This is a genomic window from Enterococcus sp. ARL09-542, from assembly GCF_005234805.1.
GTDB lineage: Bacteria > Bacillota > Bacilli > Lactobacillales > Enterococcaceae > Enterococcus_D > Enterococcus_D gallinarum.
On record NZ_QPQX01000015.1, the window covers coordinates 1 to 55,789 of the forward strand.

Below are 55,789 nucleotides of genomic sequence, written 5' to 3' on the forward strand. Positions count from 1 at the left end.
TTTGAGTTGAAACGAAGAAAAAGTGTTAGTAGAAAATCGCCTTCGATTTTCCACCAACACAAAATATTATAGAACCGAAAAAAGATGGTTACAAAGGGTGTGCCCAAGTAGCCGTCTTTTTCGTTTATGCTGGACCTGTGAGAGATTTCTCACAGTCGTTTGACTGGAATCTAGGAAGCATTAAAAGTTTGTGAAAATTGCTTGCTATTCAATGACGAGCATGCTAAACTCGATATGTGAACTATTTAACAAGGAGGACGGAAACCATGGAAGCATTAAGAGAAAAAAAACTTCCTAAAGCAACAGCGAAACGTCTGCCTGCTTATTTAAGGCATTTAAAATTTTTGGATGCATCAGGTGTCCATCGAATCAAATCAAAAGAGTTTGCTGAGATCACACAAGTTCCTTCCGCAACGATTCGTCGGGACTTTTCCCACTTAGGGGAATTAGGACGAAGCGGGTATGGTTATGAAGTTCCTTACTTGATTGAAGTTTTTAGCCATATATTAGAAACGAACGAAGCAAAGAACATTGCATTAGTGGGCTTTGGCAATCTAGGTAAAGCTCTTGCAAATAACAACTTTCGCCGCAATGAGAATCTTTCGATCGTTGCTGTATTTGATAATGATCCGCAATTGATCGGTAAGACCATCGACGGTCACTATGTTTATGGAATGGATCAGCTAGCTGAGATCGTTCAGGAGAAAGGAATCACTGTAGCTATCTCGACAGTACCTAGTCAATATTCTCAGGCGGCAATCGATACGATCGTAGAATCTGGCATTACAGCGATTTTAAATTTTGCCCCTGATCGCGTCAATGTACCTAAAAATGTTCATATCCAATACATCGATCTGACGACAGAATTACAGACGTTGATCTTTTTTGACAATACCTATTCTCAGAAATCGTAGGTTTTGAGCAAAATCTTTTGGCTTTCGCGGGTTCTCTCCTATACTGGAGAAAACTGTAATAGGAGAGATGACATGCAAGTAACACGTAAAGGAACCATTTTTGAAGTACCAGGCATTCAGCCAAAAGTAGGGGATCAAGCCAAAGAATTTGAACTGAAAAGTTTAGATGACAAAGTTTATCGCTTAGCTGATTTCTTAGGTAAACCGACGATCTTAAGCATTGTTCCCGACATTGACACGCGGGTCTGTGCATTGCAGACGAAGCGCTTCAATGAAGAAGCAAGTAAGATTGATGAGGTTAATTTTGTGACAATCTCGAACAATACGAAAGAAGAACAAGCAAATTGGTGTGGACAAGAAGGGATCGATATGCTGATGCTGCATGATCCAGAAAATACGTTTGGAGAAACCTATCAAATTATGATCCCAGAGTTTGGACATTTTGCCCGCGCGATTTTTGTCTTAGATGAAAAAGGGGTGATCCGCTACGAAGAGATCGTGCCTGAAATCTCTCAAGAACCGGACTATCAATCGGCTTTGGCCGCTGCCAGATCAATCGCTGTTTGACTTTCAAAAAAGTTCATTGTAGAATGAACAAGATCAATTGAAAGAAGACGAGGATCAAGAGGAGTATCAGACGGACTGTTTTTACAGAGAGAAGACCAATTGGTGCAAGGTTTTCAGCAGGAATCTGAGAAGGTAGCTTGTGAGTCTTTGATTGGAACAGCAAGGAACACCTTGTTCAGTAGAATCAAACGCTTCGTGACCGTTAACTCACGCCCAAGAGGTAGAGAAATCTACAATTTAGGTGGTACCGCGTATTTACGTCCTAAAATGCTTCGGCATTTTAGGACTTTTTTTATTCCCAAAAGCCGAGCGGTCTTGAAGGAACTGATCAAAAAAAGTAGGAGGTAAAACAATGTCCGATAACTTATCAACAAAGTACAACCCGCAAGAAGTCGAAGCGGGACGCTACCAGGAATGGTTAGCCAAAGATCTATTCAAACCAAGTGGTGATCAAAAAGCCAAGCCTTATTCAATCGTTATTCCTCCGCCAAATGTTACTGGTAAACTACACTTAGGCCATGCGTGGGATACAACCCTTCAAGATATCATCATTCGCCAAAAACGGATGCAAGGGTTTGATACATTGTGGTTACCAGGTATGGATCACGCTGGAATTGCGACACAAGCAAAAGTCGAAGAAAAACTAAGAGAACAAGGGATCTCCCGCTATGACCTTGGTCGGGAAAAATTTGTCGACCAAGTGTGGGAATGGAAAGAAGAATATGCAGGCCATATTCGTGAGCAGTGGGCAAAGCTAGGATTGTCTCTTGACTATAGTCGAGAACGATTCACATTAGACGAGGGTCTGTCAGATGCTGTCCGTAAAGTCTTCGTAACTCTTTACGAAAAAGACTTGATCTATCGCGGCGAATATATCATCAACTGGGATCCGCAAGCACGTACGGCCTTATCTGATATTGAAGTCATCCATAAAGAGATCGAAGGAGCTTTTTACCACATGACTTATGAACTGGCAGATGGTTCTGGTACCGTAGAGATTGCCACCACTCGTCCAGAAACGATGCTAGGAGACACTGCGATCGCTGTCCATCCAGAGGATGAACGCTACCAAGAATTGATCGGCAAAAAGGTTATTTTGCCATTAGTTAATAAAGAGATCCCAATCATTGCGGATACTTATGTGGATCAAGAATTTGGAACCGGCGTAGTAAAAATCACCCCTGCCCATGATCCGAATGACTTTGAAGTCGGTAACCGCCATAACTTGCCACGGGTCAATGTTATGAACGATGACGGAACCATGAATGATTTAGCCGGTAAATATGCTGGCATGGATCGTTTTGCAGCTCGTAAAGCGATCGTCAAAGATTTGGAAGATATCGGACGTTTGTTAAAGATTGAAAAAATGATTCACAGTGTTGGCCATTCAGAACGAACCGGTGTCGTTGTTGAACCTCGTTTATCTACGCAATGGTTTGTCAAAATGGGGCCATTGGCTAAAGAAGCGATCGACAACCAATCGACGGATCAGGCAGTCGAGTTTTTCCCACCGCGCTTCAATCAAACTTTCTTGCGCTGGATGGAAAATATTCACGACTGGGTTATTTCCCGACAATTGTGGTGGGGACATCAAATTCCTGCTTGGTACCACAATGAAACTGGTGAAATGTATGTGGGCTTAGAAGCACCGGCAGATGCCGAAAACTGGACACAGGATCCTGATGTACTGGATACTTGGTTCAGCTCCGCATTATGGCCATTTTCAACCATGGGCTGGCCAGATGAAAATAGTGCTGATTATCAGCGTTATTTCCCAACCAACACGCTAGTCACAGGCTACGACATCATTGCTTTCTGGGTAAGCCGCATGATTTTCCAAAGCTTGGAATTCACAGGCAAACGTCCTTTTGAAAATGTGCTGATCCATGGACTGATTCGTGATGAACAGGGACGTAAAATGAGTAAGTCATTAGGGAACGGGATCGATCCGATGGAAGTCATCGAAAAATATGGCGCCGATGCATTGCGCTGGTTCTTATCAAATGGCTCTGCACCAGGACAAGATGTTCGCTTCAGCTATGAAAAAATGGATGCTGCTTGGAACTTCATCAACAAGATTTGGAATGCGTCCCGTTTTGTCTTGATGAATGTTGAAGGAATGACGGTGACAGATATTGATTTTTCTGGCGAGAAATCCGTAGCGGACCGTTGGATCTTAACTCGTTTAAATGAAACGATCGAGAAAGTGACTGAGTTGTTTGATCGTTTTGAATTCGGTGAAGCAGGTCGCCAGTTATACAACTTTATTTGGGATGACTTTTGTGACTGGTATATCGAAATGAGCAAAGAAACCTTATATGGTGAAAATGAAGCAGCTAAACAAGTCAATAAGAGCATTTTGGTTCATGTGTTGGATCAAATATTACGCTTGCTGCACCCAATCATGCCGTTTGTCACAGAAGAAATTTGGAGTAAACTGCCTCATACAGGCGATTCGCTTGTAGTAGCTGCTTATCCAGAAGTTCAGCCAGAGTGGTCGGATGAGAAAGCAGCACAAGGAATGGAAGTGTTAAAAGAGTTGATTCGTTCTGTCCGCAACATTCGGGCGGAAGTCAACACGCCGCTTTCTAAGCCAATTACATTGCTGATCCAAACCAACGATGTTGAGATCGAGAGCTTCCTGATCACCAACAAAAACTCTATCGAACGATTCTGCAATCCAGAAGAGCTAGTGATTTCCAATACACTGGAAGCACCGGAATTGGCGATGTCAGCTATCTTATCCGGAGCAACGATCTATTTGCCATTAGCCGGCTTGATCAATATCGAAGAAGAAATCAGCCGTTTAGAAAAAGAATTGGCGAAATTCAATCAAGAGGTCAAACGCGTGCAAGGGAAATTAGCAAACGAACGTTTCGTTGCCAATGCCCCTGAAGAAGTTGTGGCGCAAGAGCGAGCGAAAGAAGCCGATTATTTGGATAAACAAAAAGCAGTTCAAGAACGGATCGAGCAATTGCGTACGATTCAATAATCTATTTATTGAATCGAGGCAGCAAGCTAATCATCGATATTCCTATGGAACACTAGCTGTTGCAAATTACCGATCTAACTATTTACTCTCTAACTACCCGATCTCTAGCTACCCGATCTATAGAGGAAAGAATTCCTAACCGCTATAGATCGGGTAGTTTTCCTATCGATTTTTGTTGGGAACGCTCTGAGAGAAAGAGCAGTAGAATTAGGAAAAAAAGGGAAGATTTGCTAAAATGATTTTGAGGTGAAGAACATGACAAGTGAAGAAGCAATTGCATGGATCCACGGAAGAAAGACCTTCGGGATGCGTCCAGGATTGATGCGAGTAGAAGCATTGCTACAACGATTAGGCAATCCAGAAAAAAATCTGACATTGATCCATGTTGCCGGAACGAACGGCAAGGGTTCGACTGTCAGCTATTTACGAAGTCTTCTAGAAGAAAGTGGGCTGCAAGTTGGAACGTTCACATCGCCCCATATCGAGTCTTTCAATGAACGGATCGAGATTGATGGGCGTTTTATACCAGATGACTCGCTGATTGAATGGGTCGAAACACTTCAACCACTCGTCATGCAACTGGATCAGGAAGAAGAATTGACCGGAATCACCCAATTTGAGATTTTGACTGCACTGGCATTCGGCTACTTTGCCCAGCAACAAGTCGATGTGGCTATCATAGAAGTTGGCTTAGGCGGCCGTTTGGATAGTACAAATGTGATCACACCAATCTTGACGGCCATCACGACTATTGGAATGGACCATATGGATATGCTTGGTGACACGATTGAGGCCATTGCTGCCCATAAAGCCGGGATCATCAAACCCAAGGTGCCACTAGTGACTGGGAAGATCCCTGAAAGTGCGCTATCCGTAATCGACCTTGAAGCTGCAGAATCTGAGGCTCCTGTATCCCACTTGGGAGAAGACTATCGAGTCACGTATCATCGTCCGGATGAAATCTGGGGAGAGTGGTTCGATTTTGAGAATGACCGCGGAAAAATCAAAGGACTGAAAACGCCGATGATTGGTCGACACCAACCAGAAAACGCCGGTGTCGCTATTCAATTATATTATTTATTCTGTGAGTTAAAAAAACTGCCATTTTCGGAAAAAGTAGTCCGCAATGGCTTAAAGAAAGCTTATTGGCCCGCGCGAATGGAGAAAATCAGCAATGAACCGCTGATCATTATAGATGGTGCGCATAACACGCACGCCATGGAACGCTTGGTTGAGACAGTTAGAGAAGAATTCACCAACTATCGCATCCATATCTTGTTTTCAGCATTGGAGACAAAAAATGTCGATGAGATGCTGCAACAGCTGTTAACGATCCCGAAAGCTGAAATCTATTTGACCACATTTGATTTTCCAAAAGCGATCCATTTAAGTGATGATTACCAGCAATTGAATGAAGCGCGCATCTCGATCGTTTCACTATGGCAGTTTGGCTTAGCAGAATTATTAGAAAAAATGACCAATGAAGACTTGCTTCTGATCACTGGTTCGCTTTATTTTGTATCAGAAGTTCGGGAACTTTTGTTGGGAATGGGAGGAAGAAATGGCTGAATTATATGGTGTGATTTTTGATATGGACGGACTGATTTTTGATACGGAGCTTCTTTACTATCAGGCAACACAGATCGTGGCCGATCAGATGGAGATCCCCTATACAAAAGATGTCTATCTAGCATACGTTGGTGTTTCAGATGAAGAAGTCTGGGCGGCTTATCATGAACGATATGATGCGGCCTTCGGTCCAGAGACTGTTGATCGTTTCATCCAAGCCGCTTTTGATCAAACTCTGCTGCTCTTTGAGCAAGGTCAAGCAGCATTAAAACCGGGGGTCCATGACTTGCTGCGCTATTTGGATGAAAAAGGGATTCCGCGGATCCTTGCTTCTAGCAACCAACGACGAGTCATCGATACATTGCTGGATTCCGCAGGTCTGACGCAAGAATTTCCAGAAATCGTTTGTTTCGATGATGTTGTGCGGGCGAAACCGGATCCTGAAATTTTCGAAAAAGCCCATAATCGCTTAGGGGTTCCGAAAAATCAATTAGTCATTCTTGAAGATTCCGCTAACGGTATTCATGCTGCGCATGCAGCTGGCATTCCGGTGATCATGGTACCTGATCTGGTTGCTCCGACGTCAGTGATCGAAGAAAAAGTGCTGCATATCTTGCCTTCACTGGTAGAAGTGCCGGATTATTTTGAGCAGGCCTATACTTGGTAGTGTCGCATCAACCATGAACTCTTTTGCGTAGTTTTATTTTAGACTAACGCAAAGGAGTTTTTTTTATGAAAGACAATGGAATTCCTCAAAGTTCCTATCCTCGAGAACGACTATTGCATTATGGCGCTGAAGCTTTATCCAATCAAGAATTGTTAGCGATTCTTTTACGAACGGGTTCTCATCCTTTCAATGTCATCGAACTAGCTGGTCAGATCCTCAACGAGTTTGAAGACTTGTATGAGCTAAAGCACGTGACATTGGACGAACTGCAGGCCATTCGTGGGGTAGGCCAGATCAAAGCGATCGAACTCAAAGCTACCGTAGAACTTGGCGCCCGCATCCAACGAGCAGCACAGCCAAAATATGGCAGAGTTCATTCCAGTGTGGATATTGCCAATCAGATGATGGAGGAATTAAAAGATTACCAGCAAGAACATTTGCTGTGTCTCTACCTAAATACCAAAAATGAGATCATCCAAAAAAAGACGTTATTCATCGGCAGTCTCAATCAGTCGATTGCTCATCCTAGAGAAATTTATCACGGAGCAGTTCGTTGCTGTGCCGCCCGAGTGATCTGCGTGCACAATCATCCCAGCGGCAGTCCCCAACCTTCGCAGGCGGATATTACCTTTACTAAACGATTGATGAAGTGTGGGGAATTGATGGGTATCGACTTGCTGGACCACTTGATTATCGGCAATAATTCATATATCAGCTTGCGAGAAGAAGGACTCTGGGAAGGCTGATCGTCTACCTTGCAAAAAAATAGTAGCAAGTGTAAAATATTAGTGTAATTTTGTTTGCTGAATAGATGTTGAAACGCTTGTTACACCTCTATCGGACACGAGCAATGTTACACATAATTAAGTGCTTATGCACGAGGAGGTTTTTTATAATGGAACAAGGTACAGTTAAATGGTTCAATGCTGAAAAAGGATTTGGCTTCATTTCACGTGAAGACGGTACAGACGTATTTGTACATTTCTCAGCAATCCAAGGTGAAGGCTTCAAGACTTTAGAAGAAGGCCAAGCAGTGACTTTTGATGTTGAAGAATCAGATCGTGGACCTCAAGCAGTAAACGTAAACAAAGCGTAAGCTTATTTACAAGACTGCATTCATGGGATTAGTGAAGGCACAGTCAAAAAAGACCATCATTCAGATGGTCTTTTTTTTTGCTCGCGTTCTTTGACAAAATCAATGAACGTGAGGATTTCTTTGATTCCTTCTTCTGAGATTGATTCATCGACATGGGAACTGATCAAGTCACTTTCTACTTTAGGATAGAGGTGTCTCTTATCAGATCGGCCTAAGAGATAGTCGGTCGACACACCAAATAGATCGGCTAACACTTGCAGCATGCTAAAGTCGGGCTCTCTTTTTCCTGATTCATAGGCAGTATAAGCTGGACGTGTGATCCCGATTTTGTCTGCCACTTCTTGCTGAGTTAACTTCTTTTCCAGACGTAATTTTTTTATGATTTGCGGAAACATAATGACACCTACCTCTCTCGTGATAGTAACACACCGTTACTTAGAAAAAAAGAGTCGGTTGGTGTCTATTTGTTACTAAATGTCGTTGACAAGTGTCATAAGGAAACATATAATGAGTGTGTGTCGAAACGTTACATTCCGAAGAAGGAGGGAACTGTATGCGGGAGTGGCTCATTAGGCAACGTGAAAAAAATGGACTCACTCAGGATCAAGTAGCTAAGGAATCCGAAATTGAGCGAACATATTACAATATGATTGAACGAGGAAAACGCCGACCAAGTGTAGAAGTAGCGAAGCGGATCGGTAAAGTGCTCCAATTTGATTGGACGTATTTTTTTAGCATCGAAGGTAACATAACGACACAAAAAGACAAACCTAGTTAAATGGAGGAGGGGACTCAAGATGCCTGTAAAAGGTACAGTTGCAAAAAGCGGCTATCTGGGTAAAAACAAAAGAAATTTCCAGGATCTAAAAAAAGATTTAAAGAAACACAAGTGGCTCTACGTCATGCTGATCATTCCAGTTATTTTTGTCGTGATCTGGAATTATTGGCCAATGTATGGCGTGATTATCGCATTCAAAGATTATTCTCCCGCATTTGGGATCTTAGGTAGCCCTTGGGTGGGATTGAAGCACTTTGAGCGTTTTTTTGCTTCCTATTTTTTTCTCGAGATCATTGTTAATACCTTGCGCTTGAGTCTTTACAGTTTGTTGGTCAGTGTACCATTACCGATCATTTTGGCGTTATTATTCAATGAATTGAATCGGAAATGGTTCAAATCAACCGCTCAAACGATTTCATACATCCCAAATTTTATTTCGGTGGTTGTCGTGATCGGGATGGTTCAATTCTTTTTTTCAAGTCAAGATGGCATGATTAATATGTTGCTGAATACATTTGGGTTTCCATCGATCGATTTTCTCGGAAGTCCTAAATGGTTTCCGCATATCTATGTGTGGTCGGGTGTCTGGCAAGGTGTGGGGTGGGGAACGTTGATTTATACGGCAGCGATGTCCGGGATCTCTCCCGATCAATATGAAGCCGCTTACTTGGATGGTGCCTCTCGCTTGCAATGTATTCGTCATATCACGATTCCTTCCATCATGCCGACCATCGTGATCTCCACGATATTGGCGACAGGAAGCATTTTATCCGTGGGCTTTGAGAAGACTTTTCTCTTACAGAACGCTGCGAATCTCGCTTCCTCTGAGGTGCTTTCGACATATACCTATAAAATGGGGATCATAAATGGGGAGTATAGTTTCTCTGCTGCAGTCGGTCTTTTTAATAACGTGATTAATTTTATTGTTTTATTTATTGTTAATAAACTAGCACAAAAGACAAATGAATCGAGTCTTTGGTAGGAGGAAAACGAATGAAAGTATCAGCAACGAAAGGGGATAAACTGTTTAATACTATCAATATCTTACTGGTCAGTCTGATTGCCCTGATTATCTTATATCCGCTTATCTTTGTGGTCAATGCTTCCTTCAGTGATCCCACTAGGATCTATGAGGTCCCGTTGCTTTTGTATCCCCGTGGATTAAATGTTGAAGGGTACAAGGAAGTGCTCAAGAGCAGTGATATCTGGACGGGTTTTCGCAACGCAGTGATCTACACGGGTTTAGGGACAGTGATCAACTTAATCGTCACGACGATTGCTGCCTACCCATTGTCTCGTTCCGGCTTACGAGGCAAGCGTTTCTTTACTTTATTTTTTACGATTACGATGTTTTTTAGCGGAGGGTTGATCCCCACTTATTTAGTCAATCAGCAGTTAGGGATCGTTAACACACTTTGGGTCATGATCTTGCCTGGAGCGTTGGGTGTTTATAATATGATTTTGATGCGTACGTATTTCAGTCAAAATATTCCTAATGATTTGATTGAAAGCGCTTATATCGATGGTGCCAACGATTTATGGTTATTATGGAAAGTCGTCTTGCCTCTGGCTACCCCGATCATCGCAGTGATGGCAATGTTCTATGGTGTCGGTCGCTGGAATGCCTACTTTGACGCGTTGATTTATTTACAGGATCGTGCCAAGTATCCTCTGCAGATTATTCTGCGAGAAATACTGGTTCAGGGACAGTTTGGCCAAGATATGAACCAAATCATTGCCGGTAGTGCGGAATCCGAACTGCTTATGCTGAAAATGACCCTCAAATACAGCGTAGTGATCGTTTCAAGTCTGCCTGTGCTCCTATTTTATCCTGTGGTAGCCAAATACTTTGAAAAAGGCATCCTAGTAGGATCCATCAAGGGATGAGGAGGTGTTTCGATGCTAAAAGCGATCGCTGCATTTTGTGAATTAGTGTACGATATGATGCTTTTGAATGTGTATTGGTGGCGCTACATGCTTCTGGGCGGTGTGCTGTTTAGTCTGATACCGGCAACGATTACTGTCTATGATTGCATTCGAAAAAGGATTCTGCAGAAAAATGAAGCTCCTCTCAAAGAAATTTTTTCAGATCAATATCGGCACAACAAACAAAAAAATCGCTGGTTTCATGTTGCGGCTATTGTTCTGACTGGTTTTGTTATTGGGGTTCATCACACATTAGCGAGTGATTATCCCACCAATTTCTTGTTTGAGTTTACGATGCGGACGAATCTCCTGATTATTTTATTGCTGGCGATCACATTTTTCCCTGTGCATGCTTATTTTTCATTAGACAAAGTCCATCGTTGGTTACAGCCGTTACTGTTTGTGTTCATTTGTCCCGTTCAGCTGTTAATAAGTATGGGACTTCTTGGATTGGTTAGTCTTCTTTATTGTTACTATCCATTTTTAGGGATCTGTTTAGGGATCGGATTGCCTGCTTATGGGATAGGTTTCTTGTTTTTCAATAAATTTAACAAAATGAAAGGAGTCTATTTTTGATGTCGCCCGTTGTTCGATTGTATAAAAAGGAGAGAACTGTATGAAAAAAGGAGTGCTATTGTTTTTGTTGTCCTTCGTCTGGCTGTTGTCGGCTTGCCAATCTAGTCCAAGTGAAAAAGTAGCAGATGACGTAAAGTCGATTCATTTAATGAGGAATGATTTTACAGACGTGAGGCCGAAAAGCGAAGACCTGTGGATGTGGCAAGAGTACGAGAAGAAGTCTGGAGTCAAAGTACAGTGGGAAGAAGTAAAAGAGTTTGGGGAAAAGAAGAATTTGATTCTATCAGGAAAGCTGCCTGATGCCTTTTATCAGACCGGCTGGAGCAATGATGAGATCGTGAAATACGGACAGCAAGGATTGTTCATTCCATTAGAAGATCTGATTGCCGAACATGCACCGAATCTGCAAAAAATCTTAGATGAAAATCCGATTGTCAAAAAGACGTTAACAGCACCGGATGGTCATATGTACTCGCTGCCGTATATGTCTTTGGATCCAATGAGCGGCGGGCGAACGGTTCGACTGTATATCAATCAAAATTGGCTGGATGAATTGTCCTTGGATGTGCCTCGTACAACAGATGAACTGAAAGAGGTTCTAGCTGCTTTTGTAGCGAGCGGGGAAGGACGAGAAGGGTATTATATGCCAAGTGGCTGGTTAGCCGGCGGACTGGAAAAGGTCTTCATGGCTTCCTATGGATTGGGGACAGGCGGCAGACAGGCGATGGGGAATATGCTGTTTGTGGATGAAGCGGGGCAATTACAGTTGACCATCAACCATGAACGGATGCGGGAAGTCTGGATGTACCTAAGAGAGTTGTATGCAGAAGGATTAGTTGCAAAACAATCCTTTGCCGGCGTGGATGATGACAAATGGCGAGCGGATGCTGCCCAAGACAAAGTTGGTCTCTTCCAGTGGGTCGATCCTGATTTCATTGGCCCATTTGGACCAGAAACGTATACGCCGATCAATGTCATTGAAGGACCTTATGGCGACAAGACACTTTATACGGAACCGCCTGTTTCTGGTACTTCAGCATTTATCATTACGAAGGATGCAGCAGATCCAGGATTACTTCTTGAGTGGGTGGATTACTTCTATAGTCCTGAAGGGCAGATTTTTGCTTATTTAGGAGAAGAAGGAGTGACCTATGAAGTTGACGAAGATGGGCACATGGTCTATATTGACGAAATCTTAAACTATCAAAACGGGCCGCAACTCGGTGCTTTCCAGTGGGTCGATAATGTGTATGGAGGCTATTTCCCTTATGCGGAATTGGATCAAGAAATCAGAGATCGAGCGTTTGGCAAAGAACCGGCTGTCTATGATGATGTCAAAGAAGAATATATGCCGGAATACATGCTGCCGACATTTATGGCAACCGAAGCAGAAGCAGCAGAATTGTCAACGATCGTTACAGATATCTCAACCCATGTGGAACAATCGCGGGTAAAGTTCATTACAGGTGAATGGAATTTTGAAAAGGATTGGACCAACTATGTGCAGCAATTGGATCGTATCGGTGCTCAACGCTTATTGGAGATCCGTCGGCAACAATTTGAACGCTTTAATCAAGACTAACTTAAGGGCGAATAAGCAGTAGGAAAACCAAGTGAATGCCAAAGGAGCAGAACAAAATGGATTATTTTATGCAAGAAGCAAAAATCAAGCGCCGCATTCAAGAAATCGAGGCATTGAGGTATCGAAACAAGCGTCAGATCCAGCAATGGTTTGTCACAGAGGATCAGACAAAGTGTCAGAAATATCCGCCACTCTTTTCGACTGAACAAGTCATGCACATAGGGGAAACGTGGCAAGGAAGGGATCGCTATTTATGGCTTCAAGCGAAAGTCACCATTCCCCCGAAGATGAATATATTGTTTTTTGATTTTGGAAAAACTGGTGGCGGCAATAACTCTGGTTTTGAATCACTTTTATTTATTGATGGTGTCCCTGTTCAGGGAATCGACGCCAACCACAAAGAATTTCTATTAGAACCTGCAAATTTAGGAAAAGAAGTGATCGTTGCGCTGAAGCTATGGTCTGGATTAGAAGGCGGTGGCGAGGAACGACAGCTGATTCATGAACTGAAAGCTGCATTTATCGGTTGTTTGGATGAAGAAGCTAACGATTATTTTTATCTTTCTAAAATGATTTTAGAAACGATCCAGCAATTAGCAGAGGATCATGACCGGAAGGTTCGGCTGCTCAAGATGTTGAATGGTTCGTTTCAACGGATCGATTGGCGAGAAAAAGGATCACCGCAGTTTTATGATAGTTTGCGGGAAGCACATCTTTTTCTAAAAGAGGCGCTGCAAGCACTTCCCAAAAGTGACTTGGTTCAAGTCACAGCGATTGGACACACCCACATTGATCTTGCGTGGCTTTGGCAGTTGAAGCACACGCGTGAAAAGGCGGCCCGCAGCTTTTCTACAGTCTTGAAATTGATGAAAGAATACCCAGAATATGTGTTCCTTCAAACTCAGCCGCAAATTTACCAATATATCAAAGAGGACTATCCTGAATTGTATGTGCAAATCAAACAACGAATCGCAGAAGGCCGCTGGGAAGTTGATGGCGCCATGTGGGTCGAAGCAGATTGTAATCTGCCTAGTGGCGAATCCCTTATTCGCCAGATTCTCTACGGAAAAAAGTTTATTCGCGAGGAATTCGGGCGGGAAAGCACCTATCTCTGGCTGCCGGATGTTTTTGGGTATTCATGGGCGTTGCCGCAGATTCTGAAAAAAAGTGGAATCAATACCTTTATGACGACGAAAATAAGTTGGAATCAATACAATCGCATGCCAAACGACACCTTTCTATGGAAGGGGATCGATGGCTCTGAAATTTTGACGCATTTCATCACGACACCCGTTCCAGGTGGTGGCAGCTGGACAGAAAAATCCAATTGGTTTTACACGTATAATGGGTTGCTGACCCCGGAGACGGTTTTAGGAGTATATCGCAGCTATCAAAATAAAGCATTGAATCAACATCTATTGATTTCCTATGGACATGGAGATGGCGGCGGTGGTGTCACCCGAGAAATGTTGGAAAACCGCAGAAAGATGGCTGAAATTCCGGGATTACCGATGCTTAAAACGGGTCGGGCTGCTGACTTTTTTGAAGAGTTACATGAAACTGTCGACCAAAATTCGAACGATCTACCAATCTGGGATGGGGAACTGTATTTGGAGTACCATCGCGGTACCTATACTTCGCAGGCCTTTATCAAGAAAATGAATCGCTGGTTTGAAATACGCTTGCGGGAACTTGAATGTTTGTACAGTCTTCAGTCTATGACAGCAGGAACGGCTTATCCTGCTGCAGTATTCGAAAAGCTTTGGAAAAGCGTCTTGAAGAATCAATTTCATGACATTATCCCGGGCTCTTCCATCAAAGAAGTCTATCAAGATTATCGGAACGAAGCACTTGCTTGTCAAAAGCAGCTTCATGCTCTGACAACTGCTCTTGAGACAGAAGAACAACAATTACGTATCATCAATACAGCCGCTTGGCAGCGAACAAGCATCATTGCAGTAGCACCGGGCACGGTACCTGAACAGCAGCAAGTTTTCTTCGACGGTTCCTGTTACGCTCTGGTACATTTGCCAGCATTCCAAGCGAGTCTTTTGCCGGATTGTATCTGTGCGTTGCCATTGGAAGCAGTGTCCGTTAGTGAAAAAGACCGACTCGAGACTCCGTTTTATCAAGTCCGATGGAATGAGGCGGGGCATTTGACCCAGATCTATGACAAAACCGCACAACGAGAAGTGCTTGCTGGGACAGGGAATGTCTTTCAATTATTTGAAGACAAACCATTGAATTTCGATGCGTGGGATATCGATCTTTTTTATCAAGAAAAAGGCACGGAGCTAAGCAGTGCAGGCATTCAAGTCATCGCGAACAATCCTTTGTTTACTGTCTTAGAACAGCAAGTCACTTTTGGGCAGTCAACTATTTTACAAAAAATCTATTTCTATGCTCATACGAAGCGAATTGATTTTGTTACCACGGTGGATTGGCAAGAACGCCAGCAATTGTTGAAAGTGAAATTTGATGTCAATATTCGCGCGACAGAAGCTATTTTTGATATTCAGCATGGGAATGTGAAGCGTCCAACTCACTGGAACACGAGCTGGGATATCGCCAAATTTGAGACAGTAGGTCATCAGTGGGCGGATGTTGCACAAATGGATTACGGGGTGGCCCTTTTGAACGACTGCAAATACGGCTACGATATCAAAGGCAATCAGCTGCGATTATCTTTATTAAAAGGAGCAACATACCCGGATCCTCAGGCAGATCTTGGTTCCCACACGCTTACCTACAGCCTATTTCCGCATCAAGGAGATTTTGCAACTGGTCAGGTGATGGAAGAAGCTTGGGAGATCAATGCACCATTGAGTCAACTTCAAACAGAGATGGCAAGTATTCCTCTTGAAATCGAGGCTGATGAAAGTTTGATAATCGACGCATTGAAGTTAGCGGAAGATCAAAGCGGGTGGATTTTGCGTTGCTATGACCATTTAGGGAGCGATCGCGACGTCACCATTCACTGTCATGGAACTGGCAAAATTCGCTGGCAAGAGACGAACATGATGGAAGAAGCTAGCGAAGAGTTAAAAGCGGAGCCGATCGCATTTTCATTGCATCCATATGAAGTTAAAACCATTAAACTGGTGCTTAGCGAAAAGTAGATAGTTCTCCTGAAGAGATGTATCGGTGAGATCACTTCTTAGATCGTTTTTAAGACAGTTTTTAATATAGCCTCCAATATAGCTAAGTTTCCAAAGTAGTTTTAAATAGCTGTGGCAAGAGACAGTACCGATAATCCTGCGTCCAATTTCGAAAGAAGAGAGTCTTAAACCTAAGGAAGTCAGTAGGATGAAAAATAAAAAACTCGACCACTTCCATTGAGGGTTTGGTCGAGTTTTTTTGTTAGTGGTCGTCAGGTGTCATGATCATCGAAAGAATCATTGGGTGACGTTCTGTTTTTTCAAATAAGAAGGGTTGCAAAGCAGCTGACATGGCTTCTCGCATTTTATGTTCGCTAGGATCTGGCTGGTTCAAGACTTCTCTGAGGGCACGGAACAGGATCTGTTGTGCTTCATTGATCATCTCGCCAGATTCCCGCATATAGACGAATCCGCGGGAAAGAATGTCTGGTCCTGCTAAGACTTCTTTTTTCGTCAAGTCGACGGTGGCTACGGCTAGCACTAAGCCTTCTTCTGATAAGATACGACGGTCTCGTAAGACAACGTTACCGATGTCGCCAATTCCACTACCATCAACATAGACATCACCCGCATTGAAATGACCTGCTCGACGAGCAGAATCTGCAGTTAACGCCAGCATATCACCGTTTTCCATAATAAAACAGTTCTCTTTTGGAACGCCGACATCTTGTGCCAGTTGGGTATGGATATTCAACATTCTGAACTCTCCATGGACCGGCATAAAGAACTTAGGCTTCATCAAACGAAGCATCAATTTTTGTTCTTCTTGACCACCATGTCCCGAGGTATGGATATTATTCAATTTCCCGTGGATCACATGTGCACCTGCTTCTAACAGCAAGTTGATCAAGTGGTTGACACTAGTCGTATTTCCAGGGATCGGTGAACTAGAGAAAATGACCGTATCGTCTGGATGGATCTGAATTTGTCGATGAGTACCATTGGCGATCCGACTAAGGGCTGCCATTGGTTCCCCTTGAGAGCCAGTACATAGGATCATGGTTTCATTAGCTGGTAAGCGATTGATCTCATGAGATTCGACAAATGTACCGTCAGGGACTTTGATATAACCTAAGCGCTGCCCATTAACGATCGCATTTTCCATACTTCGACCGAAGACAGCGATCTTACGACCTGTGGCAACCGCAGCATCTGCTGCTTGTTGCAAACGGAAAATATTGGAAGCGAAGCTGGCAAAGATGATCCGGCCTTCGATTTTTTCGAAAATCTTGCGGATCGAACTACCAATCGTTTTTTCTGACTTGGTAAAGGTCGGAATCTCAGCATTGGTACTGTCAGAAAGGAGGCATAGCACACCTTCTTCTCCGATTCTGGCCATTTTGTGTAGGTTTGCTGGTTCGCCCACGGGTGTGAAATCGAACTTAAAGTCACCAGTTGCTACGATATTTCCCGAAGGTGTTTTCACCACAACGCCTAGCGCATCAGGAATACTGTGGGTCGTTCGGAAAAAGCTGACCGATGTTTTGCGGAAGCGAATCACGGTATCTTCATTGATCTCATGTAATGTAGCATCTCGCAGTAACCCGTGTTCATCCAACTTGTTGGTAATCAAAGCCAATGCTAATGGACCAGCATAGATTGGGATATTTGCTTCACGCAGAAGGTAAGGAATACCACCAATATGATCTTCATGACCATGAGTGATGACTAACCCTTTGACTTTCGTGATGTTTTGGACAATGTAGCTATAATCGGAAATCACATAGTCGATTCCAAGTAGTTCATCTTCCGGGAATTTGATCCCGGCATCAATCAAGATGATCTCGTCTTGGAATTGAACCCCATAACAGTTTTTTCCGATCTCGCCTAGTCCGCCGACGCCGAATACGCCAGTTTCATTATTTTTTAGAGAAACTTTCATTATTAAAACTCCGCTAATTTGAAATCAGCGTTCTCTTTTTCATACGCAAGATGTTTTTCATCAAGTTCTTGAATAAACTCGATGTTATATGGGGTGTTTTGTTCGACTGTACGGCGTGCAGCAACCGCGCTTTCTGCGTCAATGTACAGGGAATGGGTTTGTTCTCTTTTTGGGTTGCGGTCTTTTGTTTCTTGATAGTAAACTTTGTAAATCATACAAATTCTCCTTTATCTGCTAATGCAGTAGTTTATCGTTTTGTTCGATTCGGTGCATCACAAAATCAAGGCCCTAGATAAGTGACCTGAAAAGTGGGGGTCGTCAGTGGACCGCTACATGCTTTTTCCAGACAATCGTTGTGAGAAAAAAGAGAAAGCCTCGTCTTTGCTTTCCAAATGTTGTCATAAAAAATTCACCGGTTTTTGTAAATCGTTCCATTACAAGTAGTATTAGTTTATCATAGAAAAGTAAATAAGTATAGAAACTAGTTGGTTTGAAAGGGCTTCCCTTGGTCATCCTTAAAAAAATACTTTAAAATATCTCCTTTTTTTCTTCGGGAAGTGGGTTACTTGAAATTGGGACTATGATATAGTAAAAATAATGTGTAAAAAAAGGAGGGGCTTTTTTGAAATTAATGTGGCATTACACAATGCGCAATAAAAAACTGTTGGTTTTTAATTTCATCTGTGTGTTTGGATTTATTTTGATTGAACTAGGATTACCCACATTGCTGGCTCGAATGATCGATGTCGGTATTCGAAATGGTGACCGAGAGTATATCTGGAAGATGGGAATGGCAATGATTGCTATTACTTTGACAGGGATCGCAATGAATATTATGTTAGGGTACTTTACCTCAAGAATCACAACGAATATCGTAGCAGATGTTCGAGATGATCTTTTTGAAAAGGTGCAAGGTTATTCACATACGGAATATGAAAAAATCGGTGTTTCATCCTTGATTACTCGGGTGACCAATGATGCATATCAAATCATGTTGTTCTTGCAGAATATTCTGCGGATTGGATTGATGACGCCGATGATGTTTGCGGTCAGTTTGTATATGGTCATGCGGACAAGTACAAAATTAGGGATGTATGTGTTAGGGGCACTGCCGATCTTGTTGATTGCTGTGATAGCCATCGCAAAGATTTCCGAGCCGTTGTCTAACAAGCAGCAAGCCAATTTGGATAAGATCAATGGTATTTTGCGGGAAAACTTGTCTGGTTTACGGGTCATCCGTGCGTTCGTAAATGAGAAATTTGAAGAGAAACGCTTTAGCAAAGTCAATCAAGCGTATGCATCCAGCTCTCGCAGCTTGTTCCGTTTGATGGCGACAGCACAGCCGGGCTTTTTCTTCTTATTCAATATCGTGATGGTACTGATCATTTGGTCAGGAAGTATTCAAATCGAAAATGGGCAACTGCAAGTCGGTGACTTGATTGCTTTTATCGAATACATCTTCCATGCTCTATTCTCATTCATGTTGTTTGCGACTATATTTACGATGTATCCACGTGCAGCGGTCTCAGCCCGACGGATTCAGGAGGCATTGGATATGACTTCAGAAATCGTGGAAGCCGAACAGCCAGTGACAGAAGGCAAGACCAAAGGATATATGGAATTTAAGAATGTGACATTTGCCTATCCGGGACATGCTGAGAGTCCTGTGATCCGCAATGTTAGTTTTACTGCTTCTCCTGGTGAAACAGTTGCTTTCATCGGCAGTACTGGAAGCGGGAAATCAACATTGATCCAATTGATCCCTCGTTTTTATGATGTCACAAAAGGACAGGTTTTGATTGATGGGATCGATGTTCGCGAGTACAGCTTGTCCGCTTTGAGAAATAAGATCGGATTTATTCCCCAAAAAGCGTTGCTGTTCACTGGAACGATCGCAGAAAATCTGCGCTATGGGAAAGAAGATGCGACACAAGCGGACTTAGAACGTGCGGTTGAGATCGCACAAGCAGCTGATTTTATTGCTAAAACACCGGATGGCTTTGATGCACGTCTAGCAGAAGGAGGCACGAACTTTTCTGGTGGTCAGAAACAACGGCTGGCGATCGCTCGTGCGGTGATCCGTCGTCCCGAGATCTATATTTTTGATGATAGTTTTTCTGCACTGGATTATCAAACCGATGCCAAATTACGGGCGCGTTTGAAAAAAGAAACGACCGAATCAACTGTTTTGATCGTGGCGCAACGTGTGGGGACGATCATGCACGCGGATAAAATCATTGTGTTGAATGAAGGCGATGTAGTTGGTATCGGCACCCACAAAGAACTGTTGGAAAACTGCTCGGTTTATTACGACATTGCAGCATCACAATTATCAGAGGAGGAGTTGGCACAATGAAAGCATTCTCTTCTTTAAAACGTTTAGGGCGCTACATCAAACCCTACAAAGTCTCCTTTATTTTAGTCTTACTTTTTACTGTCGCTACAGTTGGCTTTAACGCGGCATTGCCGTATGTGTCCGGATTGCCTACAACAGAGATCAGTCGGAATATTGCAGCGGGAGAGCCGCTGAATTTTGATTACATCATCGTTTGTTTGATCTGGATCACCGTTGTCGGTGTAGGGTATTGTTTCTCACAATTAATGTCAGGGCTTTTGATCACAAATGTCGTTCAATCTGCGATGCGTGATTTACGTCAAGACATTGAAGAAAAGATCAACCGCTTGCCTGTTTCATATTTTGACAAAAATCAGCAAGGAAATATCTTGTCACGGGTAACGAACGATGTGGATGCAGTCAGTGGTGCGATGCAGCAAGCCTTGATCGGGATCGTCAATGCCTTTCTAGGAATCATCATGGCGGTAGCGATGATGTTTTATATCAATTCGTTTATGGCGTTGATCGCATTGATCATGATTCCAACGTCATTGATCATTTCAAGAACGATCGTCAAGAAATCGCAAAAAGACTTCCAAGGCATGCAAAATGCATTAGGAGACTTGAACGGTTATGTTCAGGAAAATATGACTGGTTTCAGTGTATTGAAAGTCTATGGACGAGAAAAACAAACACTTGACGGCTTTAAAAAAGTCAATCACCAACTGCGCTATTACGGCTTCCGTTCGGCCTTCGTCTCGGGATTGATGATGCCGTTAGTTCAAATGACTGCCTACTTTACGTATATTGCTATGGCAGTTATGGGAAGTTTCTATGTAATTGGCGGTGTGATCGTGGTAGGGCAACTGCAAGCCTTTATCCAATACATTTGGCAAGTGAGTCAGCCAATGGGGAATATTACCCAGCTTTCCTCTGTCTTACAAAGTGCTTCGGCAGCTGCAAAACGGGCTTTTGAGATTTTGGATGAACCGGAAGAACCAGTCAACCAAACAGATATTCCATTGCCAGCGGAATTTCATGGGGATGTTCAATTTGAACATGTCGGTTTTGCCTATGATCCGAAGAAACCGCTGATCAAAGATTTGAACTTTGAAGTGAAAGCTGGTCAGACGGTAGCGATCGTCGGACCAACTGGAGCCGGAAAGACCACATTGATCAATTTGTTGATGCGTTTCTACGATGTCAACGAAGGGGCGATCAAGATTGATGGTATTGATACGAAGAAAATGGCCCGCAGCGATGTCCGTTCGTTATTCGGCATGGTTCTGCAAGATGCTTGGTTGTATGAAGGAACGATCGGAGACAATATTCGTTTTGGTAAGTTAGATGCGACCGATTATGAAGTGGTCGATGCAGCTAAAACAGCCAATGTGGATCATTTCATCCGGACGATGCCGGACGGTTATGAGATGTTTATCAATTCCGAAGGGGATAATATCTCGCTTGGTCAAAAACAACTCTTGACGATTGCTCGAGCAGTCATTTCTAATCCGAAAATATTGATCTTAGATGAAGCAACAAGCTCTGTGGACACACGGCTCGAAGCGTTGATCCAAAAAGCGATGGACAAAGTGATGGAAGGACGAACCAGTTTCGTCATTGCTCACCGGTTGTCTACGATTCGGGAAGCCGATTTGATCTTAGTCATGGATCAAGGAGCAATCATAGAAAAAGGCAATCATGAAACACTACTGGCAGCTGGGGGATTTTACAGTCAGCTTTATCAGAGTCAGTTTTCAGAAGAAGCAGAATAGGTCAAAAGAGTGTGGTGTCAGCCGCACTCTTTTTTTTGTATGAAGTGTGAAGATATCCGCATATAGTCGCTGTTCTCTTACGGACTGATTCGTGGTTTTCATAGTTATTCATGGTATCATGGGTACAGGAATAGAGTAGTATAGTAGTAAAGTATAGTAGTAAAGTGTAGTAGTAAAGTGTAGTGGAGAAAGAAAAATCCTAAAGGAGTTTAACAATGGATCGGAAAAAAGAGACAAATAGCCAAAAACGAAATCAACTAAACGCAGAAACTGCTAGTACGCAAAACTTTATCGCGCCAAATGCGACTGTCGTCGGAGATGTCACCATCGGCAGTGAGGCGACTGTCTGGTTCCAAGCAGTTTTGCGGGGAGATGCAAATTATATTCGAGTAGGTGAGCGGACCAATATTCAAGATGGGACGATCATTCATGTGGATCATGATGCACCCACGATCATTGCAGAAGATGTGACTGTCGGTCATCAGTGCATGCTTCATGGCTGTAAGATTGAAAAAGGGGCCTTAATCGGCATGAGTTCCATTGTTTTGAACCATGCAGTTATCGGTGAAAACAGTTTGATTGGTGCCGGTTCTTTAGTTACTCAAGGAACGATCATTCCGCCCAATGTGCTGGCTTTTGGACGTCCTGCTAAAGTGATTCGTCCGTTGACAGAGGAAGAAATTGCCAAAAACAAAGCCAATATCGCCCATTATGTTTCCTTGGGAAAAGACTACTTGCAAGGGAAATATGTTTATTAATGGCAAGCGAAGTCAATCGGATCTCGTTTAATGACGCAAAAAAACCAGCGTGCTTCAGCACAGCTGGTTTTTTGATGGATGAATTATTTTAAGCTGTTTGATTCCATGATCTCGTCGATCAAGCCGTAATCTTTTGCTTCTTGAGCAGTCATGAAGTTATCACGGTCTGTGTCTTTTTCGATGACTTCGATTGGTTGACCTGTTCGCTCAGACAAGATTTTGTTTAGGCGTTCGCGAGTTTGCAAAATGTGACGAGCTGCGATTTCGATCTCTGTTGCTTGTCCTTGTGCGCCACCTAATGGTTGGTGGATCATGATCTCAGCATTTGGCAAAGCAAAGCGTTTGCCTTTTTCACCAGCTGTCAATAAGAATGAACCCATTGAGGCAGCCATCCCCATAACGATCGTTTGCACGTCTGCTTTGATGAAGTTCATGGTATCAAAGATTGCTAGTCCGGCTGTGACGCTTCCGCCTGGTGAGTTGATGTACAAGTAGATATCTTTTTCAGAATCTTGTGCATCCAAGAATAAAAGTTGGGCGATGATCGAATTGGCTAAATCATCTGTTACTTGACCACTTAACATAATGATGCGGTCTTTTAATAGACGAGAATAGATATCATAGGCTCTTTCGCCACGAGATGATTGTTCAATGACTGTAGGAATTAAATTCATTTTTTAGTCCTCCTAAAAATCGATATAGATATAGTTTAGCACAAAGTTTTTGCAATATCTAAAAGTAAGTATACCCATTAGGTCAATAAAGGTCAAATAAAAAGTTCGTTATCTTTTTTGCCTCTCTTTTAAATTATGATACAATAAAAAGAAAGTAAGCATGAAAGGGTCAGAAGAAAATGGCAGTAGCGATTGCAGGTTTTATCGGCGTATTAGTAGGCGCCTTATTAGTAACGATCATCTTCAATCTCAGAATTCGTTACGATGAACAAAAAGAAAAACGGCGACGGCTGTTGGAGCATAAAGTCAAAGAAATCGAGACACTTCTCCAATTGAACAGGAAAATCAGCGAAATTTTACAAAAACGGGTGATCCTGATGGACGAATATGTCAGTTTCGATGCTTTCGATGACTGTTATATAACGATCGATGATTTTGCTTATTTACAGTCTTTTGCCGCACAGAATAACTTTTATTTGCCGAATTATTTTTTAGAAGAATTTTTCAAGAAAATCGGTACCCGCAGAGTGATCCTTTCACCAGAAGAAACGGTGAAGATCGGCGGTTATACGTATAAAGGCGGTCGTGTCATCATGGAGAATTTCTTGGATACACTGACTGAAATGGTCAATGAGCGCAAAACGCAAATGAAAAATTTGACCAATGAACCATTAACTTATTTTTCTAAACCATTATAGTCGAGTCAATCGAGAATGGGGCTATAACATTGAGTCTGTGACAGAAGTTGCAACGAGATGATCCGAAGGACGTGAACGGAATTGCGCTCTCCATCGTGTATTTGATGAAGACCTGCTGCAGAGTAGGAGCAATTTCATGATTGTTGGGAGGATCATTTTGTGGAAAAACTTCTGTCATAGCCTCTTTTTTTGTCGATTCTCTGATATATACAAATCCTAGCGATGCCTTTAGAAAATGAGGATGGCACAAGGAGTAGGAGTTTGGTTCTATGGGGTTCCGTGGTAAAATAGAAAAAGATTGGAGTGAAACAAATGGTACAAATCGTTGCCCATCGTGGCAGTAGTGGAGACCGTCCAGAGAACACGTTACCAGCCTTTGCAGAAGCAGTTCGGGTCAAAGCCGATATCATTGAACTAGATGTTCATCTATCAAAGGATGGTCACCTGATCGTAATGCATGATGAAACAGTCGATCGCACTACGAACGGCAAAGGCCGAATTTGTGATAAAACGCTGACAGAACTAAAAGAATTGAATGCCGGCAGCTGGTTCTCAGAAGATTATGCCGCCACAAAAGTGCCGACGTTGAAGGAAGTCCTCGATCTTTTAGCAGCAAAGAATTATCGTGGTATTTTAACGATTGAATTGAAAACAGACCATTACGAGTATCAAGGGATCGAAAAGAAAGTATCTGAATTGTTAGCCAGTCAAAGCTGGCCCTTTACTCATTGGTATTGTTCATTCAATGTTGACACATTGGATCGATTGTATGCGATTGAACCGCAAGCAACCTTTGACTTTATTATGGGAAAATCGGAGGCGAAACCTCCGTTAGCATTGTCGCGCCCTTACATTGAAGGGATTCATCCTGCCTATGAGTGGGTCAAGAAACATGAGGAACAGATCGCGGATTATCCGATTGCCATTCGTCCTTGGACAGTCGATACAGAAGCAGAAATTCGTCACTGTCTTGCAGTAGGGGTCACGGGAATTATTACCAATTTTCCTGAGCGAGTCCGGGAAGTCCAAAGGAAGGTTCAGGAGGAAGCTCATTGATGGAAAAAGTGATTGTGGTAGTCGGACCGACTGCGGTTGGAAAAACGGCCTTAAGCATCGAACTGGCGAAAAAGTATCAGGGAGAAGTGATCAGCGGCGACTCCATGCAGATCTATCGTGGCTTAGATATTGGGACAGCCAAGGTAACAGCTGCAGAAATGCAAGGAATCCCTCATCATCTGATCGATATTCGCGACAGCCATGAATCCTATTCTGTGGCAGAATTTCAAAAAGAAGCCCGTGAGTTGATCACGGCCACCCATCAACGAGGTCATCTGCCTATCGTAGCAGGGGGAACCGGATTGTACATCCAGGCTTTACTCTATGACTATCAATTAGGAGCCGCTGAGGAAAGTGATCCTTCCGTTCGGCAGCGCTACCAGCAAGAAGCAGCAAGAATTGGCAAAGAAGCACTATGGCAAAAGTTGCAGGTATTAGATCCTTTAGCCGCAGCAAAGATCCATTACAACAATGAACGTAAAGTGATCCGCGCGTTGGAAGTCTTGGAAACAACGGGAATAAGCATTGCAGCCCCGACTACTGCACCGGAAGCGGTATACGATTATTTTATGATTGGGCTTTCCACAGACCGACAGTTGTTGTATCAGCGTATTGATCAGCGAGTCGATCAAATGGTGGAAGCAGGTTTGGTTGCGGAAGCACAACAGGTGCTGATCCATCCTGAGACCCAAGCAGCAAAAGGAATCGGGTACAAAGAATTTGCCCCTTATTTTGCCGGTACATGTTCATTAGAAGAAACGGTCGCACAAATCAAACAACAGTCTCGCAGGTACGCCAAACGGCAACTGACTTGGTTCAAGAATCGTCTCGCTCCTAGATGGGTCGATCTTGTCCAGCATCCTGAGGACGTATCTTCGATCGAAAAAGCGATCGACCAATGGTTGGAGGAGAAGGAATGACACAAGAACGCGTAATCCTTGTTGGCGTAGAAACAGAACGAAATTATTCGACCTTTGCGTCCTCAATGAATGAATTGAAAAGTTTGACCAAAACAGCAAACGGAGAGGTGATTTTTTCACTGATCCAAAAACGGCCGCAAGTTGATCGGCAAACAGTGATCGGAAAAGGAAAATTGGCGGAACTGCAACAGTTAGTGGATGCCCATGAAGCTGATTTGGTGATTTTCAATCATGAATTGACACCCCGACAAAGCCAGTTGATTGGTGAAGAATTAGGGGCGCCAGTTATTGATCGTGTCCAATTGATTTTAGATATCTTTGCTATGCGCGCTCGTTCAAAAGAAGGAAAACTGCAAGTAGAGCTGGCACAATTAGATTATTTGCTGCCTCGATTGATCGGACAAGGGAAAAATATGTCCCGTCTGGGGGGCGGTATTGGAACGAGAGGACCAGGAGAAACCAAACTGGAGACGGATCGACGCCATATCCGTAATCGGATCACGATCATTAAACGAGAGTTGAAGGAAGTCGCTGCTCATCGTGATCGTACCCGTCAGAAACGCCGCGACAGTCAAGTCTTTCAGATCGGTTTGATCGGGTATACCAATGCTGGGAAATCAACGATTTTGAATTTATTGACTAGTGCGGATACCTATGAGCAAGACCAACTGTTTGCGACGTTAGATCCTTTGACAAAGCGTTGGCGGTTGCCGGAAGGATTGGAAGTGACCGTTACCGATACTGTCGGCTTTATTCAAGAACTGCCGACACAATTGATCGATGCCTTTCATTCTACATTAGAAGAGAGTCAAAATATGGATCTGCTGCTGCATGTGGTTGATGCTGGTTCTCATGATCGGCAACAGCAAGAAAAAACAGTTTTAGCATTGATGGAAGAACTATCATTGACGCAAGTCCCAGTTCTGACGATCTATAATAAAGCTGATCGCATTGATCCAGAACAATTTGTGCCGACGCTGTTCCCCAATGTTTTGATTTCTGCCAAGAGCAGTAAAGGGAAAGAACAACTGATCCAAGCAATTAAAATGGAACTCATGCAAATCATGCAGCCTTATCAAACCGTTTTAGCTGCCAATGAAGGCAAGCGATTGAGCCGTTTGAAGCGGGAAACACTCTTGCTTACCAATGACTTTGACGAGGAAGATCAAACCTATCACCTAAAAGGTTTTGCATTGCCAGGTTCTGCCGGGATCTATCCAACAATTGAAGAGTAACGCTCAGGAAATGAAGTGGTCGAGCTGTGTGTAGGGAATTCTAATACCTGCACGCAGTTTTTTTTCAGTGATTACCACTGGAAATTTTTTTCATTCGACCAGTAAAAGGATGGTTTTCTAGTGATTGTTCTGCCAAACAGAAAAAAATAAATGTCTATGTCACTTTTTCTTACATGAAGGGTTGACAGTGGAAAAAACAATTGGTATAGTTTCAATTAAGTTATGCAGGATCATCTAAATGAGGGAGGCGCCACGTTATGCGGGAAAAAGAGTTGCGGCGTTCGATGTCTGTCTTTCCGATTGGAACAGTGATGAAACTAACGGATCTGACGGCTCGTCAAATTCGTTACTATGAAGAACAAGAACTGATCCATCCAGAACGCAGTGATGGTAATCGACGCATGTATTCATTAAATGATATCGATACGCTATTAGAAATCAAAGACTATCTGTCAGATGGTTTGAATATGGCTGGGATCAAACGTGTGTACGAGATGAAAATTGCCAAAGAACAAGAAGCAAAGAACAAACCGCCACTGACTGACGAAGATGTTCGTCGAATCTTTTATGACGAACTCCTAGCGCAAGGTGGTCTGAATCAACAACAGCCATTCCAACAAAAAGGTCCGCTAATGTAGATCAATGTTGTGGCACGAAAGAATAAAGGTCAAAGGAAGGGATATTATGCCGAAAATTGAAAGAACAGCCGAAGATATCAAACAAATCGTTAAAGACGAGAATGTACGTTTCTTGCGCTTGATGTTTACTGACATCTTGGGAACGATCAAAAATGTAGAAGTACCAGTTAGCCAATTGGAAAAAGTACTTGAGAACAAAATGATGTTCGATGGCTCCTCCATTGAAGGATTCGTACGGATTGAAGAAAGTGATATGTACCTTTACCCAGATTTATCTACTTGGATGATTTTCCCATGGGAAAGTGAGCATGGCAAAGTCGCTCGTTTGATTTGTGATATCTACAACCCTGATGGCACGCCATTTGCTGGCGATCCTCGCGGCAATTTAAAACGGTCACTATCAGATATGGAATCTCTAGGTTTTACTTCTTTCAATCTTGGGCCTGAACCGGAATTTTTCCTTTTCAAATTAGATGAAGATGGCGAAATCACAACAGACCTAAATGACAAAGGCGGCTATTTTGATTTTGCACCGACTGACTTAGGTGAGAACTGCCGCCGCGATATCGTATTAGAATTAGAAAGCCTTGGTTTTGAAGTAGAAGCCTCCCACCACGAAGTAGCACCAGGCCAGCACGAAATCGACTTTAAATATGCCGATGCGGTAGAAGCGTGCGATAACATCCAAACTTTCAAATTAGTTGTCAAAACGATTGCCCGCAAACACGGTTTGCATGCGACATTTATGCCAAAACCATTATATGGCATCAATGGGTCAGGTATGCACTGCAATATGTCCTTGTTCAATGGAAAAGAAAATGTCTTCTTTGATGAAGAAGGACCAATGCAGTTGAGCCAAACGGCGTATCATTTCCTAGCCGGTTTGATTGAACATGCCCGTGCTTATACAGCAGTCTGCAACCCAACAGTCAATTCTTACAAACGTCTGGTCCCAGGTTACGAAGCACCGGTTTATGTTGCTTGGTCAGGACGCAACCGTTCACCACTGATTCGTGTTCCTGAATCTCGCGGCTTGTCCACCCGGTTAGAATTGCGCTCCGTTGATCCATCCGCTAATCCGTATTTGGCAATGGCTGTCTTGCTGCAAGCCGGTTTAGATGGTATCCGTCGTGAGTTGACACCGCCGCCTGCAGTGGACCGCAACATTTATGTGATGAATGAAGAAGAACGTGCAGAAGCACAAATCGAAGACCTGCCATCAACGATCCACAATGCGATCAAAGAATTGCGTAAAGATGACGTGATGATCGATGCATTGGGCAAACACATTTTTGCGAACTTTGTGGAAGCCAAACGTTTGGAATGGGCCGCTTTCCGTCAAACAGTTTCTGAGTGGGAACGCGAGCAGTACCTTGAATTGTACTAATCAATTACTAGTCGTTCGATCTGCAGAGGCAACAAACGAATAAGTCATTGGAAGATGGTCCTTAGAATCTATTGAAGCGTCTGTGACAACCGATACAAAAAAAGAAACCGCTAGAGAAAACCAATCTAGCGGTTTTGTTCTGTTATCTATTCAAAGTAGAAGACAGGAATCGAACCTGCACCTTGTTTTCGCAAAAATGATAAGAAAACGATTTCTGATCATTTGTAACAAAACAAGTAAAGCACCGAGCTTCCTCTACAAGAATCATTATGACAAGCAGACCCAAAGAATCCATTAAGAAAGTAAGAAAGAAGTTTAGCGATTGAATGTTCATCGAAATCAGCGATTTTTCGATGTATCCGCATCCAGAAAGGATTCGAGAAAAGTTTGCTTGACTTTTGCTAGGCAAGATTGTATCATTCTGTTTGGGCACTCTTGAAAAAGAGTCAGAAAGTGATTTAGAATTTTCGCTCCCTATTCATTTATGGATAGGGAGCTTTTCTTATTTTCTAAGTACTTTTCCTGCAAAATAGTTTAAAAGGAGTTTTTCAGTTTATGACAAAATATATTTTTGTAACCGGCGGTGTGGTTTCTTCGATCGGTAAAGGTATTGTGGCAGCATCACTAGGACGCTTATTGAAGAATCGTGGCTTAAAAGTAACGATCCAAAAGTTTGATCCTTACATCAATGTTGATCCAGGAACGATGAGCCCATACCAACATGGTGAGGTATTCGTGACCGATGATGGTGCAGAAACAGATTTGGACTTAGGCCATTATGAACGTTTCATCGACATCAACTTGAACAAATACTCAAATGTAACGACTGGAAAAATCTATTCAGAAGTTTTGCGCAAAGAACGTAAAGGGGAATACTTAGGAGCAACTGTCCAAGTAATTCCGCACATCACCAATGAAATCAAAGAAAAAATCATGCGGGCAGCAAAAATGACCGATTCAGATGTCATCATCACTGAAGTCGGCGGAACCGTTGGCGACATCGAGTCGTTGCCGTTTCTAGAAGCGTTGCGCCAAATGAAAGCTGACGTTGGTTCGGACAATGTGATGTACATTCATACAACGTTGATTCCTTACTTAAAGGCAGCGGGTGAAATGAAAACCAAACCAACGCAACACAGTGTAAAAGAGTTGCGAGGATTGGGTATCCAACCAAATATCCTAGTGGTTCGGACTGAACAACCTGTGTCCCAATCAACAAAAAACAAATTGGCCCAATTTTGTGATGTTGCACCTGAAGCGGTTATCGAATCCCGAGATGTAGAAACACTCTATTCGATCCCATTGGCTTTACAAGCACAAGGAATGGATCAAATCGTTTGTGATCACTTGAAATTGAATGCGCCAGTAGCTGATATGACAGAATGGCAAGCATTAGAGGAAAAAGTATTGAACTTGAAAAAGAAAGTCCGCATTGCATTGGTAGGGAAATATGTGGAATTGCCAGATGCGTATCTGTCTGTTGTTGAAGCATTGAAACATTCTGGTTTTGCTTATGATGCCGACATTACGATCGATTGGATCAAAGCCCATGAATTAACGAAAGACAATGTTGCCGAATACTTACAGGATGCAGACGGTATCTTAGTTCCCGGCGGTTTTGGCGATCGTGGAATCGAAGGCAAGATCGAAGCGATTCGGTATGCTCGTGAAAATGATGTCCCATTCCTAGGGATTTGTCTGGGAATGCAAATGGCCTGCGTGGAATTTGCCCGCAATGTCGTTGGGTTAGAAAATGCGAATTCGGCAGAAACTGATCCCGATACAGCAAACAACATCATTGATTTGATGGCAGATCAAGAAAATATTGAAAACTTAGGCGGTACGCTACGTTTAGGCTTGTATCCATGTAAAGTCAAAAAAGGAACGAAAACAGCTGCAGCCTATGAAGGAGAAGAAGTCGTACAAGAACGTCATCGTCACCGTTATGAATTCAATAATAAATACCGCGAAATCTTTGAAGCAGAAGGTATGGTCTTCTCAGGTGTCTCACCAGACAATCGCTTAGTTGAAATCGTTGAGATTCCAGAAAATAAATTCTTTGTGGGTTGCCAATTCCATCCCGAATTGATTTCACGACCAACACGTCCACAACGATTGATCAAAGCATTTGTTGGTGCATCATTAGACAATCGTGGGTAACACATATAGTACCAGATTAAAAACCAGCTGTTGAGCTGGTTTCAGGTTGTAGGCAATGTCCCGGAAAAGGGAGGCCTACAGCCTTTTTTTAAGCATAAGAGTACGCTCTAAATAAATGTGGGGGAAATATAGTCAGGATCACTCGACCCATTTATAAAGGAACGTTCTCATAAAACACCCTTCAAAAGTTAGTTTTTTGGGTTAACTTTTGAAGGGTGTTTCCGTTCTAGCCAGTGCTAGTGCTTTTTTTAGTAGCATCCGAAGTGATACGCCTTTTCAGCTACTCCTAACTATTAAAGATAAAACTTCTTGTAGAAATTGACCCTAATAAAAGGGACCATATACCTATGGAGGTTGACTACAATAGACTCTAAACTAATTAATGAGGGAGAGAAAGATGGAAAAAATAAGCTTATTGTTGATCAGGGCTCTTTCAGAGCAAGACGGGTTTATGACAACCAAAGAGATCGCTGCAAAAGTAGGTGTCAGTACGAAAACAGTTCGTAGATATGTGGAGAAAATCAATCAAAGCCAATCGCTTTATGGCTGTGTGATTCAAGGAAAGAAAGGAAGTGGCTTGTTTTTACAAATAATCAATCATGAATTATTTCAACGTAGCTTAGAAAACACACCTCAAGAAGATTTTGTGACACAAATCATTGAGTACTTCGTCCAAGAAGACGAATACATCAAGTCAGAATTATTATGTGAACGCTTATTTATCTCACAAAGCAAGTTATCTCAAGAACTCAAAAAACTGCGACGGATTTTAAGCCATTATAATTTATCCATCCAAACAAAGCCTTACTACGGCATGAAGCTTTGCGGCAGTGAATTCGACTTACGTCGCTTTATGGCAAGCAATTATCTGCAAAAGACACACCTTAAACAACTGCATCAATTACCTTCTAGTGAAGGGACGCCATCGCAGTTGCATCGACAGATTCAAGCAATCATTTTAGCTGAGTTTTCTCAAAAAGCTTATCCGATTTCAGAAGCTATAGTGACGAACTTAGTCAATCACCTAGCAATCGCTGTAATGCGAATGCAAAGCGGCCGCTACTTGGATCGCAATCTGCCTATTGGAGGAAGAACCAATGCTGAACAATCATTATTAGGCAAGCGAATCGTCAAGCGGATCGAAGAAGAATGCGGTGTTCTTTTTACAGAATGTGAGCGAAATTATGTGCTTGGTCAGATCGTGGGGAAACGGGTCATTCCCAAAAATGAAAAAAACGTTGTCTCAGAGGAAGTTTCGGACTTAGTGAGGCAAGTTCTAAAAAAAATCAAAAACCGAAGACAAATTGACTTCAGTCAAGATTTGGACTTACAGACGATGCTGATGCTTCACTTTGTTCCTTTGATTGATCGAATCGAATTAGGAATTGAGCTGAAAAACCCGCTGTTAGATGACGTAAAAGTCCATTGCAATGTAGGATACGATTTAGCTATTATTGCTGGTCAAGTAATCGTTGCGCATTTCAATAAGCGTATCAGCGATCATGAACTTAGCTATTTAGCCATGCACTTTGATGTCGCCCTGAATAAGAAGAGTTCACAAACGCAGCGTAAGTATATTTTAGTTGTAAACGATCTGGGGAGAGCAGCCAATGCATTTTTAAAAGAAAAGTTTGAATTCTATTTCCGAAATTACATTAAAGAAGTAACGGTTTGTAATCAATATGAATTTGCTCAGTTCCTAAAAGAACAAGACTTTGATTTTATCTTTTCATCAATCGATCTACCTTATGAAGGAACCATTCCTGTAATGAGTTTTGACTATTTTATGCGGCCTGAAATGATCAAAAAAATAGCTGATGCACTGTCGACTGTTTTTACCGTTGAAAAACTTTTGACCTTCTTTAAGGAACCGCTGTTTATTTGTGACCAAGACTTTGAAACAAAAGAAGAAGTGCTGCATTTTTTATGTCATTGCATTAACGAACAATATCAGATGCCAAATAATTTTGAAGCTTTGGTATTTGAACGAGAAGCTTTTTTTGGAACCGATTTCTTGCCGATGGTTGCTTTTCCACACCCCAATGTATTGATTGGATCGGAAACAGTGATTGCTGTTGCCCATTTGAAGAAACCAATATTTTGGTATAAACAATCGGTTCGTTTGGTCTTCTTACTAGTCATTGCTGAGCAAGACCATTTAAAGGCTAAGTCGCTAAACGATCATTTGATCAAAATATGTACATCATCTGAGAAAGTGAACGAACTGATTGCGACGAATGACTTCATCACATTTATCCATCACTTAAAGGAGTAGATTATGACAGACAAAAAAATCAAACTATCAGGAGCATACAATTTTCGCGATTTTGGCGGCTACCGTAACAAAGAAGGAAAGCGTCTCATACGTGGGCGACTCTATCGTTCTGATGAATTAAGCAAGATTACAGCTGCAGATCAAGAAAAGTTAGTACAACTTGGAATCAGTAAGATCATTGATTATCGAAATAAAAAGGAAAGACTGAATAATGAAGATCGGCCGATCGGTAATGCAGAGATTCTTTATTTGACACCCATTGCGGATATTGCTGCCCTAGCTTCTTCTGAACATGATGAAGAAAGTGCACTTTCTCCCCAAAAAATGACGGCGGCTCTGGCAAAAGAATTAATGATCCGTCAGAATGAAGAATTTGTTGAAAATAAACAGTGTCAAGACGTTTATAGAGAAGTCTTAGAAATTCACTTAGCTGAAGAGGGGGCAAACGTCCAACATTGCCGTGGAGGGAAAGATCGCACTGGTTATGGCGTCGCTCTCATTCAATTACTACTTGGCGTCAGTGAAGCAGATGTGATGCATGACTATCTCTTAACCAATGTATACAAAAAAGAAAAAAATGAGAAAAGCCTGCAGCTGTTGCTTCAAGAGACCGATAATCCCGATTTTGTTCAGGCGATGCGCTATTTTAAAGAAGCTGATCGTCATTTTTTGCAGAATGCATTGGCGCGAATCGGAACTTATGGTGGAGTTGAGGGCTATGTGGTCAACAAACTTGGTTTTTCCCAACAAAAAATCCGCTTGTTAAGAGAAAAATACTTACAAAATTAAGGATAGGAGGATATTATGAATACGTTTAAGAATAAGGTGTTGGCGGGAGCAATTAAGGTGCAAAATAATGTTTATATGAAAGCGATCTCTAATGCCATGATGGGGTTAATGCCGATTATGATGATCAGTTCGATTGCTTCTTTAATCAATGCCATCGATATTGGCAATACACAACAAATAATGGATCAAATAGGTCTTAAATCATTGTTGACACAAATCAATGCGATGACCATCGATGTCATTTCCGTCTATGTTGCCTTCTTAGTTGGCTATAAACTGGCGGAACATTTGAATGCAGATCAATTAAACGCTGGCATTATGAGTTTAGTTTCATTCTTGATTTTAAGTCCCATCGCAACATTCGAAGAGACCAAAGTGATCGAGTTTTCGACGCTGGGTTCTAGTGGAATGTTCGTTGCAATGTTCGGCGGGATACTAGGTGCAAGGATTTATATTCTATGTGTGGAAAAGAATCTGACAATCAAAATGCCAGACTCAGTCCCACCAATTGTCAATAAGTCCTTTGCTGCAATCGTTCCTGGAGTGATTGTTTCCACGATCATGGGGATTATTTATGTTGTAATAGCAGCTACTCCATATGGAACGTTAACAGATATGATCTACACGTGGGTTCAAGCACCGCTAACCTTATTGGGTGCCAATGTGTTTGCTTGCATGATTATTGTGGCATTTATTGAATTCCTATGGTTTTTCGGTATCCATGGTGTATTAGCTGTCTATCCAGTGTTGATGCTGGTCTTTTATCAACCTATGCTAGACAACTTGGCTGCCTATAGTGCTGGCCAACCATTGCCACATTTGTTTACCATTGGTTTTATACTCAACAATCGCGGCGCTCGTTCCTTTGCAGTAGCTTTATTAGCCATTTTCAGTTGCAAATCAGAACAGCTCAAAGCTGTTGGGAAAATTGGATTGATTCCTTCTATGTTTGGAATCTCAGAGCCAATCAAATTTGGGATTCCGCAGGTGATGAACATAAGGATGTTGATACCACTTATGGTAACACCAGCTGTTTCTGTTTTATCAGCTTATTTATTAACGATTGTTGGCTTTATGCCTTATCATAATGGCGTCAATATCCCAACAGGATTTCCAATCATTTTTGGCGGTTTCTTAACGAATGGCTGGCAAGGGATTATCGCTCAGCTGATCCAATTTGTGTTATGCGTGCTGATTTATATTCCTTTCATGCGCTGGCAAGATAAAGCAGCACTGGCAGAAGAAGGAAAAATTGCGCAAGCATAACAAGTACTGACAGCCTATAAATTAAAATTAAGTGGGGGATTTAAGATGAAAAAGATCGTTTTAGTTTGTGCTGGTGGAATGTCTACTGGTGTCTTAGTAAATAATATGAAACAAGCAGCTCAAAAAAAAGCTATTCCAGTATCGATTGACGCATTTTCAATCGAATCGGTAGCTAGTGTGGCTAAAGATGCAGATTGTGTGTTATTAGGTCCACAGGTTTCTTATCGTTTAGCAGAAGTTCAAGGGTTAGTGGCTTGCCCAACAGCTTCTATTGATATGCGAACTTACGGTATGATGGACGGACAAAAAGCACTAGAACAAGCGCTGGAATTGATAGGAGAGTAAGATGGAAGAAAAAGAACAAATTTGTTTTCAAATTATTTCCGAAGCTGGGATGGCAAGAAGTTGCTTTTTCGAAAGTATTCAACAAATGCGAAAAGAGCAAACAAAAGAGGCCCTATCTGCGATTGAAAGTGGCAAGAGTCATTATCACAAAGCGCATATTGCTCATCGGCAATTGGTACAGCAAGAAGCACAAGGTGATAAAGTTTGGATGTCGTTGTTATTGAGTCACGCCGAGGACTTGTTAATGAGTGCAGATATTATGAGTGAGTTGGCCAAAGAGTTCAATTTACTTTATGAAGAAGTAAATGGGCTAAAGCAGATGATTGATCAGCATATTTCTTCATTGAACACAAAAGAATAACAATCAAAGAAGAAAGACGTCTACGATGAGACGATTCGAGTGAAATCGTGGACGTCTTTTCTTGGTCTATGGCAGGTGGAACATTTTTCTAGGAAAAAAGATAAAAAAAGCTGGTCTCAAAACGGAGCAGGCAAGAAAAGTGGATTACCAAAGCAAATGGCACTATCTCTTTGAGAGGATGGGATGCATGGACTCGTTCAAAGAAGTAAAAAAGCAAAAGAAACATACGAAGAACAGCTCCCCCATTTCTTCCGTTAAGAAGAAACGGGGGAAAGCTGGTTTTCATTAAAAAAGCCCCTTTTTCAGGGGCCAGTAGGGATGATCTTTCTAGGACCATTCCACATTCGCTCGTTTCTCAAAGGAATAGTTTATTTTTTCAAGGTATACCCTTGGTCTAGTAACATTTTTTCCGTTCGTTCCATGCTGATGCCATTTGAAGTATCACCTTCAAATGTGACCCCTGGCAATTGCTTTGCCGCATCGTAGTCTAAATTACTGTAATCGATCGTCAATGATTCGGTTGCTGCATCTTCTCCGTAATCAAGCGAATAATCGATACCCTTGATTGCCTGATACTGTTTGGCGATCGGATCCAATAATTGTTTTGCTTCCTCTTTCGTAGATACGCCAACAGAAGAATAAGGCATGATATTGTTGGCGGTTTGCTTTTTCACTTCGTCACCTTCGTAATTGAAGACCAACTCCATTTGAACTCCGTTTTGTTCATTCGTGAATGTCTTGGTTTTTTGACTCGCTCCATTTGCTCCGCAACTTGCTAAAAAGAATATACCCAACAACGCTATAAATCCCACTACTGTTTTTTTCATTCTATCCCTCCTTTTTTTCATGATAGTATACTCCACCTGCAAGAGCTATTCATATGCTCAAAAACAAATAGTCTTTTTTTGTCCGATAGGCAATCCATATCGTCAGCGGGAAAATGATAAATTGTTGAAAAAGTTCGTGAATTTTTTCTCGAATTTTCAGAAGTATTCTTGTTATTGTATGCAAACAAATGTAAGACGAGAGGCTAGTTTCACAAAGTTTTTTCAGAAAAGAAAATGAAAAGCAAAGAATTTTTAATTTGTGCAATCTTTTATTGAAAAGAGAATTACATCTTTTAGTAGCAAATACTGCAAATGTTTGCTAAAATAGCAGTGTCGGTTAAGCATTGCTTAACAAATAAAGTTTTTTAAAACTTAGGAGGAATTTTTTATGCCAGTAGTATCAGGAGCTGAATTCTTAAAAGCTGCTCGTCAAGGCGGATATGCAGTAGGTGGATTCAATACAAATAACTTAGAATGGACTCAAGCGATTTTAGAAGCTGCTGAAGCGAAAAAAGCGCCAGTTCTTATTCAAACTTCTATGGGTGCTGCAAAATACATGGGCGGATACAAACTTGCTAAAGATCTTATCTGTGATCTAGTTGAATCAATGAACATCACTGTTCCAGTTGCGATTCACTTAGACCATGGTGACTACGATGCAGCAATGGAATGTATCGAAGTTGGCTATACTTCAGTTATGTTCGATGGTTCTCATTTACCATTCGAAGAAAACTTGAAATTGGCTAAAGAAGTTGTTGAAAAAGCACATGCTAAAGGCGTTTCTGTTGAATGTGAAGTTGGTTCAATCGGTGGTGAAGAAGATGGCATCATCGGAGCTGGTGAATTAGCAGACATCGAAGAATGTAAACAAATGGTTGCAACTGGTATTGATTACCTAGCTTGCGGAATTGGTAACATTCATGGACAATACCCAGAAAACTGGCAAGGACTTGCTTTTGACCACTTACAAGCAATCGCTGATGCTGTAGGTTCTGATGTTCCTTTAGTATTACACGGTGGTTCTGGTATTCCTCAAGAACAAATCGAAAAAGCAATTTCAATGGGTGTTTCTAAAGTAAACGTAAATACTGAATTCCAATTGTCATTCGCAAAAGCAACACGTGAATATATCGAAGCTGGTAAAGACCAAGAAGGTAAAGGTTTTGACCCTCGTAAACTATTGGCACCAGGTAAAGCTGCAATCATCAAAGATGCAGAAGAACACATTGACTGGTTCGGTTCAGCTGGTAAAGCTTAATTCTTTCAGTTCAAAAGAACGATCACAAGTGATCGTTCTTTTTTTGTGGGGAAATCCTGCTTTTTTCTTTGTCTGTTCTATGCTAAAATTGGCATGATACACACAAACTCTAAAGTATAGGTGGATATAGATGAAAAAAATTGTCATTCAAGGCAATCGTCCCTTAAAAGGAGAAGTGACGATCAGCGGGGCAAAAAATAGTGCAGTAGCGTTGATTCCTGCGGCGATTTTGGCTGATTCTCCTGTCGTATTAGAAGGGGTGCCGGATATTCAAGACGTGCACTCATTGATTGAAATTTTAGAAATTATGGGTGTTCAAACGCACTTTGAAGAAAACACACTGACGATCGATCCAACCGAGATCGTTTCGATTCCGATGCCAAGCGGCAAAATCAATAGTTTACGCGCTTCTTATTATTTCATGGGCGCATTGTTAGGCAAGTTCGGTGAAGGAGTCGTGGGCTTACCTGGCGGCTGTTTCCTAGGTCCTCGTCCGATCGATCTGCATATCAAGGGATTCGAGGCGTTAGGGGCTACGGTTACGAATGAGCATGGTGCGATGTATTTGCGTACAAGTGAAGCGGGGCTTGCCGGAGAACGGATTTTCTTGGATATGGTATCTATCGGAGCGACGATCAATGTCATGTTGGCAGCTGTCAAAGCTAAAGGCAAGACGATCATCGAAAATGCCGCTCGCGAACCTGAGATCATTGATGTGGCAACTTTGCTGAACAACATGGGAGCCAAGATCCGTGGGGCAGGCACCAACGAGATCCGCATTGAAGGCGTCCAAGAATTACACGGTTGCCGCCATTCGATCATTCCCGATCGGATTGAAGCAGGCACTTATCTTTCTTTGGCGGCAGCAGCCGGTGAAGGAATCACCATCAAAAATGTCATTTATGAGCATCTTGAAAGCTACATCGCTAAATTAGAAGAAATTGGTGTGCGCATGGATATCAGTGAAGATGAAATCTATGTTTATCCATCGAAAGATTTAAAGCCAGCCAATGTAAAAACATACCCATACCCTGGTTTTGCTACCGACTTGCAACAACCGATCACTCCCTTACTTTTGAAAGCAAATGGCACGTCAGAAATTTTGGATACAATCTATGCAAAACGTGTCAATCACATACCAGAACTTGCACGGATGGGTGCGCAAGCAACAACGGAAGGCAATTTGATCTTGCTCAACGGACCGAGCCAGCTTCATGGCGCAGAAGTCGTTGCATCAGACTTGCGAGCAGGAGCTTGTTTAGTAATTGCTGGACTGATGGCTACGGGAACCACCACAGTCTTCAATGTCGAATATATTTTACGGGGATATGATCATATAATCGATAAACTTACAGCCTTAGGGGCTGACATTCAAATGGTAGAGGAGTAACTATGAGCGACTATCTAACAATGGCAGAACTGGAGAACAAAACGCTAAAAGAAATCTACACGTTTGCCAAAGAATTTCGAATTCCTTATTACAGCCAAATGAACAAAAAAGAATTATCACTGGCTGTTATTCGGGCCCAAGCAGAAAAACAGGGTTTCTTTTATATGGAAGGTATCCTTGATATCGTTGGACAGGAAGGTTATGGCTTTTTGCGTCCAATCAATTATGGCCCCAGTGCAGAAGATATCTATATTTCTTCTTCTCAGATTCGCCGCTTCAGTTTGCGAAATGGCGACAAAGTAGCGGGGAAAGCGAGACCGCCAAAAGAGTCAGAACGTTATTATGGTTTGATGCATGTAGAATCTGTGAATGGCAAAGATCCGGAAGAAGCAAAAGAACGACCGCACTTCCCTGCATTGACGCCGCTTTATCCGAATCGTCATTTGAAATTGGAAACTACCCCTGGTCGTCTGTCAACACGGATGATCGACATGCTGGCGCCGGTTGGCTTTGGTCAACGGGGATTGATCGTTGCCCCGCCGAAAGCCGGGAAGACTAGTATATTAAAAGAAATCGCTAACGGGATCACTGACAATCACCCGGATGTAGAGTTGATCGTCTTATTGATTGATGAACGCCCGGAAGAAGTGACGGATTTGGAACGAAGTGTCAAAGGAGATGTTGTTTCTTCGACCTTTGATCTGCAGCCTAGCAACCATACTCGGGTCTCTGAATTGGTTTTGGAGCGTGCCATGCGTTTAGTTGAAGACAAGCGTGATGTTGTGATACTGATGGATAGTATCACGCGTTTAGCGCGTGCCTATAACTTAGTCGTGCCACCAAGCGGCCGTACATTGAGTGGCGGGATCGATCCAGCCGCATTATACAAACCGAAGAAATTTTTCGGAGCTGCTCGGAATATCGAAGAAGGTGGCAGTCTGACGATTTTAGCCACTGCGTTAGTTGATACCGGCAGCCGAATGGATGATGTTATCTACGAAGAGTTCAAAGGAACCGGAAACATGGAACTGCAGCTCTCTCGCAGTTTAGCCGAGCGTCGTATTTTCCCAGCCATCGATATCAAGAAATCCGGTACCAGAAAAGAAGAGCTCTTGATGAGCAGCGAACAATTAGAAGAGACTTGGCGCTTGCGCAATAATATGACTGGTGACTCATTAGAATTCACGGAACAATTCCTACAGTTTTTAAGAAAAACAAAAACCAATGCGGATTTCTTGTCTGCTTTTCATGACGTACATTTTGGCGATAAACGGCCAAAAAGAAATCTAAAAAGATAATTGCATCGAAAAACGAAACATGGTAAGATAGTCATGTTGTAAAATCGACAAATCAACTCTGGTACAGCAAATGGACCAGGGCAAAGGAGAGAAGAAGAAATGAAACAAGATATCCATCCAGATTATCATCCAGTTGTATTCATGGACTCAACTACTGGTTTCAAATTCTTATCAGGTTCAACAAAGAATTCACAAGAAACTGTTGAGTGGGAAGATGGCAACACGTATCCATTGATCCGTGTCGAAGTAACATCTGATTCACATCCATTCTACACTGGACGTCAAAAATTCACACAAGCAGATGGACGTGTGGACCGTTTCAACAAAAAATACGGTCTCAAAGACGCGAACGCTGCGGAATAATTCTAACAAGGTTAGAACGTTGGTTTATCAACGATTTAGAGATGTTTTCCTTAGTCGGGGGCATCTCTTTTTTTGTGCATGTTGCGTTTCTTGTTGCGATATTATTTAAACTTAATTCGTCATGAATTGTGCAAAGCGATTACCAGTCTCTTCCCGCTTTTTATCAGTTACATGAGCATACACATTCATTGTTGTTTTTATATCTGTATGACCCATTCGCTCTTGAACTTCTTTGATAGGTACACCAGATTCAAGTAGGAGACTGCAATGAGTGTGACGAAATCCATGAACTGTCATATGCTCTAAATTATTATCTTTAAGAATTTTTGTTAGTCGATGATTTAAAAAATCTAGATATAAAACTTTGTTTTCTTCTGAGGTAAAAAGTAATTGTTCTTCACTATCATGTTTTATCCCTAGTTTGAAGAAGAGCTCTTTTTGCTGTAATTTCCAACGTTTCAGAAGTTTGAGTGTCTCATCATCCAAAGATAACTCTCTGACACTTTTTCTGGTCTTAGGGGTTTGAAAAATTAATTTCCAACCATCAGAAGTAGCAACCGTCTGTTTAACAGATAAGGTTCCTTGACCAAAGCTTATATCTTTCCAACGTAATGCATGTAGCTCACCTTTCCTAAGTCCGGTAAATGCTAGAATTCTAAACATCAGGAATTCAGAAAAAGGCAACTGTTCTTTTGCTTTATCTAGAAAAATAATCAATTGTTTTTGGCTGTAGTAGGGCGCTGCGTAATCCTCTTGATCAATACCCATTTGTCTTTTTGGACGAATTACACCATTCATTGGGTTATTAGTAAGCAAGCGTACACTAATAGCATACTGAAAGATTTGAGAAGTAATCATAATCAAATTATTGAACTTTTTGTAATAGCTGAACCAATGATTTACTTTAGCCTGACAATAAGGGATAGTTATCTTGTTGATCGGAATTTTTCCGAAATGAGGTATGATATGCTTCTTTAGAGCAACTTTTTGAGCAGTAAGTGTACTTGCTTTCACAGTATTCTTATACTGTTCTAACCACATTTCTGCTACTTTTTCAAAGTGAAGGTTACTATCAAAAATAAAATCAGCGCTTTTTGATTTTAGAAGCAATCGAGATAAAGCAAGATTTGCCGCTTGTCTTGTTTTAAAACCACTACGATTAGTTTTTATTTCTTTACCAGTTAATGGGTCTTTACCAAGGTAAACATGAAATTTATAGGCAATTTCACCATTCTTCTTTTTATATTTCTTTATTTTCGCCATAAATATATTATCGTCCTTTCTTGCCCGCCAGCATGTCGAACGAGTGGCATCACTCCTTTCAATTTGGTATAATAAGCATGACAAATAAGCTTATTATTTGCGTATGCATCCACTCAAACTTTGGTCGGGGAGAGGGATGCTTTTTTTGTTAGATAGTTGCTTTAAAGATTGCAGCTTTTTCGAGTGAGATTAGTGGAGCAAAGTGAATTTCGATATCGCCGGTACTGTTCAAGCTAAAATGCTGTACACAATCCATTTGTTTGCCAGAAGCAACAGAATCCATTGTGTTATCGTTTGGATAAGATTCAGCTTTCTTATCATCTGGACCATACACTTCTAAATCAGCACCAACAGGAATATCGGAATCGCTGTTGTTTTTAATAGTGTAGCTAATCTTAACAACCGCAGCAGGATTAGAATCATCAAATTGATTTCTTTCATCAGTCAATTCAACATTAGTTAACGTATATTCAACATCGCCAACTTTTACTGTGTCCCCAACTGAGTAGAATTTATCTTCTTTGACAGTGGAGGATTCAGATGTTTGCTCGTCTTTTTTAGATTTTGAAGAAGAAACTTTCTCTCCGCCATTTGCAGATTGATTATCTTTATTGCCGCCAAGTGATCCGCCAACAGCAGCAACTATAATAACCACTAAAATCCAGAACCATACCTTTTTGTAAAAGGGTTTGTTCACCTTATACATTTTACCATCTTCGCCTCTAACTCTTTTTGCCATTTCTTATTCCTCGATTCTTTGATATAATATATTTGTACTGTCTCAGAAATGAGGTAAGGGCTTTTAGAAGTTGGAGCTTCTAAGAGCTTTATTTTTTTAGCAAAATATTTTCATGGGTTCAACGAAAATAGATTCGCTGTCAAAAGTAAAAATGTAATTGCGATGATAGTGCTTTGTTCCGTATTTATTATAATAATGTAAAAGAGCATCCTCTAAAAATTCTGCGGTGACATTTAGGTATTCACTACATTCGTATTTATTATTGCAACCATTTAGAGCGCAACTTAACAAGTCATCTAAGGTAATGAGCATCTCAATACCATATCTTCTAGCCTTCCACTCCTCTTTCCATGCACCAGAAGCTTTATAATCAAGAATGTTTCCTACGGTTCTTTTATAATGTCCGTATTCCTCAGCCAATACAACTTTTTTCTTCCGGTTAGTAATATTTTTCTCTAAATAAATCCTCCCGTTTCTATACAGAGCTGTAAATCCTGTTCCTGATTCAACAGCCCCCTCAATCACGGGTATTTCTTGTGAAATTCTTTCTATTAAAATCTCATAGTCATCCATGCCCAACCCTACTATCCTAAAAAGATTTATTTAAATTTATTATCGAATTTATTATCTAGTTCATCTAGAAAATCATTAATACTATCTAACTCTTTCTGAGAAACTTTTCTTTCAGGATTTTCAGAATGAGCGGCGATTGTGTATATCCCGTTCTCTTCTTCCCTTTTTTGCTCAAAAAGTTTAAATGTTGCGAAATTGATCACTTCCTGTTTTCTTTTTGAATCCAATTGTGAGTACACATTCATTATTTCTTCAGGAGAATCAGTTTCTTCATTACCTTCTATGATGAAGCTTTTTGAGACATGGAAAAGATCAGATAAATTTTGTATAGCACCCATCCTGGGAGTTTTTAAACCTGTTTCCCAGTTTGAAACAGTTTGCTTGCTAACTCCAATTCTTGTCGCTAAATCTTCTTGTGTCATTTTGTATTTGTTCCTTAAGAAACTTATCTGCTTTCCTATTATATTCTCTTCCATAATGATTCCTCCTGATTTCTATAACGATATTTTATAACATTAAGTTATATAAATCAACATTAAGTTATACGAAAGTTATTATTTCCTCTTGACTATAACTTTAAGTTAGATTATCATGGTGGCAAGGAGGTGAGCTTCATGTTACAAATCACATTGAAAGCTGCAAGAGTAAACTCAGATTTGAAACAAGACGAAGTTGTATCTATTTTAAAGGACAAATTTGGAATATTAATTACAAGACAAAGGCTTGCTGAATATGAAAAGGATGCTACAGATGTGCCTATAAGCTTAGCGAAGAAGTTATCAAAAATATATGGTATACCAGATGACCATATTTTTTTTGGGAATAGGTCAACTTTAAGTTATACTTTCCGGAATCTTAAAAAAGAGAAAGCGGGTTGAATTATATGCCAATAATTTCAGCACCTATCGAAATACCAGAAAGTTTTGGAGATGACTTAGCAGCTGTAATTGCTGCTAAAGTCATGCAAAACGTTAATGAATCAATCAAAGCCAACGAACTTCCACCATATCCAACGAGAAAGCAAGTTCGGCAGATTCTTAGAATTGGTGAAGAACGATTGAATGAATGGATTATTGAGGGATTGCCTCAAATCCCATTTGGCAAAGAAACAAGGTTCGATCGGGAAGATATCAAAAGATTCTTAAACTCCAAGAAAATTTAATGCCCGCCAGCATGTAGAAACAGGAGGAATCAATGAAGTATTCGCTTAATCAAGAATTATTGATCAACAGTTTAGTGAAAGAAAAAGTGAAAGATCTCCAACAGCTTCTTCACGATAAAAAAGACATACTAAGTGATCGACAACATGAGATCACAAGTAAGGAGCTAAAACAGTACCAAGAATTGCTTTATCGAAATAGAATAAATCGCCAATTGTGAAAGAGGTGAGTATATGAACAAAAAATGGCTAGCAGCGCTTCACAGTGACCCGCTTTATAAAGCAAGGCAATTACAAGCAATTGGATATGCAAGTTTGATTCTGAACGGTGTTCTGCTGTTTATTGTGTTTTTACTAATGATTGGAGGATAGAGAGATGTTCAAAGAAAGAGAGATTGTTTTTACAACAAACAGAATGTATGTGAAACCATATGTACAAAAAATCAAATCGATTATCTGGAATAAATTTGAATCGACTTGCGAAGTAGAGGACCGTTCATTTGATAGCGATGAAATCCCATCCATTGTGATGTACTTCATTGTTTCTGATGAACAATTTGAAAAACTTCAAGTTGCTTTACCTAAACTGCTACCTGATTTGATTAGTAAAGGAGGTATTCACTATGCATAACGATAAATTAGCGTTGACGTTGGCAGATAAATTGATGGCTAAAGTTTCAAGTTTACTTGATGCAGAAGTTAAAACAATCACTGCTGATTTACAAGATACACAAAAAGACATGGAAGCAAAACGTACAATTTCGTTAAAACTGGCAATTCAGATTACTAGCGATCATCGAGGAATAACGATTAGTGGCGAGTCAAATCATGGATTACCTAAACGCGAGTTAGATCCAGTGGTTTATCCAATTGATGTGAATAATTCTGGTCAAATCAATCTCTTTGAGGACGAATGAAGGGCAGGGGATGAACATGCTATCAAAAGCAATTGCCTTTTTAGAAAAGCTTCCAGCAGTAGTTTTGCGTGCAAGACTCATGAAAAGAGAAGAAGGTCGAGTGTATACGATAGAGGCTAAGACTGCTCAAGGCAAGGTGGAGCTTTTTCAACTTAGAGGAAGAACCTTGTATCATCATGTAGTTCATCTGGGTAAGCCTATCGAAGAAAAAGTATTATTTCAGTTTTCAGAACAAATAAAAAAGCCGCCATAAAGGCGACCCTGAGTTTGGTATAACAATATCTCTGACAAGATGATTATACCATTCTCAGATATTTTTTGCAAAAAAACGCTGATATTTAGGCGTTTTATCGTCCTTGTAATAGATACTAACTTAACGGACAAAGAGAAATAGCTGAGGTGTGTCATGAGGAAATCGTTTGTTAGAGAGCGGAGAGTAGAAGCTGGTCCATACAAAGAAATTCGGCTATATAGCAGAACATTTGAACAAGAAAGAAAGTGTAAGGAGCCAAGAGGGCGCAGAAAGAAAGTAACTGGTCTATCTCAAGCAAGATGGAATCAAGCACAAAGCAAGAGGAAAGCTGCATTGTTTCTATATGCAAACTTTGGGGAACGTGATTACTATGCAACCTTTACTTACTCCAATCAATTTCTACCAGAAAAACCAGCTGATGCAAAACGCGATCAAGATAATACATTAAAGAAATTGAAGCGCTTATACGCAAAAGAAGGTTATGAGCTCAAATATATGTGGTTCACTTCTTATCAATATGATGAGGAAGTAGGATATATCACTCGAATCCACCATCATATCGTTTTGAATCACGGACCATCAAGGGATGATATTGAGCAAATATGGTCTAAAGGACGAGGGAAGAAGAAACAACCTTTAGGAAGAAGGCAAGTTCAAACTATTCAATATGATTCTGATGGCATGCAAGGATTAGTCAATTACTTAACTGGTCAAGAAAAGTGGGAAAACCGCCAGTGGAAGAAAGGTCAAAAGCGATGGTCAAAGAGTCGCAATCTAAAAGAACCAGCCGAAACTACAAATGATAATTATTGGTCGTTTAGAAAACTGAATAAATTAGGTTTGGCCAACGATGATGGAGCAGAAGAAATTCTAAAAAGGTTTCCAGGGTATCGCATTCTGGGTGACATTTTAAAAATCTATGATGAAGATCGTGGATGGTATTTCAAAGTAGAGCTATTCAGAAACGATGATGGATAGTAAAGGGAGGAAAGGACTTTTGAAAACAAAGAATTATTTAGTGGCTTGTTATGACAACACTGACAGAATTTTTATGATGCAAGAAATGATGTTGATGATCAATATTAATCCGGAAACAAGAGGGCAATTTTTAGCGAGCGCGAAACGTTCAGAATTGTTTTCTGATGATAGATGTATAAAGTTTGCTACTAGATTAGAAATAGATAGATTAGATGGGGCTTTCTTTTTTGGGATGGCTACAAGTGAAAGATATAGCTCTTTAGCAGACAAAGAAAAATATAAGCGTATTTATGACCGTTCTATCCGGCAATACGGAGAAAATGATCGAGATAGCTTTTTGAGGAATTTAATTGATCAAGTAAAGAAAGAAGGTCGAAGCGATGTATTCCACAAATTGGAGAAATAGACAAAGCAATGACCAAGGAAGATTATTTGAAAATTTGATTGACCAAGCATGCTTGTATTACAAAAACAAAGGTATTGCGATGATCGAGAAAACACCAGAACCTTTTCGAGTAAAAAAAATTAATAGCGATGGCAGTATGACAGTTTTCCCGATTGGTAAAGCCCAACCCGATTACAAAGGTACTCTTATAAACGGGCAAGCGATTGTTTTTGAAGCAAAGATGACTACAAAGGACAGAATCAATAAAAGAGTGATCACAGAACACCAAGCAATTTGTTTAGACATACACAGCGAGTTTGGAGCGATGACTGGTGTTTGCTGCATGATCAAAAAAACTGTTGGTTTTGTTCCTTGGAGCGATTGGCAAAACATGAAAGAAAAGTATGGTCGTCAATACTTGTTGGAGGAAGAACTAAAGGAATATCAGGTTCCGACTCCTGGTTTCATTGATTTTCTGAACAAAAGTAGGTGGTAAGCCATGTCAAATCCGATTGATGATTTTAGAACAGCTCGAATAGGCTTTGAAATGTTCTGTGAAGTTCGAGACTGGCAGCTTGAACGTTTTGTTGTCAATAGCAAAAACTCTGAGCAATATTTAGGAACTTGCTTTGATAATGAGCAGGCAGAGAGAAAAACGTTTCTTATTTCAAAATCTGGAAAGTATTACTTGCTGCTAGGAGATAAAAAATTTGTCCCGTACAGTTACGTTTTGGATTCGTTTAGTGGTGAATACAGTCATGCAGAAAAATGAAACTTGGCTATGTTGCGGAAGAGAACCTTGGCAATCACAATTTGTCGCGATAATCGAAAAAAGACTATCCAAGTCATGCATTGTAAGAATCGTGTCTACTGAAACGTGGGATGATCACTTGATCGATTACTATCTGGGACGGACAGTCATTGAAAACAAAAAAATGATTCGAAAGATTTAAGGCATCGATACTAAAAAGAGAAGGTGATCTAGTGAAAGTTCAAATGTACAAGATTGACTATGTGGATTGGAAAGGTCGCAATGCGGTGATGTATTTGCATGGCTACAGTAGATCAGAAGTCGAAAAACAAGCGATGGTTGCACAAGGCGTGTTCAAAATAACCAAAATTACTGTTAGTCAGTAGTTGAAATTGATGTATCAATATATTGTGGGCGAAAATTAGTTCCCACGATATATTGTGTATAACTTTGTGGATATGTGTAAAACTAAAATTTGGAGGAATAAACATGGATGAGTTAATAAAATCAGTTGAGCAATGGGCTAGGAACAAAGGATTGGATGAAGCGGAATCTAGTAAACAAATGCTGAAAGTTGTAGAAGAAACTGGTGAAGTTGCAGCTGCATTAGCTAGAAGTGACCAAGATGCACTACGTGACGGCATCGGAGATGTTGTAGTGACTTTGATTATTTTAGCTTTGCAAAACGACATGGATTTATACGAGTGCTTGAATTTAGCATATGAAGAAATCAAAGGTCGGACCGGAAAGATGGTCAACGGTGTTTTCGTTAAGTCCAGTGATCTGAAATAATTCCACAATCGGAAGAGATAACGGAATGAGGTGGAAGGATGTCATTATCAGCAGAAATCAGAGAGTTAAAAGTTATTTGTGAATATGTTAATGACACGCATGAACTAGATGCGACAGTGGGAACAGAAACCATATTATTCACAGTTTGGGATAGCAATGCTATAAAGCAGCACGACATCGAAATGACTTTCGAAGAATGGAATACGTTCAAAAAAATAATCGATATGGGTATAGTTCGAGAAAGAGGTAAGTGACAGAAATAGCGGAAATGGAGGATTAGATGAAAACATTTAATATCAGCTGGGAGAGAAAGTAGCAAGTATCTATAGATATCGAAGCGGAAACTATTGAAGAAGCTTACGAGAAATGGAATAACGGTGGCTATGAAGGTAAAGTTGATGTGGATGATGAGGATATACTATCCGATTATGTTGACATAGATGGAGATTCTTATTATTTAGATCACTTTGAAAAAGTCAGATTTGGGAGTCAGTAATTCACGCAATTGATGACAGAATTGGGGGATGGAAGTGTATATAAATTTGATTACATTTTTTTGCTTGATAGGATTGATAATTAACTTATTTAAAATAAATAGAACGATTAAGTTGAATAGCAAAAAAAAGAATAGCCATTAAACTATTCTTTAAAAAAGTCATTTAGTTGTTCACTATGTTTTTTGTCTTCGTTTGGAAAGGATTCATCGTTAAGGATAATTGGCGTAACATTTTCTAAAGTTAATTCAATTATTTTTCTGAGTGAAAATAAACTCGAGGAGTTAGATGAGATATGTTCGTTTTGATCTAGTTTCTGATTAGGATAAAAATAAAGTGCTATTTCTTCAATTATTTCATCTGGGAATGACATGGCCCTGTATGAAGCCAACAAGAAAACCCCTTGTTTTGTACTTAATATGAATGAAGTTTTTGCATTAAAATGTTGTGTTAATTCTAGACTTTTAGCTTTGAATTTAAAGGTATTGTTTTTATATGGTTGCCAAACATAGATGTGGTCAAGTGTTCCTTCAATAAGTTTTTGAATGATTTGTGAATTTTTCATTTTTATAACCTCTCAATATAAGTTTTTAAGTTAATAAAATGTCGTCTTGTCAGTTCCCAGTTATTTTCTTTAATCCCTTGAGACAAATTTTTGAGTGTCTTCCGCTTTCTCTTTTTTAAAAAAGGGTAAGTTTCTTCTATGGTAATCAAAAATTCTCGTAACTGTGAACCAATGTTCTTGTCAAATGAAGTAGAATTGATGAACTTTTCAAATCCATCCATTTCACCAATAATTTGATTTCGCCTGGAGCGCAAGTATTCTTCATCTTTAGCAGATTCAATTTTTGACTTTATTCTAAAAGACATAATCAAAGTCAATACGGAAACTATTAAAGAGAATAAGGAAACTAAGGAGTCTACTTGTTGTGAGAAGAAAATGATTGAATTCCAAATATCTTTTAAATTCATAGTTGTCTCCTTGATAAAATTAATTAGATACAAATTATATTATGTTCACAAAAATTATATCAAATTAAACAAAAAAAGCACTAACTATTAACGGTACTAAATATGTTATCCACCAAAATAACCAACTGAAGGAGGGTATAGCAGTGCTTAACAAAGAAAACATTATGGACATTATCCAGTCACATAAAGCCGAGATTAACGAAATTTCTAGTGAGCTAATTAAGGCAAAAGAGTTGGGATTGGACATTCCAGAGCTGACAAAGATAGCTCAAAGTAGATTGGAATATTTATATGACAAAAAATATCGTTATGAAGTGCAGGCGAAAGCCTGGGGCTTAATTGATTGGATCAACTGGGAACGAGTACTTAGTGAGTATGATATGTAATTCAGCTATCCGACGAAATAATGGAAAAAGAACCCACGTTTATGTAGGTCCTTAATAGGGTGGATAAAATTCGAGATTAGAATTGATGATTTCTTTTTCATAGTTTTTTACTTCTCTGAGTTTAAATTTGTTGTCTAATGACCATTCAATACCCCGAGCGTCTGTAAAAAATATTAAAACGACGTCATGTTTACCACCCATTGAATGACCGCGGTCTTTCATCAGAATCTTGGATTCCGTCGGGTAACATAATTCCAAAAACTTTATATCATTATAAGTTCCAAGTTGTTCTTCAAGAGAAGGACCTGATTGGTTTAAAACTGAAATGATAAAAACATTGTGTATAGGTAGGTTAGATTCATTATGCAATGTCACAAGAAGACCATCTTCAGCAGATCTACTTGAAGCATATATTTTAGATGCTTGATCTCTTAATAAGAGTAATTTTCTTTCTCTTAGCTCCTTTAATGAAAAATAGAGTGCGAAAAAAACAGATCCTATCGTACCTATAGCCGTAATTGAGTTAAGAAAGATTTGATACGTATCAGAGTAAAAAAAGTTCATCAGGATCACCTCATCTAAATAATACTTTTATATTACCATATTAAAGGAAGAAGAATAGTAGTTTTATATAAACGTGCAAGTCAGCAATCGTCAGCGATTAATGAATGGAGGCCTTATAGTGAGCAGAAGAATAGATGTTTGGTTAAACGCAGATGGAGGTAACGACATCTATGCAACAATTGAAGTGGAAGATGATGCTACAAATGAAGTTATTGAGAAAGAAGCAAAGCAAGCAATTTTTAATTATGTTGACTGGGGTTGGGTAGAACAGGAGCAAGCCGATGAAAACTAGCCATTCTGTCATCATAATACTGCTAACCATACTCGGTCTAAGTTGGTTATCCTATACAATTGTGGGTCAACAACAGCAAATTGAGCAGTTAGAACAGCAGTTACAAGAAGTGCAAAGGAAGTATGAAATTATCAAGAATGATCCGTTAGCACGGGATGTGATGGAAGCAGGAGGGTGAAAGATGGAGATTGTATCGACTTTAATACTACTTATAGTTTGCGGGTATCTAGTTTATCGATTCGGATTATATGCCTATAAAAAAGGACTGTCAGATGGATTTGAAGAAACAATTGAATACTTAGAAGAAATCGAACTCTATACTGGAAATTGGTTAGAAAAACAAGAGCCGGGAAGCCATCGATTCCATTATGTTAAAGGGAATCTTGATGCTGTTGAACATATTAAAGGAGCTGTAATTATTTTCAAGGAATTCGGAGGATAAAGAAATGTTAACAGAAATAGCCCAAATTGCATTTCATGGTAAAAACTCAAATAACGAAGAAGTCATGAAAACTTGTTTAGAAAAAATATGGATTATGGCTACTGAAAATGTTTCAGGACCAAGAGCTGCTCAAATTATGAATGACTACCAGAAAGATAAAATCAAAGCGGATGATGATCGTGGCGCATATTTAATAAAAAAATATGGCACATTTAAAGGTCACCCAAAATTTAAGTTGGCCCTCGATTTCTTTCAAATGAGTAATGACCGCTTTTTTGAAATTTATAAATTTAACTTTGTTCCTGAAGGTGAATTGTATAAGGTTGCAAGATCATATATAACCGGAAGGCAGTTGAGTAAAGGAATGCTAATTTCGGTAAGCATTCCAGCTCAATTTTTTAAAGAACCTGGAATGAAAATCAAAATTCCAAGCAGCATCACAAGCCAGGTCCGAAATTCTGTAAACAGTTCATTAAACAGTTCATTTAGGTTAGGAGGGTGACAGATGGAATTAAAAAGATCAAGCATTGAAAAAATGAGTGACGGAATAGACCTCTTCTTTCAAGGGATAGGCGAGTTGTTCGCAGAAGTTGCATCTGTTGTGTCTAAAGTGTTCAAGCAAATTGATTGGACACTGCTAGTGAAAGTTTCAAATGACCCAGAAATAAAGAAATATTTCGCAATATACCGTAGGACAAAGAACTCCAGAATCAAGAAGAAACAGTTAAAGAAAATTAAAGCTAAACTATATGGAGATATGTTATGACAGTTGCAGTGTTAGGGTTCACAGGATTCGTCTTATTAATGATTGCTGCAGTCGTTGTAGGAAAGAAGATGGACGAGAGAGAAGGCAAATAAATAAGCCACTTCCTTTTTGGAAAGTGACCGACGCAAGATTATTTTACCATAAAAGGAGTGGCGTTTGTGAGGTTTCAATGGCTTAAAAACTATCAAGAATTGGAAGAGCAGATTCTCTTCATGAAATGGAATCTTAACAAAAGTAAGTTGGAATTGGAACGGTGGGTCAGTGGCGATTTAGCAAACGTCCGCCTTGAAAAGAATTCTAGAGCAGCTTCTTTGGAAGAGAATATACAAATAATTGAAAAGGAAATCAATCGATTAGAAGAACAGTTAAATGAGATGACTCTTTTGATAAAGTCATTTAAAGGATTAGATAATCAAATTATGTATTTAAAATATGTTGAAGGCATGACACTTGAAAAAATTGCTGAAAATCTGAACTACAGCACGTCTTATATACAAAAGAAACACACTGAGTCAAGAAAGGCTATTGATTTCGTAGATGAGTTTCTTGTAAATAAAAGTAAATTGAAGATGAAAATATCTTTACAAGATCAAAGAGAAAAGTTGCACAAAAGTTGCACTACTAATTCTAGTTTTAAACTTGATTAGTATGGATTATATTAATAGCGTAGAAGAAACGGACATACGTTCATTGGACTGCTCACAATATTTCAATAAACGAAAGGAGGAAATCTCCTTATCGCACTTTCTTCTTTAGCAAAATAAAAGGCAGCACATTAATTTGATGGAGGTGATCCCTCTTTTCAAAATTCGCTAGTGCTGTCTTTTTATTATGGAATCAGATAGAAAGGAGGATGAATATGATTGCGTTGGCTGATTTAATTCTTGATGGTGTCATCTACTGTGAAAAGAATATGCAGCTTGAAGTATTAAAGAGGAAAGGAAAGTATTCTGTTTTGCGTAACCCCGATGGCATTAAATTCAAAGTTAGCAATGAAGTGTTGCGGTTATATTTTGCCCCTCCCCCTTACTCAGTAAGAAGGAGAGTTTATAGTAATGGCACTAAGAGCTGATAAACAAGGACCACATCGGGTAGCCTTTGAAAAGAACAGAAAGAGAATACTTAAGACAGAGAATGTCTGTGGTATCTGTGGCAAGCCCGTCAATAAGAAGCTCAAGGCGCCTGATCCAATGAGTCCAGTGATTGATCATCTCATTCCAGTGTCGAAGGGAGGGCATCCGTCAGCGATTGAGAACCTGCAGTTAGCCCATTGGACTTGCAACAGGCAAAAGTCTGACAAAATGTTTAATGCTAAACAAGAAGAGCCAAAAGTAATTGGAAATAGAAATCTTCCACAAAGCATTGATTGGCTTTCTTACAAGGGTTAAGCCATAAACGAGAAATAACATTAAAGAGAAAATCAAAAGCGTCACACGAGAAATTATAGGGGGCGTACCTCCCCTGCCGTCCTTGCGGGCGGACTTCACGCCGTCACTGTACATTTTTTCTCGCGCGACATTTGAAAGGAGTGATGAAATGGATTTACAAGGCATAGGATACTTGCGAAATAAGTTAAACACGCACAAAAATCGTGTGGATATGCGTTATAAGCAATATGCAATGAAATATTATGACCCACCTATTGGAATAACAATTCCACCAGCAATTAGAGCAAAGTACAAATCTGTATTGGGATGGTGTTCAAAAGGCGTGGACGCACTGGCTGATCGGCTAGTCTTTCGTGAATTCGCTCATGACGATTTTGAAGTGAATGAAATTTTTCAAGCTAATAATCCAGATGTTTTTTTTGATAGTGCAGTGCTTTCGTCTTTGATTGCATCTTGCGCCTTTGTGTATGTCTCAAAAGGGGAGGATGACATGCCGCGTTTACAAGTTATCGAAGCTAGCAATGCGACAGGTGTCATTGATCCAATTACTGGTTTGTTAACAGAAGGGTATGCAGTTCTTGAAAGAGATAAGTACAACAGACCAATTATTGAAGCCTATTTTAGTCCTGGAATTACCGATTATTATTATAAAGGTAAAGAGTTTGACGAGAAAAATGATCGCCATGCACACAACTTTCCACATCCATTGTTGGTGCCTATTATTCATCGACCTGATCCAGTACGACCGTTTGGACGTTCTCGTATTACTAGATCTGGCATGTATTATCAGCGCTATGCAAAACGAACACTTGAACGAGCTGACGTGACCGCTGAATTTTATTCATTTCCACAAAAATATGTGGTTGGCACCGACCCTGATTCTGAACCACTCGATAGCTGGAAAGCAACTGTTTCAGCGATGCTTGAATTTACAAAAGGTGAGGGCGGTGAAAAACCAACACTCGGACAATTCACTACATCAAGCATGACGCCCTTCACGGAACAACTGAAAACAGCGGCTGCCGGTTTTGCTGGAGAAATGGGACTAACCATGGATGATCTAGGGTTTACATCAGATAACCCCTCAAGCGTAGAAGCAATTAAAGCAAGTCATGAAAATTTAAGACTGGCAGGACGAAAAGCCCAGCGATCACTTGGAT

The 55,789-nt window shown here is 40.6% G+C and carries 69 protein-coding genes and 1 other annotated feature (1 of these 70 cut by a window edge); of the genes, 57 read left to right on the forward strand and 12 right to left on the reverse strand.

From position 1 onward, the window contains the following. Positions 1-266: 266 nt before the first annotated feature. The 7 genes from DVW06_RS13680 (at position 267) to DVW06_RS13710 (ending at position 7,805) form a co-directional block, all read left to right on the forward strand. Positions 267-914 (forward strand): redox-sensing transcriptional repressor Rex, encoded by a 648-nt coding sequence (locus tag DVW06_RS13680; protein WP_003127334.1) that lies wholly within the window; start codon positions 267-269, stop codon positions 912-914. A gap of 72 nt (positions 915-986) precedes the next feature. After that, positions 987-1,481, forward strand: a complete 495-nt coding sequence (gene tpx, locus DVW06_RS13685) for a thiol peroxidase (protein WP_003127335.1) — start codon at positions 987-989, stop codon at positions 1,479-1,481. 41 nt (positions 1,482-1,522) lie between these two features. Further along, positions 1,523-1,749: a binding site (T-box leader), on the forward strand. 84 nt (positions 1,750-1,833) lie between these two features. Next, positions 1,834-4,473, forward strand: a complete 2,640-nt coding sequence (locus DVW06_RS13690; RefSeq protein ID WP_060815107.1) for a valine--tRNA ligase — start codon at positions 1,834-1,836, stop codon at positions 4,471-4,473. A 255-nt stretch (positions 4,474-4,728) separates the two neighbouring features. Further along, complete coding sequence (locus DVW06_RS13695) at positions 4,729-6,042, forward strand: bifunctional folylpolyglutamate synthase/dihydrofolate synthase (protein ID WP_005471605.1); 1,314 nt, start codon at positions 4,729-4,731, stop codon at positions 6,040-6,042. Next, complete coding sequence (locus DVW06_RS13700) at positions 6,035-6,709, forward strand: HAD family hydrolase (RefSeq protein ID WP_060815106.1); 675 nt, start codon at positions 6,035-6,037, stop codon at positions 6,707-6,709. The genes DVW06_RS13695 and DVW06_RS13700 overlap by 8 nt, the downstream gene beginning before the upstream one ends. Before the next feature lie 65 nt (positions 6,710-6,774). After that, positions 6,775-7,455 (forward strand): RadC family protein, encoded by a 681-nt coding sequence (radC, locus tag DVW06_RS13705; protein WP_003127339.1) that lies wholly within the window; start codon positions 6,775-6,777, stop codon positions 7,453-7,455. A 149-nt stretch (positions 7,456-7,604) separates the two neighbouring features. Continuing rightward, complete coding sequence (locus tag DVW06_RS13710) at positions 7,605-7,805, forward strand: cold-shock protein (protein WP_003127340.1); 201 nt, start codon at positions 7,605-7,607, stop codon at positions 7,803-7,805. A 56-nt stretch (positions 7,806-7,861) separates the two neighbouring features. Here DVW06_RS13710 and DVW06_RS13715 read toward each other — a convergent pair whose 3' ends face one another. Beyond that, the gene (locus DVW06_RS13715; protein WP_103300561.1) at positions 7,862-8,200 is read right to left on the reverse strand and encodes a helix-turn-helix domain-containing protein; all 339 of its coding nucleotides are present in this window, start codon (positions 8,198-8,200) and stop codon (positions 7,862-7,864) included. Between the two features lie 158 nt (positions 8,201-8,358). Here DVW06_RS13715 and DVW06_RS13720 point away from each other — a divergent pair, with 158 nt between their 5' ends. The 6 genes from DVW06_RS13720 to DVW06_RS13745 are packed head-to-tail and all read left to right on the forward strand — an operon-like array spanning position 8,359 to position 15,786. Continuing rightward, positions 8,359-8,583 carry a helix-turn-helix transcriptional regulator gene (locus DVW06_RS13720; protein WP_003127343.1) on the forward strand — a complete coding sequence of 75 codons (225 nt, stop codon included), beginning with the start codon at positions 8,359-8,361 and terminating at the stop codon, positions 8,581-8,583. A 19-nt stretch (positions 8,584-8,602) separates the two neighbouring features. Further along, positions 8,603-9,565 (forward strand): ABC transporter permease, encoded by a 963-nt coding sequence (locus DVW06_RS13725; protein ID WP_005471608.1) that lies wholly within the window; start codon positions 8,603-8,605, stop codon positions 9,563-9,565. 11 nt (positions 9,566-9,576) lie between these two features. Beyond that, positions 9,577-10,470, forward strand: a complete 894-nt coding sequence (locus DVW06_RS13730; protein ID WP_003127345.1) for a carbohydrate ABC transporter permease — start codon at positions 9,577-9,579, stop codon at positions 10,468-10,470. Between the two features lie 12 nt (positions 10,471-10,482). After that, the gene (locus DVW06_RS13735; RefSeq protein ID WP_003127346.1) at positions 10,483-11,085 is read left to right on the forward strand and encodes a DUF624 domain-containing protein; all 603 of its coding nucleotides are present in this window, start codon (positions 10,483-10,485) and stop codon (positions 11,083-11,085) included. Between the two features lie 40 nt (positions 11,086-11,125). Beyond that, positions 11,126-12,667: an extracellular solute-binding protein gene (locus DVW06_RS13740; protein WP_003127347.1), complete on the forward strand. Its 1,542-nt coding sequence runs from the start codon at positions 11,126-11,128 to the stop codon at positions 12,665-12,667. A 56-nt stretch (positions 12,668-12,723) separates the two neighbouring features. After that, on the forward strand, positions 12,724-15,786 hold the full coding sequence (locus tag DVW06_RS13745) for an alpha-mannosidase (protein ID WP_137264761.1): 3,063 nt from the start codon (positions 12,724-12,726) through the stop codon (positions 15,784-15,786). Positions 15,787-16,027: 241 nt separating this feature from the next. On the opposite strand, the gene rnjA is transcribed toward DVW06_RS13745, so the two are convergent. Together rnjA and DVW06_RS13755 are read right to left on the reverse strand one after the other, a co-directional pair. Then, on the reverse strand, positions 16,028-17,707 hold the full coding sequence (rnjA, locus tag DVW06_RS13750; protein ID WP_003127349.1) for a ribonuclease J1: 1,680 nt from the start codon (positions 17,705-17,707) through the stop codon (positions 16,028-16,030). 2 nt (positions 17,708-17,709) lie between these two features. After that, positions 17,710-17,922: a DNA-directed RNA polymerase subunit epsilon gene (locus DVW06_RS13755; protein WP_003127351.1), complete on the reverse strand. Its 213-nt coding sequence runs from the start codon at positions 17,920-17,922 to the stop codon at positions 17,710-17,712. Between the two features lie 407 nt (positions 17,923-18,329). Between DVW06_RS13755 and DVW06_RS13760 the strand changes: the two genes are divergently transcribed. From DVW06_RS13760 to DVW06_RS13770, 3 genes are all read left to right on the forward strand, one after another. Beyond that, entirely contained in the window at positions 18,330-20,063 is a 1,734-nt protein-coding gene (locus DVW06_RS13760) for an ABC transporter ATP-binding protein (RefSeq protein WP_137264762.1), read from the forward strand. Further along, positions 20,060-21,817, forward strand: a complete 1,758-nt coding sequence (locus DVW06_RS13765) for an ABC transporter ATP-binding protein (protein ID WP_137264763.1) — start codon at positions 20,060-20,062, stop codon at positions 21,815-21,817. Before DVW06_RS13760 ends, DVW06_RS13765 begins: the two co-directional genes overlap by 4 nt. A 215-nt stretch (positions 21,818-22,032) precedes the next feature. Next, positions 22,033-22,575 (forward strand): gamma carbonic anhydrase family protein, encoded by a 543-nt coding sequence (locus DVW06_RS13770; RefSeq protein WP_003127358.1) that lies wholly within the window; start codon positions 22,033-22,035, stop codon positions 22,573-22,575. Positions 22,576-22,658: 83 nt separating this feature from the next. On the opposite strand, the gene clpP is transcribed toward DVW06_RS13770, so the two are convergent. Further along, a complete protein-coding gene (clpP, locus tag DVW06_RS13775; protein WP_003127359.1) occupies positions 22,659-23,249 on the reverse strand; it encodes an ATP-dependent Clp endopeptidase proteolytic subunit ClpP in 591 nt (196 codons plus the stop codon). 179 nt (positions 23,250-23,428) lie between these two features. On the opposite strand from clpP, the gene DVW06_RS13780 reads away from it, so the two are divergent. The 12 genes from DVW06_RS13780 (at position 23,429) to DVW06_RS13835 (ending at position 36,379) form a co-directional block, all read left to right on the forward strand. Next, complete coding sequence (locus DVW06_RS13780) at positions 23,429-23,947, forward strand: hypothetical protein (protein ID WP_003127360.1); 519 nt, start codon at positions 23,429-23,431, stop codon at positions 23,945-23,947. A 312-nt stretch (positions 23,948-24,259) separates the two neighbouring features. Beyond that, a complete protein-coding gene (locus DVW06_RS13785) occupies positions 24,260-25,003 on the forward strand; it encodes a glycerophosphodiester phosphodiesterase (protein ID WP_005471627.1) in 744 nt (247 codons plus the stop codon). Next, positions 25,003-25,923, forward strand: a complete 921-nt coding sequence (gene miaA, locus DVW06_RS13790) for a tRNA (adenosine(37)-N6)-dimethylallyltransferase MiaA (RefSeq protein ID WP_005471628.1) — start codon at positions 25,003-25,005, stop codon at positions 25,921-25,923. Before DVW06_RS13785 ends, miaA begins: the two co-directional genes overlap by 1 nt. Continuing rightward, positions 25,920-27,158, forward strand: coding sequence for a GTPase HflX (gene hflX / locus DVW06_RS13795; RefSeq protein WP_003127363.1), 1,239 nt, complete (start codon positions 25,920-25,922; stop codon positions 27,156-27,158). Before miaA ends, hflX begins: the two co-directional genes overlap by 4 nt. Before the next feature lie 257 nt (positions 27,159-27,415). After that, the gene (locus DVW06_RS13800) at positions 27,416-27,796 is read left to right on the forward strand and encodes a MerR family transcriptional regulator (protein WP_003127364.1); all 381 of its coding nucleotides are present in this window, start codon (positions 27,416-27,418) and stop codon (positions 27,794-27,796) included. 46 nt (positions 27,797-27,842) lie between these two features. Next, positions 27,843-29,183 (forward strand): type I glutamate--ammonia ligase, encoded by a 1,341-nt coding sequence (glnA, locus tag DVW06_RS13805; protein ID WP_021149242.1) that lies wholly within the window; start codon positions 27,843-27,845, stop codon positions 29,181-29,183. A 555-nt stretch (positions 29,184-29,738) separates the two neighbouring features. Then, a complete protein-coding gene (locus DVW06_RS13810; RefSeq protein WP_003127367.1) occupies positions 29,739-31,343 on the forward strand; it encodes a CTP synthase in 1,605 nt (534 codons plus the stop codon). A gap of 397 nt (positions 31,344-31,740) precedes the next feature. Then, entirely contained in the window at positions 31,741-33,618 is a 1,878-nt protein-coding gene (locus tag DVW06_RS13815) for a BglG family transcription antiterminator (RefSeq protein ID WP_005471633.1), read from the forward strand. Between the two features lie 3 nt (positions 33,619-33,621). After that, positions 33,622-34,407 carry a tyrosine-protein phosphatase gene (locus DVW06_RS13820; RefSeq protein WP_137264764.1) on the forward strand — a complete coding sequence of 262 codons (786 nt, stop codon included), beginning with the start codon at positions 33,622-33,624 and terminating at the stop codon, positions 34,405-34,407. Between the two features lie 15 nt (positions 34,408-34,422). After that, positions 34,423-35,673 carry a PTS sugar transporter subunit IIC gene (locus DVW06_RS13825; protein ID WP_003127370.1) on the forward strand — a complete coding sequence of 417 codons (1,251 nt, stop codon included), beginning with the start codon at positions 34,423-34,425 and terminating at the stop codon, positions 35,671-35,673. Between the two features lie 45 nt (positions 35,674-35,718). Beyond that, positions 35,719-36,018, forward strand: coding sequence for a PTS sugar transporter subunit IIB (locus tag DVW06_RS13830; RefSeq protein WP_003127371.1), 300 nt, complete (start codon positions 35,719-35,721; stop codon positions 36,016-36,018). Between the two features lies 1 nt (position 36,019). Then, complete coding sequence (locus DVW06_RS13835) at positions 36,020-36,379, forward strand: PTS lactose/cellobiose transporter subunit IIA (RefSeq protein ID WP_003127372.1); 360 nt, start codon at positions 36,020-36,022, stop codon at positions 36,377-36,379. Positions 36,380-36,747: 368 nt separating this feature from the next. On the opposite strand, the gene DVW06_RS13840 is transcribed toward DVW06_RS13835, so the two are convergent. Further along, positions 36,748-37,206 (reverse strand): YehR family lipoprotein, encoded by a 459-nt coding sequence (locus DVW06_RS13840; RefSeq protein WP_003127373.1) that lies wholly within the window; start codon positions 37,204-37,206, stop codon positions 36,748-36,750. Positions 37,207-37,594: 388 nt separating this feature from the next. On the opposite strand from DVW06_RS13840, the gene DVW06_RS13845 reads away from it, so the two are divergent. From DVW06_RS13845 to DVW06_RS13860, 4 genes are all read left to right on the forward strand, one after another. Further along, the gene (locus tag DVW06_RS13845; RefSeq protein WP_003127374.1) at positions 37,595-38,464 is read left to right on the forward strand and encodes a class II fructose-bisphosphate aldolase; all 870 of its coding nucleotides are present in this window, start codon (positions 37,595-37,597) and stop codon (positions 38,462-38,464) included. 130 nt (positions 38,465-38,594) lie between these two features. Next, positions 38,595-39,854, forward strand: coding sequence for a UDP-N-acetylglucosamine 1-carboxyvinyltransferase (locus tag DVW06_RS13850; RefSeq protein ID WP_003127375.1), 1,260 nt, complete (start codon positions 38,595-38,597; stop codon positions 39,852-39,854). A gap of 2 nt (positions 39,855-39,856) precedes the next feature. Continuing rightward, the gene (rho, locus tag DVW06_RS13855) at positions 39,857-41,152 is read left to right on the forward strand and encodes a transcription termination factor Rho (protein WP_003127377.1); all 1,296 of its coding nucleotides are present in this window, start codon (positions 39,857-39,859) and stop codon (positions 41,150-41,152) included. 99 nt (positions 41,153-41,251) lie between these two features. After that, the gene (locus DVW06_RS13860) at positions 41,252-41,515 is read left to right on the forward strand and encodes a type B 50S ribosomal protein L31 (RefSeq protein ID WP_005228304.1); all 264 of its coding nucleotides are present in this window, start codon (positions 41,252-41,254) and stop codon (positions 41,513-41,515) included. A 111-nt stretch (positions 41,516-41,626) separates the two neighbouring features. Here the strand turns inward: DVW06_RS13860 and DVW06_RS13865 are convergent, their stop codons facing one another. The 4 genes from DVW06_RS13865 to DVW06_RS13880 all read right to left on the reverse strand — a co-directional run bounded on the left by DVW06_RS13865 (position 41,627) and on the right by DVW06_RS13880 (position 44,566). Beyond that, the gene (locus DVW06_RS13865) at positions 41,627-42,778 is read right to left on the reverse strand and encodes a tyrosine-type recombinase/integrase (RefSeq protein WP_137264765.1); all 1,152 of its coding nucleotides are present in this window, start codon (positions 42,776-42,778) and stop codon (positions 41,627-41,629) included. A gap of 148 nt (positions 42,779-42,926) precedes the next feature. After that, positions 42,927-43,517: a DUF5067 domain-containing protein gene (locus tag DVW06_RS13870; protein ID WP_137264766.1), complete on the reverse strand. Its 591-nt coding sequence runs from the start codon at positions 43,515-43,517 to the stop codon at positions 42,927-42,929. A gap of 96 nt (positions 43,518-43,613) precedes the next feature. Then, on the reverse strand, positions 43,614-44,090 hold the full coding sequence (locus DVW06_RS13875) for an ImmA/IrrE family metallo-endopeptidase (RefSeq protein ID WP_137264767.1): 477 nt from the start codon (positions 44,088-44,090) through the stop codon (positions 43,614-43,616). Positions 44,091-44,116: 26 nt separating this feature from the next. Further along, positions 44,117-44,566, reverse strand: a complete 450-nt coding sequence (locus tag DVW06_RS13880) for a helix-turn-helix domain-containing protein (protein ID WP_137264768.1) — start codon at positions 44,564-44,566, stop codon at positions 44,117-44,119. Between the two features lie 138 nt (positions 44,567-44,704). On the opposite strand from DVW06_RS13880, the gene DVW06_RS13885 reads away from it, so the two are divergent. The 15 genes from DVW06_RS13885 (at position 44,705) to DVW06_RS13945 (ending at position 49,579) form a co-directional block, all read left to right on the forward strand. Continuing rightward, positions 44,705-44,968: a helix-turn-helix domain-containing protein gene (locus tag DVW06_RS13885; protein WP_131731871.1), complete on the forward strand. Its 264-nt coding sequence runs from the start codon at positions 44,705-44,707 to the stop codon at positions 44,966-44,968. A gap of 5 nt (positions 44,969-44,973) precedes the next feature. Further along, positions 44,974-45,252, forward strand: a complete 279-nt coding sequence (locus DVW06_RS13890) for a helix-turn-helix domain-containing protein (RefSeq protein ID WP_131731870.1) — start codon at positions 44,974-44,976, stop codon at positions 45,250-45,252. Positions 45,253-45,284: 32 nt separating this feature from the next. Beyond that, positions 45,285-45,470 (forward strand): hypothetical protein, encoded by a 186-nt coding sequence (locus tag DVW06_RS13895; RefSeq protein WP_137264769.1) that lies wholly within the window; start codon positions 45,285-45,287, stop codon positions 45,468-45,470. A 13-nt stretch (positions 45,471-45,483) separates the two neighbouring features. Next, a complete protein-coding gene (locus DVW06_RS17245) occupies positions 45,484-45,621 on the forward strand; it encodes a hypothetical protein (RefSeq protein ID WP_174784185.1) in 138 nt (45 codons plus the stop codon). 4 nt (positions 45,622-45,625) lie between these two features. Continuing rightward, positions 45,626-45,880, forward strand: a complete 255-nt coding sequence (locus DVW06_RS13900) for a hypothetical protein (RefSeq protein ID WP_137264770.1) — start codon at positions 45,626-45,628, stop codon at positions 45,878-45,880. Then, complete coding sequence (locus DVW06_RS13905) at positions 45,873-46,166, forward strand: hypothetical protein (protein ID WP_137264771.1); 294 nt, start codon at positions 45,873-45,875, stop codon at positions 46,164-46,166. The genes DVW06_RS13900 and DVW06_RS13905 overlap by 8 nt, the downstream gene beginning before the upstream one ends. A gap of 10 nt (positions 46,167-46,176) precedes the next feature. Further along, the gene (locus DVW06_RS13910; protein ID WP_231130302.1) at positions 46,177-46,419 is read left to right on the forward strand and encodes a hypothetical protein; all 243 of its coding nucleotides are present in this window, start codon (positions 46,177-46,179) and stop codon (positions 46,417-46,419) included. Positions 46,420-46,572: 153 nt separating this feature from the next. Beyond that, entirely contained in the window at positions 46,573-47,397 is an 825-nt protein-coding gene (locus DVW06_RS13915; protein ID WP_165483308.1) for a rolling circle replication-associated protein, read from the forward strand. A gap of 19 nt (positions 47,398-47,416) precedes the next feature. Further along, positions 47,417-47,803: a hypothetical protein gene (locus tag DVW06_RS13920; RefSeq protein ID WP_137264772.1), complete on the forward strand. Its 387-nt coding sequence runs from the start codon at positions 47,417-47,419 to the stop codon at positions 47,801-47,803. Beyond that, positions 47,778-48,278: a Holliday junction resolvase RecU gene (locus tag DVW06_RS13925; protein ID WP_137264773.1), complete on the forward strand. Its 501-nt coding sequence runs from the start codon at positions 47,778-47,780 to the stop codon at positions 48,276-48,278. Before DVW06_RS13920 ends, DVW06_RS13925 begins: the two co-directional genes overlap by 26 nt. Positions 48,279-48,281: 3 nt before the next feature. Then, on the forward strand, positions 48,282-48,554 hold the full coding sequence (locus DVW06_RS13930; protein WP_137264774.1) for a hypothetical protein: 273 nt from the start codon (positions 48,282-48,284) through the stop codon (positions 48,552-48,554). Beyond that, positions 48,541-48,735: a hypothetical protein gene (locus DVW06_RS13935; RefSeq protein WP_137264775.1), complete on the forward strand. Its 195-nt coding sequence runs from the start codon at positions 48,541-48,543 to the stop codon at positions 48,733-48,735. Before DVW06_RS13930 ends, DVW06_RS13935 begins: the two co-directional genes overlap by 14 nt. Positions 48,736-48,766: 31 nt before the next feature. Then, positions 48,767-48,919: a hypothetical protein gene (locus DVW06_RS17100; RefSeq protein WP_155853337.1), complete on the forward strand. Its 153-nt coding sequence runs from the start codon at positions 48,767-48,769 to the stop codon at positions 48,917-48,919. 103 nt (positions 48,920-49,022) lie between these two features. After that, positions 49,023-49,325: a MazG-like family protein gene (locus DVW06_RS13940; RefSeq protein ID WP_137264776.1), complete on the forward strand. Its 303-nt coding sequence runs from the start codon at positions 49,023-49,025 to the stop codon at positions 49,323-49,325. Between the two features lie 38 nt (positions 49,326-49,363). Next, a complete protein-coding gene (locus tag DVW06_RS13945; protein ID WP_137264777.1) occupies positions 49,364-49,579 on the forward strand; it encodes a hypothetical protein in 216 nt (71 codons plus the stop codon). 385 nt (positions 49,580-49,964) lie between these two features. On the opposite strand, the gene DVW06_RS13955 is transcribed toward DVW06_RS13945, so the two are convergent. Both DVW06_RS13955 and DVW06_RS13960 read right to left on the reverse strand, forming a co-directional pair. Continuing rightward, a complete protein-coding gene (locus DVW06_RS13955; RefSeq protein ID WP_021149562.1) occupies positions 49,965-50,384 on the reverse strand; it encodes a hypothetical protein in 420 nt (139 codons plus the stop codon). Positions 50,385-50,386: 2 nt separating this feature from the next. Continuing rightward, the gene (locus tag DVW06_RS13960) at positions 50,387-50,791 is read right to left on the reverse strand and encodes a hypothetical protein (protein WP_134874622.1); all 405 of its coding nucleotides are present in this window, start codon (positions 50,789-50,791) and stop codon (positions 50,387-50,389) included. Positions 50,792-50,934: 143 nt separating this feature from the next. Here DVW06_RS13960 and DVW06_RS13965 point away from each other — a divergent pair, with 143 nt between their 5' ends. Next, complete coding sequence (locus DVW06_RS13965) at positions 50,935-51,177, forward strand: hypothetical protein (protein WP_081131761.1); 243 nt, start codon at positions 50,935-50,937, stop codon at positions 51,175-51,177. A 51-nt stretch (positions 51,178-51,228) separates the two neighbouring features. Here the strand turns inward: DVW06_RS13965 and DVW06_RS13970 are convergent, their stop codons facing one another. Further along, positions 51,229-51,741 (reverse strand): hypothetical protein, encoded by a 513-nt coding sequence (locus DVW06_RS13970; protein WP_137264778.1) that lies wholly within the window; start codon positions 51,739-51,741, stop codon positions 51,229-51,231. A 118-nt stretch (positions 51,742-51,859) separates the two neighbouring features. Between DVW06_RS13970 and DVW06_RS17105 the strand changes: the two genes are divergently transcribed. The 9 genes from DVW06_RS17105 to DVW06_RS14010 form a co-directional block, all read left to right on the forward strand. Then, positions 51,860-52,033, forward strand: coding sequence for a hypothetical protein (locus tag DVW06_RS17105; RefSeq protein ID WP_155853339.1), 174 nt, complete (start codon positions 51,860-51,862; stop codon positions 52,031-52,033). Next, a complete protein-coding gene (locus DVW06_RS13975) occupies positions 52,023-52,211 on the forward strand; it encodes a hypothetical protein (RefSeq protein WP_137264779.1) in 189 nt (62 codons plus the stop codon). Before DVW06_RS17105 ends, DVW06_RS13975 begins: the two co-directional genes overlap by 11 nt. 3 nt (positions 52,212-52,214) lie before the next feature. Beyond that, on the forward strand, positions 52,215-52,475 hold the full coding sequence (locus tag DVW06_RS13980) for a hypothetical protein (RefSeq protein WP_137264780.1): 261 nt from the start codon (positions 52,215-52,217) through the stop codon (positions 52,473-52,475). 4 nt (positions 52,476-52,479) lie between these two features. Further along, positions 52,480-52,977 carry a hypothetical protein gene (locus DVW06_RS13985; RefSeq protein WP_137264781.1) on the forward strand — a complete coding sequence of 166 codons (498 nt, stop codon included), beginning with the start codon at positions 52,480-52,482 and terminating at the stop codon, positions 52,975-52,977. 3 nt (positions 52,978-52,980) lie between these two features. Beyond that, positions 52,981-53,241 (forward strand): hypothetical protein, encoded by a 261-nt coding sequence (locus tag DVW06_RS13990; protein ID WP_137264782.1) that lies wholly within the window; start codon positions 52,981-52,983, stop codon positions 53,239-53,241. 158 nt (positions 53,242-53,399) lie between these two features. Beyond that, entirely contained in the window at positions 53,400-53,888 is a 489-nt protein-coding gene (locus DVW06_RS13995) for a hypothetical protein (RefSeq protein WP_137264783.1), read from the forward strand. Positions 53,889-54,100: 212 nt separating this feature from the next. Further along, the gene (locus DVW06_RS14000) at positions 54,101-54,313 is read left to right on the forward strand and encodes a hypothetical protein (protein WP_137264784.1); all 213 of its coding nucleotides are present in this window, start codon (positions 54,101-54,103) and stop codon (positions 54,311-54,313) included. Beyond that, positions 54,297-54,629 (forward strand): HNH endonuclease, encoded by a 333-nt coding sequence (locus DVW06_RS14005; RefSeq protein ID WP_131731849.1) that lies wholly within the window; start codon positions 54,297-54,299, stop codon positions 54,627-54,629. Before DVW06_RS14000 ends, DVW06_RS14005 begins: the two co-directional genes overlap by 17 nt. A 148-nt stretch (positions 54,630-54,777) precedes the next feature. After that, on the forward strand, positions 54,778-55,789 hold the 5' portion of the coding sequence (locus tag DVW06_RS14010; protein WP_137264785.1) for a phage portal protein. 236 nt of this gene lie beyond the right edge of the window; 1,012 of the gene's 1,248 nt are visible here — the first part of the coding sequence; its start codon is at positions 54,778-54,780; the stop codon falls past the right edge of the window.

Coding starts and splice junctions, on each gene's coding strand:
- DVW06_RS13885 (WP_131731871.1), top strand. CDS start 44,705: ATGTTACAAATCACATTGAAAGCTGCAAGAGTAAACTCAGATTTGAAA.
- DVW06_RS13690 (WP_060815107.1), top strand. CDS start 1,834: ATGTCCGATAACTTATCAACAAAGTACAACCCGCAAGAAGTCGAAGCG.
- DVW06_RS13985 (WP_137264781.1), top strand. CDS start 52,480: ATGTTAACAGAAATAGCCCAAATTGCATTTCATGGTAAAAACTCAAAT.
- DVW06_RS13955 (WP_021149562.1), bottom strand. CDS start 50,384: ATGAAAAATTCACAAATCATTCAAAAACTTATTGAAGGAACACTTGAC.
- DVW06_RS13770 (WP_003127358.1), top strand. CDS start 22,033: ATGGATCGGAAAAAAGAGACAAATAGCCAAAAACGAAATCAACTAAAC.
- DVW06_RS17245 (WP_174784185.1), top strand. CDS start 45,484: ATGAACAAAAAATGGCTAGCAGCGCTTCACAGTGACCCGCTTTATAAA.
- DVW06_RS13700 (WP_060815106.1), top strand. CDS start 6,035: ATGGCTGAATTATATGGTGTGATTTTTGATATGGACGGACTGATTTTT.
- DVW06_RS13780 (WP_003127360.1), top strand. CDS start 23,429: ATGGCAGTAGCGATTGCAGGTTTTATCGGCGTATTAGTAGGCGCCTTA.
- DVW06_RS13850 (WP_003127375.1), top strand. CDS start 38,595: ATGAAAAAAATTGTCATTCAAGGCAATCGTCCCTTAAAAGGAGAAGTG.
- DVW06_RS13835 (WP_003127372.1), top strand. CDS start 36,020: ATGGAAGAAAAAGAACAAATTTGTTTTCAAATTATTTCCGAAGCTGGG.
- DVW06_RS13945 (WP_137264777.1), top strand. CDS start 49,364: ATGTCATTATCAGCAGAAATCAGAGAGTTAAAAGTTATTTGTGAATAT.
- clpP (WP_003127359.1), bottom strand. CDS start 23,249: ATGAATTTAATTCCTACAGTCATTGAACAATCATCTCGTGGCGAAAGA.
- DVW06_RS13960 (WP_134874622.1), bottom strand. CDS start 50,791: ATGAATTTAAAAGATATTTGGAATTCAATCATTTTCTTCTCACAACAA.
- DVW06_RS13880 (WP_137264768.1), bottom strand. CDS start 44,566: ATGGAAGAGAATATAATAGGAAAGCAGATAAGTTTCTTAAGGAACAAA.
- DVW06_RS13725 (WP_005471608.1), top strand. CDS start 8,603: ATGCCTGTAAAAGGTACAGTTGCAAAAAGCGGCTATCTGGGTAAAAAC.
- miaA (WP_005471628.1), top strand. CDS start 25,003: ATGGAAAAAGTGATTGTGGTAGTCGGACCGACTGCGGTTGGAAAAACG.
- DVW06_RS13935 (WP_137264775.1), top strand. CDS start 48,541: ATGCAGAAAAATGAAACTTGGCTATGTTGCGGAAGAGAACCTTGGCAA.
- DVW06_RS13975 (WP_137264779.1), top strand. CDS start 52,023: ATGAAAACTAGCCATTCTGTCATCATAATACTGCTAACCATACTCGGT.
- glnA (WP_021149242.1), top strand. CDS start 27,843: ATGCCGAAAATTGAAAGAACAGCCGAAGATATCAAACAAATCGTTAAA.
- DVW06_RS13810 (WP_003127367.1), top strand. CDS start 29,739: ATGACAAAATATATTTTTGTAACCGGCGGTGTGGTTTCTTCGATCGGT.
- DVW06_RS13820 (WP_137264764.1), top strand. CDS start 33,622: ATGACAGACAAAAAAATCAAACTATCAGGAGCATACAATTTTCGCGAT.
- radC (WP_003127339.1), top strand. CDS start 6,775: ATGAAAGACAATGGAATTCCTCAAAGTTCCTATCCTCGAGAACGACTA.
- DVW06_RS13925 (WP_137264773.1), top strand. CDS start 47,778: ATGTATTCCACAAATTGGAGAAATAGACAAAGCAATGACCAAGGAAGA.
- DVW06_RS13800 (WP_003127364.1), top strand. CDS start 27,416: ATGCGGGAAAAAGAGTTGCGGCGTTCGATGTCTGTCTTTCCGATTGGA.
- DVW06_RS13930 (WP_137264774.1), top strand. CDS start 48,282: ATGTCAAATCCGATTGATGATTTTAGAACAGCTCGAATAGGCTTTGAA.
- DVW06_RS14005 (WP_131731849.1), top strand. CDS start 54,297: ATGGCACTAAGAGCTGATAAACAAGGACCACATCGGGTAGCCTTTGAA.
- DVW06_RS13715 (WP_103300561.1), bottom strand. CDS start 8,200: ATGTTTCCGCAAATCATAAAAAAATTACGTCTGGAAAAGAAGTTAACT.
- DVW06_RS13825 (WP_003127370.1), top strand. CDS start 34,423: ATGAATACGTTTAAGAATAAGGTGTTGGCGGGAGCAATTAAGGTGCAA.
- DVW06_RS13830 (WP_003127371.1), top strand. CDS start 35,719: ATGAAAAAGATCGTTTTAGTTTGTGCTGGTGGAATGTCTACTGGTGTC.
- DVW06_RS13940 (WP_137264776.1), top strand. CDS start 49,023: ATGGATGAGTTAATAAAATCAGTTGAGCAATGGGCTAGGAACAAAGGA.
- DVW06_RS13910 (WP_231130302.1), top strand. CDS start 46,177: ATGAACATGCTATCAAAAGCAATTGCCTTTTTAGAAAAGCTTCCAGCA.
- DVW06_RS13755 (WP_003127351.1), bottom strand. CDS start 17,922: ATGATTTACAAAGTTTACTATCAAGAAACAAAAGACCGCAACCCAAAA.
- DVW06_RS13875 (WP_137264767.1), bottom strand. CDS start 44,090: ATGGATGACTATGAGATTTTAATAGAAAGAATTTCACAAGAAATACCC.
- DVW06_RS14000 (WP_137264784.1), top strand. CDS start 54,101: ATGATTGCGTTGGCTGATTTAATTCTTGATGGTGTCATCTACTGTGAA.
- DVW06_RS13740 (WP_003127347.1), top strand. CDS start 11,126: ATGAAAAAAGGAGTGCTATTGTTTTTGTTGTCCTTCGTCTGGCTGTTG.
- DVW06_RS13890 (WP_131731870.1), top strand. CDS start 44,974: ATGCCAATAATTTCAGCACCTATCGAAATACCAGAAAGTTTTGGAGAT.
- DVW06_RS13915 (WP_165483308.1), top strand. CDS start 46,573: ATGAGGAAATCGTTTGTTAGAGAGCGGAGAGTAGAAGCTGGTCCATAC.
- DVW06_RS13895 (WP_137264769.1), top strand. CDS start 45,285: ATGAAGTATTCGCTTAATCAAGAATTATTGATCAACAGTTTAGTGAAA.
- DVW06_RS13990 (WP_137264782.1), top strand. CDS start 52,981: ATGGAATTAAAAAGATCAAGCATTGAAAAAATGAGTGACGGAATAGAC.
- DVW06_RS13720 (WP_003127343.1), top strand. CDS start 8,359: ATGCGGGAGTGGCTCATTAGGCAACGTGAAAAAAATGGACTCACTCAG.
- rnjA (WP_003127349.1), bottom strand. CDS start 17,707: ATGAAAGTTTCTCTAAAAAATAATGAAACTGGCGTATTCGGCGTCGGC.
- DVW06_RS13710 (WP_003127340.1), top strand. CDS start 7,605: ATGGAACAAGGTACAGTTAAATGGTTCAATGCTGAAAAAGGATTTGGC.
- tpx (WP_003127335.1), top strand. CDS start 987: ATGCAAGTAACACGTAAAGGAACCATTTTTGAAGTACCAGGCATTCAG.
- DVW06_RS13735 (WP_003127346.1), top strand. CDS start 10,483: ATGCTAAAAGCGATCGCTGCATTTTGTGAATTAGTGTACGATATGATG.
- DVW06_RS13785 (WP_005471627.1), top strand. CDS start 24,260: ATGGTACAAATCGTTGCCCATCGTGGCAGTAGTGGAGACCGTCCAGAG.
- DVW06_RS13870 (WP_137264766.1), bottom strand. CDS start 43,517: ATGGCAAAAAGAGTTAGAGGCGAAGATGGTAAAATGTATAAGGTGAAC.
- DVW06_RS13970 (WP_137264778.1), bottom strand. CDS start 51,741: ATGAACTTTTTTTACTCTGATACGTATCAAATCTTTCTTAACTCAATT.
- DVW06_RS13765 (WP_137264763.1), top strand. CDS start 20,060: ATGAAAGCATTCTCTTCTTTAAAACGTTTAGGGCGCTACATCAAACCC.
- rho (WP_003127377.1), top strand. CDS start 39,857: ATGAGCGACTATCTAACAATGGCAGAACTGGAGAACAAAACGCTAAAA.
- DVW06_RS13840 (WP_003127373.1), bottom strand. CDS start 37,206: ATGAAAAAAACAGTAGTGGGATTTATAGCGTTGTTGGGTATATTCTTT.
- DVW06_RS13845 (WP_003127374.1), top strand. CDS start 37,595: ATGCCAGTAGTATCAGGAGCTGAATTCTTAAAAGCTGCTCGTCAAGGC.
- DVW06_RS13730 (WP_003127345.1), top strand. CDS start 9,577: ATGAAAGTATCAGCAACGAAAGGGGATAAACTGTTTAATACTATCAAT.
- DVW06_RS13860 (WP_005228304.1), top strand. CDS start 41,252: ATGAAACAAGATATCCATCCAGATTATCATCCAGTTGTATTCATGGAC.
- DVW06_RS13905 (WP_137264771.1), top strand. CDS start 45,873: ATGCATAACGATAAATTAGCGTTGACGTTGGCAGATAAATTGATGGCT.
- DVW06_RS13815 (WP_005471633.1), top strand. CDS start 31,741: ATGGAAAAAATAAGCTTATTGTTGATCAGGGCTCTTTCAGAGCAAGAC.
- DVW06_RS13980 (WP_137264780.1), top strand. CDS start 52,215: ATGGAGATTGTATCGACTTTAATACTACTTATAGTTTGCGGGTATCTA.
- DVW06_RS13680 (WP_003127334.1), top strand. CDS start 267: ATGGAAGCATTAAGAGAAAAAAAACTTCCTAAAGCAACAGCGAAACGT.
- DVW06_RS13695 (WP_005471605.1), top strand. CDS start 4,729: ATGACAAGTGAAGAAGCAATTGCATGGATCCACGGAAGAAAGACCTTC.
- DVW06_RS13900 (WP_137264770.1), top strand. CDS start 45,626: ATGTTCAAAGAAAGAGAGATTGTTTTTACAACAAACAGAATGTATGTG.
- DVW06_RS13865 (WP_137264765.1), bottom strand. CDS start 42,778: ATGGCGAAAATAAAGAAATATAAAAAGAAGAATGGTGAAATTGCCTAT.
- hflX (WP_003127363.1), top strand. CDS start 25,920: ATGACACAAGAACGCGTAATCCTTGTTGGCGTAGAAACAGAACGAAAT.
- DVW06_RS13745 (WP_137264761.1), top strand. CDS start 12,724: ATGGATTATTTTATGCAAGAAGCAAAAATCAAGCGCCGCATTCAAGAA.